Annotated in this window: 42 protein-coding genes and 1 pseudogene (2 of these 43 only partly in view); 13 read left to right on the top strand and 30 right to left on the bottom strand. The window is 63.8% G+C overall.

All coding sequences use genetic code 11. The annotated features are described in order from the left end of the window. Positions 1 to 269, top strand: the end of a protein-coding gene (locus X738_RS55365) for an SDR family oxidoreductase (RefSeq protein ID WP_023798715.1). The gene continues 463 nt to the left of window position 1, outside the view; only the last 269 of its 732 coding nucleotides appear in the window; its start codon lies beyond the left edge, outside the window; its stop codon occupies positions 267 to 269. A 130-nt stretch (positions 270 to 399) separates the two neighbouring features. Here X738_RS55365 and X738_RS55360 read toward each other — a convergent pair whose 3' ends face one another. Continuing rightward, on the bottom strand, positions 400 to 1,620 hold the full coding sequence (locus X738_RS55360; protein ID WP_023798714.1) for an alanine racemase: 1,221 nt from the start codon (positions 1,618 to 1,620) through the stop codon (positions 400 to 402). A 218-nt stretch (positions 1,621 to 1,838) separates the two neighbouring features. Between X738_RS55360 and X738_RS55355 the strand changes: the two genes are divergently transcribed. After that, the gene (locus X738_RS55355; protein WP_023798713.1) at positions 1,839 to 2,756 is read left to right on the top strand and encodes a DMT family transporter; all 918 of its coding nucleotides are present in this window, start codon (positions 1,839 to 1,841) and stop codon (positions 2,754 to 2,756) included. 592 nt (positions 2,757 to 3,348) lie between these two features. On the opposite strand, the gene metF is transcribed toward X738_RS55355, so the two are convergent. Both metF and X738_RS55345 read right to left on the bottom strand, forming a co-directional pair. Next, positions 3,349 to 4,266 (bottom strand): methylenetetrahydrofolate reductase [NAD(P)H], encoded by a 918-nt coding sequence (gene metF, locus X738_RS55350; protein ID WP_023798712.1) that lies wholly within the window; start codon positions 4,264 to 4,266, stop codon positions 3,349 to 3,351. Further along, complete coding sequence (locus X738_RS55345; protein WP_023798711.1) at positions 4,266 to 5,288, bottom strand: ArsR/SmtB family transcription factor; 1,023 nt, start codon at positions 5,286 to 5,288, stop codon at positions 4,266 to 4,268. Before X738_RS55345 ends, metF begins: the two co-directional genes overlap by 1 nt. Positions 5,289 to 5,430: 142 nt before the next feature. Between X738_RS55345 and tsaA the strand changes: the two genes are divergently transcribed. From tsaA to X738_RS55330, 3 genes are all read left to right on the top strand, one after another. Then, a complete protein-coding gene (gene tsaA / locus X738_RS55340; protein ID WP_023798710.1) occupies positions 5,431 to 5,967 on the top strand; it encodes a tRNA (N6-threonylcarbamoyladenosine(37)-N6)-methyltransferase TrmO in 537 nt (178 codons plus the stop codon). Continuing rightward, positions 5,964 to 6,275: a DUF2293 domain-containing protein gene (locus tag X738_RS55335; RefSeq protein WP_023798709.1), complete on the top strand. Its 312-nt coding sequence runs from the start codon at positions 5,964 to 5,966 to the stop codon at positions 6,273 to 6,275. Before tsaA ends, X738_RS55335 begins: the two co-directional genes overlap by 4 nt. Positions 6,276 to 6,376: 101 nt before the next feature. Next, positions 6,377 to 7,198: an aminotransferase class IV gene (locus tag X738_RS55330; RefSeq protein ID WP_023798708.1), complete on the top strand. Its 822-nt coding sequence runs from the start codon at positions 6,377 to 6,379 to the stop codon at positions 7,196 to 7,198. 12 nt (positions 7,199 to 7,210) lie between these two features. On the opposite strand, the gene X738_RS55325 is transcribed toward X738_RS55330, so the two are convergent. The 5 genes and pseudogenes from X738_RS55325 to X738_RS55305 form a co-directional block, all read right to left on the bottom strand. Next, on the bottom strand, positions 7,211 to 7,828 hold the full coding sequence (locus tag X738_RS55325) for an MOSC domain-containing protein (protein ID WP_023798707.1): 618 nt from the start codon (positions 7,826 to 7,828) through the stop codon (positions 7,211 to 7,213). A gap of 135 nt (positions 7,829 to 7,963) precedes the next feature. Further along, positions 7,964 to 9,085: a beta-ketoacyl-ACP synthase III gene (locus tag X738_RS55320; RefSeq protein ID WP_023798706.1), complete on the bottom strand. Its 1,122-nt coding sequence runs from the start codon at positions 9,083 to 9,085 to the stop codon at positions 7,964 to 7,966. 207 nt (positions 9,086 to 9,292) lie between these two features. Next, positions 9,293 to 10,063, bottom strand: a complete 771-nt coding sequence (gene tam / locus X738_RS55315; protein ID WP_023798705.1) for a trans-aconitate 2-methyltransferase — start codon at positions 10,061 to 10,063, stop codon at positions 9,293 to 9,295. 44 nt (positions 10,064 to 10,107) lie between these two features. Next, positions 10,108 to 11,839 (bottom strand): annotated as a pseudogene (gene ettA, locus X738_RS55310) (energy-dependent translational throttle protein EttA). A 134-nt stretch (positions 11,840 to 11,973) separates the two neighbouring features. Further along, positions 11,974 to 12,999, bottom strand: coding sequence for a ribonuclease T2 family protein (locus X738_RS55305; protein WP_023798704.1), 1,026 nt, complete (start codon positions 12,997 to 12,999; stop codon positions 11,974 to 11,976). Between the two features lie 199 nt (positions 13,000 to 13,198). Between X738_RS55305 and X738_RS55300 the strand changes: the two genes are divergently transcribed. The 3 genes from X738_RS55300 to X738_RS55290 all read left to right on the top strand — a co-directional run bounded on the left by X738_RS55300 (position 13,199) and on the right by X738_RS55290 (position 17,107). After that, positions 13,199 to 14,134, top strand: coding sequence for an alpha/beta fold hydrolase (locus X738_RS55300; RefSeq protein WP_023798703.1), 936 nt, complete (start codon positions 13,199 to 13,201; stop codon positions 14,132 to 14,134). A gap of 151 nt (positions 14,135 to 14,285) precedes the next feature. Further along, positions 14,286 to 15,461, top strand: coding sequence for a CaiB/BaiF CoA transferase family protein (locus X738_RS55295; RefSeq protein ID WP_023798702.1), 1,176 nt, complete (start codon positions 14,286 to 14,288; stop codon positions 15,459 to 15,461). Beyond that, positions 15,458 to 17,107, top strand: coding sequence for a thiamine pyrophosphate-binding protein (locus X738_RS55290; protein WP_023798701.1), 1,650 nt, complete (start codon positions 15,458 to 15,460; stop codon positions 17,105 to 17,107). Before X738_RS55295 ends, X738_RS55290 begins: the two co-directional genes overlap by 4 nt. A gap of 88 nt (positions 17,108 to 17,195) precedes the next feature. Here the strand turns inward: X738_RS55290 and X738_RS55285 are convergent, their stop codons facing one another. The 5 genes from X738_RS55285 to X738_RS55260 form a co-directional block, all read right to left on the bottom strand. Next, positions 17,196 to 17,645 (bottom strand): CHRD domain-containing protein, encoded by a 450-nt coding sequence (locus X738_RS55285; protein WP_023798700.1) that lies wholly within the window; start codon positions 17,643 to 17,645, stop codon positions 17,196 to 17,198. Between the two features lie 172 nt (positions 17,646 to 17,817). Continuing rightward, on the bottom strand, positions 17,818 to 18,789 hold the full coding sequence (locus tag X738_RS55280) for an ABC transporter substrate-binding protein (protein ID WP_023798699.1): 972 nt from the start codon (positions 18,787 to 18,789) through the stop codon (positions 17,818 to 17,820). A gap of 82 nt (positions 18,790 to 18,871) precedes the next feature. After that, the gene (locus tag X738_RS55275) at positions 18,872 to 20,008 is read right to left on the bottom strand and encodes an ABC transporter permease (protein ID WP_031254731.1); all 1,137 of its coding nucleotides are present in this window, start codon (positions 20,006 to 20,008) and stop codon (positions 18,872 to 18,874) included. After that, on the bottom strand, positions 20,005 to 20,883 hold the full coding sequence (locus tag X738_RS55270) for an ABC transporter permease (protein ID WP_023798697.1): 879 nt from the start codon (positions 20,881 to 20,883) through the stop codon (positions 20,005 to 20,007). Before X738_RS55270 ends, X738_RS55275 begins: the two co-directional genes overlap by 4 nt. Before the next feature lie 469 nt (positions 20,884 to 21,352). Continuing rightward, positions 21,353 to 22,144, bottom strand: a complete 792-nt coding sequence (locus tag X738_RS55260) for an ABC transporter ATP-binding protein (protein ID WP_023798695.1) — start codon at positions 22,142 to 22,144, stop codon at positions 21,353 to 21,355. A 110-nt stretch (positions 22,145 to 22,254) separates the two neighbouring features. On the opposite strand from X738_RS55260, the gene X738_RS55255 reads away from it, so the two are divergent. Continuing rightward, positions 22,255 to 22,659: a cupin domain-containing protein gene (locus X738_RS55255; protein ID WP_023798694.1), complete on the top strand. Its 405-nt coding sequence runs from the start codon at positions 22,255 to 22,257 to the stop codon at positions 22,657 to 22,659. A gap of 77 nt (positions 22,660 to 22,736) precedes the next feature. On the opposite strand, the gene hydA is transcribed toward X738_RS55255, so the two are convergent. The 4 genes from hydA to X738_RS55235 all read right to left on the bottom strand — a co-directional run bounded on the left by hydA (position 22,737) and on the right by X738_RS55235 (position 27,399). Beyond that, positions 22,737 to 24,188, bottom strand: a complete 1,452-nt coding sequence (gene hydA / locus X738_RS55250; RefSeq protein ID WP_023798693.1) for a dihydropyrimidinase — start codon at positions 24,186 to 24,188, stop codon at positions 22,737 to 22,739. A gap of 64 nt (positions 24,189 to 24,252) precedes the next feature. Then, positions 24,253 to 25,503: a Zn-dependent hydrolase gene (locus tag X738_RS55245; protein ID WP_023798692.1), complete on the bottom strand. Its 1,251-nt coding sequence runs from the start codon at positions 25,501 to 25,503 to the stop codon at positions 24,253 to 24,255. 11 nt (positions 25,504 to 25,514) lie between these two features. Continuing rightward, entirely contained in the window at positions 25,515 to 25,958 is a 444-nt protein-coding gene (locus X738_RS55240) for an endonuclease domain-containing protein (RefSeq protein ID WP_023798691.1), read from the bottom strand. A 112-nt stretch (positions 25,959 to 26,070) separates the two neighbouring features. Beyond that, on the bottom strand, positions 26,071 to 27,399 hold the full coding sequence (locus X738_RS55235; RefSeq protein WP_023798690.1) for an aspartate aminotransferase family protein: 1,329 nt from the start codon (positions 27,397 to 27,399) through the stop codon (positions 26,071 to 26,073). A 254-nt stretch (positions 27,400 to 27,653) separates the two neighbouring features. On the opposite strand from X738_RS55235, the gene X738_RS55230 reads away from it, so the two are divergent. Further along, complete coding sequence (locus X738_RS55230) at positions 27,654 to 28,283, top strand: TetR family transcriptional regulator C-terminal domain-containing protein (RefSeq protein WP_023798689.1); 630 nt, start codon at positions 27,654 to 27,656, stop codon at positions 28,281 to 28,283. Positions 28,284 to 28,365: 82 nt separating this feature from the next. On the opposite strand, the gene X738_RS55225 is transcribed toward X738_RS55230, so the two are convergent. From X738_RS55225 to X738_RS55205, 5 genes are all read right to left on the bottom strand, one after another. Further along, positions 28,366 to 28,743 carry a DoxX family protein gene (locus X738_RS55225; RefSeq protein WP_023798688.1) on the bottom strand — a complete coding sequence of 126 codons (378 nt, stop codon included), beginning with the start codon at positions 28,741 to 28,743 and terminating at the stop codon, positions 28,366 to 28,368. A gap of 61 nt (positions 28,744 to 28,804) precedes the next feature. Continuing rightward, entirely contained in the window at positions 28,805 to 29,263 is a 459-nt protein-coding gene (locus tag X738_RS55220; protein WP_023798687.1) for a carboxymuconolactone decarboxylase family protein, read from the bottom strand. Positions 29,264 to 29,274: 11 nt separating this feature from the next. Continuing rightward, entirely contained in the window at positions 29,275 to 29,793 is a 519-nt protein-coding gene (locus tag X738_RS55215) for an RrF2 family transcriptional regulator (RefSeq protein ID WP_023798686.1), read from the bottom strand. Between the two features lie 174 nt (positions 29,794 to 29,967). After that, the gene (preA, locus tag X738_RS55210) at positions 29,968 to 31,281 is read right to left on the bottom strand and encodes an NAD-dependent dihydropyrimidine dehydrogenase subunit PreA (protein WP_023798685.1); all 1,314 of its coding nucleotides are present in this window, start codon (positions 31,279 to 31,281) and stop codon (positions 29,968 to 29,970) included. A 2-nt stretch (positions 31,282 to 31,283) separates the two neighbouring features. Continuing rightward, a complete protein-coding gene (locus tag X738_RS55205) occupies positions 31,284 to 32,648 on the bottom strand; it encodes an NAD(P)-dependent oxidoreductase (RefSeq protein ID WP_023798684.1) in 1,365 nt (454 codons plus the stop codon). Between the two features lie 218 nt (positions 32,649 to 32,866). Between X738_RS55205 and X738_RS55200 the strand changes: the two genes are divergently transcribed. Beyond that, positions 32,867 to 33,643: a VOC family protein gene (locus X738_RS55200; protein WP_023798683.1), complete on the top strand. Its 777-nt coding sequence runs from the start codon at positions 32,867 to 32,869 to the stop codon at positions 33,641 to 33,643. 106 nt (positions 33,644 to 33,749) lie between these two features. Here X738_RS55200 and X738_RS55195 read toward each other — a convergent pair whose 3' ends face one another. Both X738_RS55195 and X738_RS55190 read right to left on the bottom strand, forming a co-directional pair. Further along, positions 33,750 to 36,191, bottom strand: a complete 2,442-nt coding sequence (locus tag X738_RS55195; RefSeq protein WP_023798682.1) for a GcvT family protein — start codon at positions 36,189 to 36,191, stop codon at positions 33,750 to 33,752. Positions 36,192 to 36,490: 299 nt separating this feature from the next. Then, on the bottom strand, positions 36,491 to 38,029 hold the full coding sequence (locus X738_RS55190; protein ID WP_023798681.1) for a trimethylamine methyltransferase family protein: 1,539 nt from the start codon (positions 38,027 to 38,029) through the stop codon (positions 36,491 to 36,493). A gap of 217 nt (positions 38,030 to 38,246) precedes the next feature. Between X738_RS55190 and X738_RS55185 the strand changes: the two genes are divergently transcribed. Beyond that, complete coding sequence (locus X738_RS55185) at positions 38,247 to 38,837, top strand: transglycosylase SLT domain-containing protein (RefSeq protein WP_023798680.1); 591 nt, start codon at positions 38,247 to 38,249, stop codon at positions 38,835 to 38,837. A 13-nt stretch (positions 38,838 to 38,850) separates the two neighbouring features. Here the strand turns inward: X738_RS55185 and X738_RS55180 are convergent, their stop codons facing one another. The 6 genes from X738_RS55180 to X738_RS55155 form a co-directional block, all read right to left on the bottom strand. Next, the gene (locus X738_RS55180) at positions 38,851 to 41,079 is read right to left on the bottom strand and encodes a dipeptide ABC transporter ATP-binding protein (RefSeq protein WP_023798679.1); all 2,229 of its coding nucleotides are present in this window, start codon (positions 41,077 to 41,079) and stop codon (positions 38,851 to 38,853) included. 51 nt (positions 41,080 to 41,130) lie between these two features. After that, positions 41,131 to 42,288, bottom strand: coding sequence for an ABC transporter permease (locus X738_RS55175; protein ID WP_023798678.1), 1,158 nt, complete (start codon positions 42,286 to 42,288; stop codon positions 41,131 to 41,133). A 12-nt stretch (positions 42,289 to 42,300) separates the two neighbouring features. Next, positions 42,301 to 43,335, bottom strand: coding sequence for an ABC transporter permease (locus X738_RS55170; protein WP_023798677.1), 1,035 nt, complete (start codon positions 43,333 to 43,335; stop codon positions 42,301 to 42,303). A 224-nt stretch (positions 43,336 to 43,559) separates the two neighbouring features. Beyond that, positions 43,560 to 45,215 (bottom strand): ABC transporter substrate-binding protein, encoded by a 1,656-nt coding sequence (locus X738_RS55165; protein WP_023798676.1) that lies wholly within the window; start codon positions 45,213 to 45,215, stop codon positions 43,560 to 43,562. 390 nt (positions 45,216 to 45,605) lie between these two features. Continuing rightward, positions 45,606 to 46,931: a translocation/assembly module TamB domain-containing protein gene (locus tag X738_RS89685; RefSeq protein WP_441295544.1), complete on the bottom strand. Its 1,326-nt coding sequence runs from the start codon at positions 46,929 to 46,931 to the stop codon at positions 45,606 to 45,608. 4,799 nt (positions 46,932 to 51,730) lie between these two features. Beyond that, entirely contained in the window at positions 51,731 to 53,659 is a 1,929-nt protein-coding gene (locus X738_RS55155) for an autotransporter assembly complex protein TamA (RefSeq protein ID WP_023798674.1), read from the bottom strand. Positions 53,660 to 53,963: 304 nt separating this feature from the next. Here X738_RS55155 and X738_RS55150 point away from each other — a divergent pair, with 304 nt between their 5' ends. Next, positions 53,964 to 57,671 carry the 5' portion of an alpha-2-macroglobulin family protein gene (locus X738_RS55150; protein WP_023798673.1) on the top strand. Its footprint extends 1,773 nt past the window's final position, so 3,708 of the gene's 5,481 nt are visible here — the first part of the coding sequence; its start codon is at positions 53,964 to 53,966; its stop codon lies beyond the right edge, outside the window.

The raw sequence follows: 57,671 nt of genomic DNA, 5'->3' as shown, positions 1-57,671 counted from the left end.
ATCTCGGCAGCAAAGGAGCCGTCGAGCAGTTCGTCCGCGTCCTCTCTCGCGAACTCGGACCGCGCTCCGTCACCGTGAATGCGCTTTCGCCGGGCTTTACCGACACCGACCTGCTTCCGCAGCGGGATCGCGCGATCGCCGCCGGGATGTCGCCCTTCGGCAGGATCGGAGCGCCGCGCGACGTTGCCGATGTCGCGGTTTTCCTCGCCTCCGACGAGGCCCGCTGGCTGACAGGCGAGAACATCCAGGCCGGCGGCGGCGTTGCTTAGTGGGTAGTGAATAGTGAATGGTAGTGGCAGTGGAATTAGGCAGTCACCGCTGATTACTGACTACTGACTATTCACTATTAACTATTCACTATTCACTATTCACTATTCACTATTCACTATTCACCATTCACTAATCCGCCATCGTCTCGAGGCTGGCGAACCCTTGCGGCGCATCGCCTTCGTCGAACGGCGTCGTCACCTCCACGAAGGTGTCGGGATAAAAGCCGTTGAACCGTGTCCTCAGCGACAGCGAATAGGCGCCGATATGGCCGATCTCGATCCAGTCGCCGGTATCGACCGTTGCCGGCAGCCAGAACGGCCGCGACAGGATGTCGACGGAATCGCAGGTCGCGCCGCACACCTTGAACGGCACGATGGTCTTCTCCTCGCCGTTGCGCGAGCGGATCGCCGGGTCTGGAATGAAGCGCGCCGGCAGCGTGATCTTGCCGGTCCATGAATCCGACAGCGACGCCCAGATGCCGTCATTGATGTAGAGCCGCTTGCCCTTGCGCAGCAGCACGCGCACGATCAGCGACAGGCAGCGCGCCACGATCACCCGGCCCGGCTCCGCCACCAGCGGCATCTGGTCGAACTGGTATTCCTTGAGGTCGCCCGACAGCCGCGACATGATCTGGCCGAGCGACGGCATCTCGACCTGCTTGCGGTTGGGATCATGGCCGTATTCGGCGGGAAAACCGCCGCCGACGTCGAGCCCGGCAATGTCGAAGCTGACGCGGTTGCGCACCCAGTCGGCCGAGGCCAGCGCGCGCTCATAAGTGTCGGGATCCTCGATCTGGCTGCCGACATGAAAGCACAAGCCGACCTTGTAGCCGGTCCGGTTCAGCCGTTCGGCCAGTTCGACCGCATTGGCCGGTCCGGCGCCGAACTTCTTCGACAGTTCGTAGGCGGCCGATCCTTTCGTCTGGATGCGCACGAACACGGTGATCGCACCCGGATCGATGTCGAGCGCCCGCACCACGCGGGTCAGCTTGGTGATCTCGTCCTCGTGGTCGAGCGAGATGACCCGGATGCCATATTTCTCCAGCGCCAGCTTGATGTCCGACTGTGCCTTGACCGGATGCATGTAGAGCATCTCGGCGTCCGGCGAGACCGCGCGCACGGCGGCGAATTCGCCGGGCGAGGCCACGTCGAAAGCGCCGACGCCGGCCTCGACCAGCGCCTTCAGCACGATCTGCTCGCCGTTGGTCTTGACCGCATAGGCGGTCTTGCCGGGAAACATGCCCATGAACTGCCTGGCGTCCGCCTTCAGCACCTGCGGGCGGAAGCAATAGATCGGATCGTCCGGGCGAAGCGCCAGCGCCGCTTCGCGCGCATTTTCGAATTGCTGCATGGACGAATCCCTTTGGCTTGGACTGCGCACAATTAATCCAACCTATGCGGGAATGAAAACAATTCTGTGTCTCGCACCCCTGACGCTGCGGCGCTACGGCAGATGATGCAATGCTAGTCCACTGATCTGGTTTCGGGTGGCCCTTGCCATCAAACAGGATATGGCCTGAACAGACGCCTGATTGACTTGGCATTCAGAACCATCCGGGAGGATTCTCCATGGCGATCACAACCACGACGGCAATGCGCGGCCCCATGGTCTTGAAAGACTGGGCGCAGCTTCTGCTGCTCGGTGCGATCTGGGGTGGCTCGTTCTTCTTTGCCCGCATTGCGGTTGCCGAGATTCCGCCGCTGGTGCTGGTGCTGTTTCGCGTCGCCATCGCGGCGCTGGCGCTGCATCTCTATCTCGGCCTGCGCGGTCCGTCCTTCCGCATCGCCTTGCCGCATGCCGGCCTGTTCTTTCTGCTGGCGCTCGTCAACAACGTCATACCGTTCTCGCTGATCTTCGCCGGCCAGACCGAGCTTGGCGCCGGTGTCGCCTCGGTGCTCAATTCGACGACGCCGTTCTGGACGTTGATCCTCGCCAACGCGCTGACATCAGACGAAAAGCTCTCCTGGAACAAGCTTGCCGGGATCGCGCTCGGCATCGTCGGCACGGCGGTGATGATCGGTCCGGGCCTGCTTGCCGGGCCGGGCGGTCCGGTCTGGGCAAAATTCGCGCTGGTCGGCGCCTCTCTGTCCTATGCGGTGGCCCTGATGATCGCCCGCCGCTTCAAGGGTGTGCCGTCACCGGTCATCGCCACTGGACAATTGACCGCTTCGACCATCATCATGATCCCGATCGTGCTGCTTGGCCACGGCACTGCCAACCTGTTTTCGGCCTCGCCGCCGGTCTGGGCGGCGGTGTTGGCGCTGGCCCTGCTGTCCACCGCCTTCGCCTACATCCTCTATTTCAACCTCGTCGCCTCGGCCGGCGCCACCAACGCCTCGCTGGTCACGCTCATCGTGCCCGCCAGCGCGATCCTGCTCGGCTTTCTGTTCCTGGGCGAACGGCTCGAATTGTTCGAGCTCGGCGGCATGGCGCTGATCGCGCTCGGCCTCGTCACCATCGACGGCCGCCTGTTCGGCCGACGCTGATGCATGTCGCCCAAAAGCACGCCCTCGGGCTTGAACCGAGGGTGCGTAGCGGTTTGCGATAACGACATGCATGACCAACAAGCTGAAGCGGGTCGCTTCCCAGGCCTGACACGCTTGAGGGTCCAATCGGACGCCCAAACGACGCTCCAACTTTTCGAATCTTCGTACCGACGCGAAAATCGATTCCGACTTTCAGCGGCGGTAGCGCTGCCATACCCATTCTTGCCCCAGCTCCGTCACATTTTGTACACAGGGCCGAAGCGGGATTTTGCCGAAGAGTTTCAATGCCTAACGGCAAATGGCCTGTCGCAAATTCCACATTGTCGTCGCATTGCAGCATAGTTTCCGCTTGCCTGTGGCAGAAATGCCCCTAGACTCTGGCCATAGCTCTTTAAGAGGAGGCTATGACATGGGGCTTACCAGGCCAATCAACGCATTGATGATTTGTGCTGCATTTGCATTCATCGGGGCGCTGATTATGGGCTTTCTTCCGTAGACCCGCCAAGCAACGGAAACAGCACAAAATAGTCCAAGTCATTGAAAAGGCCGGGTTTTTTACCCGGCCTTTTTGCATCCCGGATTTGACAGAGACTTACGCCGCGGCGGACCCCGCGGCTTCAGCCTCATGCGAGCGGATGCCGATCATGTGGCAGACGGCGAAGACCAGATCGGCGCGGTTCATGGTGTAGAAATGAAAATCGCCGACGCCGCGCTCGACAAGGTCCAGCACCTGCTCGGCCGCCACCGCGGACGCCACCAGCGCATGCGTCTGCGGGTCCGTCTGCAGCCCGTCGAAGCGCTCGGCCATCCACGCCGGCACCAGCGCACCGCAACGCGCCGAGAAATTGGCGACCTGGGTAAAATTGTGGACCGGCAATATGCCCGGCACGATCGGTATGTAGATGCCCGCCCGCCGCGCCCGCTCGACATAGCGCTCGTAGAGGTCGTTGTCGAAGAAGAACTGGGTGATCGCCCGCGTCGCGCCATTGTCGACCTTGCGCTTCAGCATATCGATATCGGTGGCGAAATCCGGGCTCTCCGGATGCTTTTCCGGATAGGCGGAGACCGAGATGTCGAAATCGCCGACACCTTTCAGCGCCCCCACCAGTTCGGCGCCGTTGGCATAGCCGTCCGGATGCGGACGATAGGCGGCGCCGACGCCCTCGGCCGGATCGCCGCGCAGGGCGACGAAGCGGGTGACACCCATGTCGGCGAATTCCTGGATGACTTCATCGACCTCGTGACGCGCCGCATCGACGCACGTCATGTGCGCCGCCGGCGTCAGCGTCGTTTCGTTGAGGATGCGCTTGACCGTGCGCGCCGTGCGCTCGCGGGTCGAGCCGCCGGCGCCATAGGTGACGGAGACGAATTTCGGCTTGAGCGGCTGCAGCCGGGTGACGGTGTCCCACAGCCTTGCTTCCATCTCGTCGCTCTTCGGCGGGAAGAACTCGAACGAAACCCTGATCTTGTCGCCAATGTCAGGGCGGCGGGAAAAGCGGAACTGGTTCATCAGGCGGTTTCCCCTATCGGAAAGGCATTGGCCGGTTGTGGGTGGTTGGAAGGATCGGCGATCAGCATGCGCTGGTCACGGCCGAGCCACAGTTTTACGGTGAGCCTGGGTTCGTTGCCGGCGCGCGGCTCGAATTCCTGGCTCTCTTCGAGGTCGAGCCCGGCCTCGGAAAACCACTCGGTGATCTGCCGGTCGGCAAAGCCGAGCCGCACATGCGCGTGGGCGTCGCGCAGGAATTCCAGCGAATGCGGAGCGAAATCCACGATCACCAGCCGGCCTGCCGGACGCAGCAGCCTTGCTGCCTCGCGGATGGCGCGGGCGGGATCGTCGAGATAGTGCAGCACTTGGTGGATGGTGACGAGATCGTAGGCGTCGCGCTCGACCGGCGGCGCAAAAATGTCGCCCTGGCGCACCTGCGCATTCGAAATGCCGGCCTTGTCGAGATTGGCGCGCGCCACCGTCAGCATCTCGCGCGACATGTCGATGCCGATGCCGCGCCGGTAGAGCGGCGAAAAGATCTCGAGCAGCCGCCCGGTGCCGGTGCCAAGGTCGAGCATCGACTGGAACGGCCGCTTGCCGACGAGCTTGAGCAGCGCTGCCTCCACGGCGCGGTCCGGCACATGCAGCGAGCGGATGTGATCCCAGCTCGCGGCATTTGCGGAGAAATATTCGGCGGCGCGATCCTGCCGCTTGCGCTTGACCGCCGCCAACCGCTCGAGGTCACGCTCGACCTGCGGATCGGCGCCCCGGATACCGGAGACCAGCCTGAGCACGAAGTCCCGCGCCGCATCCGAATCCGACAGCCGGAAGAAGGCCCAGGAGCCCTCCTGATAGCGGCCGATCAGCCCCGCCTCCAGTAAAAGCTTCAGGTGGCGCGAGACGCGCGGCTGCGACTGGCCGAGGATTTCGGTGAGATCGGAAACGGTGAGGTCGCCGCGCGACAGCAACGCCAGGATGCGCAATCGGCTGGATTCGGCCGCCGCCTTCAATGTATCTACCATGGTGTCGAGCGCGACGTGCATGCGAGCATTCTCTTTGAAAAGATATAAACATATGTTTATGTCGATTTTGATAGCCTTGCAAGCGCTATGTCGCTCCCGGACAAGAAAATGACGCATGCGTGGCGGATCGCGCACAGCCGGAAGCAGGATCGGGGCGAAAACCATGTTCGAAACGCGCAGCGGCGAAAAGCTTCTGGAAACTGATCCCGCCGATATGCCGCCGGACGGCCATGTCGTCTTTATCGGCCGCATCGCCTCGCCCTGGACCACGCGGGAAACTTGCCCCAAGAACATGAAAGCCGCGCGGGAAACGGGCAAGCCGGCAGTTCTCACGATCGACCTGCCCTATCGCGAGGGCCTGCTCGGGCTTGAACGCGCCAGCCACGTCATCATCCTGTCCTGGCTGCACCACGCACCGCGGACCCTGATTGTTCAGAAACCCCGCCATGCGGCTGAACCGAAGGGCGTTTTTTCGCTGCGCTCCCCGGCCCGGCCGAACCCGGTCGGGTTGCATATCGCCAGGCTCGTCGCCCTCGACATCGAAACGGGCCGTATCGATCTCGATGCCATCGACCTGCTCGACGGCACGCCGGTCGTAGACATCAAGCCTTATTTCGCTTCGACCGATGCCTTTGCCGACGCGACAATTGCCGGACGGGACGAGCGCGGACAGGTCCGGCCCGGACAGGTCGGGCGATGAACGCGCCGACCGGTCGCCACCGCGCCATCGCCAAGGCGCTGACAGCGCTTTTGCCGCTGGCGCCCTATGCCGACATGGAGAAGATCCGCGCCGACGCCGGCGCGGTGCATATGAAGAGCTTGCCGCCGAGCATTGCCGTATGGCTGGCGACAATAGCCCATATCCGTCATGTGCACACCGACTACGAGAAACTGCTGGCCGAAGGCTACGATCGCGACTCGGCGCGTTTCTTCGTCATGGAACAGACCAACAGGGTGCTGACCCGTTGGCGCGCCACCCGTCTGCTCCAGGATGAGGACCAGGAATAACCAGATACCCCGATGGCTCATCCGCAACCCCGGCCTGTGTCTTGTGCCAACCGCCGCAGCGCTCTATCGCGTTCGACGAAGACGACCTGACGGAGGACGTGATGAGCAACTTGATCGATCCGCACGCCAAACCACTGCCCTCGCTCTCCGCCCATCATACAGACCCGCACTCCTACCCCGATGGTGTTGCCTTCCTGGACGGGCAGTATCTGCCGATGTCGCAGGCCAAGATCTCGGTGCTGGATTGGGGCTTCCTGCACTCCGACGCCACCTACGACACAGTGCATGTCTGGGACGGTCGTTTCTTCCGCCTCGATCTGCATCTCGATCGCTTCTTCGGCGGGCTGGAAAAGCTGCGCATGACGGTCCCGTTCGACCGCGATGGCGTGGCCGAAATCCTCCACAATTGCGTGGCGCTGTCGGGTCATCGCGCCGCTTATGTCGAGATGCTGTGCACGCGCGGCGCCTCGCCGACCTTCAGCCGCGACCCGCGCGACGCGATCAACCGCTTCATGGCGTTCGCCCTCTATGACGCCTATGACCGCGGCGCCGAGACCGCACTGCTCCTCGATTTCAACGGCAATGTCGCGGAAGGCCCCGGCTTCAACGTCTTTTGCGTGGATGACGGCGGACTGTCGACGCCGGCTGTCGGCGTGCTGCCAGGCATCACCCGTCGCACCGTCTTCGATCTCTGCGCGGAGGCAGGGCTTGCCGTTGCAGCGACCGATGTCAGCGTCGCTGCGCTGCGTCAGTCCGATGAGGTCTTCATCACCTCGACCGCCGGCGGCATCATGCCGGTGACGATGATCGACGGTGTTCCGGTCGCGGACCGCAAGGTCGGTGCGATTACCAGGCGCCTCATGGCGATCTATTGGCAAAAGCACCGAGATCCGACCTGGTGCAGCCCGGTGCACTATCCCTGACCATCCCTGGCCTCAGGCCCGGTAAATCCACTGCTCGGGCACACGCACCGAAATCTCCTCGCCGGCCGTGATGCGGCCTGGTTTTTCCACCCAGGCGACAAGGCCGCGCAACCGCTTTGCCGCCTTCGGGAACAACAGCGCGCCGGCTTCACGGTCGGCCATTCCGGCATTTTCGGCGACCGATCGCCCGGCGATGCGGCAAGGTCCGTTCTGCGCGTCGACCTTGATGGTGACGCCTCCTTTAAAGAACAGCAGCGTGCCGGACGGCAGCATCGAGAGATGCGGCAGGCCTTCGATCAACAGATTGGCGCCGATCCACTCCGGCTTGATCTCGGCGATGGCCATCCGCCCTGCCACGATCGCCAGCTCGTCCGCGGCCACGATCGACAGCTGCCGCTCGTTGCGCATCTCGGTGCCGCGTGGATACCAGGGCTCGCGCCCGCCGGAGCGCCGCGTCGCGCCGGCGTGGAAATCGCCGTCGATGCCGTCGAAGCCAAGCCGCAAATCATCCACCGCGCGTGTCTCGAAATGATCCGATGGCGCGACGTAAACCGCGGCCACCCGCGCGGCCAGCTTCCGCGCCGGGATGATTTCGACAGGGTTTTCGGCCTGGGGGAAAAGATCCGGCATGGGCTTCATTCCTTGCATGACGCGACGCAGCGAGTTCATCAGGTCCAGTCTAAAGCGCTGATGCTCCAATCAAGCAGACTGATGCGATTACACACCGGCGACCTCTAATGCTGGTGCTGTTCGCGCCAAAGTAGATCAGAGCATGCGCAACAGCGCCCCGCCGATCGAATAGCCGGCGCCGAAGGCGCAGAGCAGGCCATAGTCGCCGGCGTTCATGTCGGCGTGGTTTTCCGCCAAGGCGACGACTGCACCGGCGCCGGCAGTGTTGCCGAGGCGCTCCAGCACCATCGGCGCGCGGTCATGGTCGACCTCGTGGCCGAACGACAGCTTCAGGATCATGGCGTTCATCCGGGCATTGGCCTGATGCAGCCAGAAGCGCCGGATCGCTTGCGGCGTCAGCCCATGCTCGGCCAGGAACTCGACGATGAACTTGTGCCCGGCGACGGTGACTTCCTTGAACACCTTGTTGCCGACCTGCTTGATCAGGTTGCCTTCCAGGTTGATCATATACGGATCGTCCTGGGTGGTGCGCGTGTAGTAGCCAAGATTGGTGCGGATGTTGTTGGACATCTGCGTCCAGGTCCGGGTGTCGAGCACCTCGAAGCGTCCCGGCCGCTTGTCGCCCTGGGCAAGCCCCTCGACGACCATCGAGACCGAAGCGTCGCCGAAGATGAAATGCGTCTGCCTGTCGCGGAAGTTGAGATGGCCGGTGATGATCTCGGGCGTCGTCACCAGCACGCGCCTGTGTGCGCCTGCCCGCACCAGATTGACCGCAATATGCAACGCCGCCGCCGCCGACGAGCAGCCAAGGCCCATGTCGAAGCCGGCGCCCTTCGTGCCCATCGCCTGCTGCATCTCGATGGCGATCGCCGGATAGGGCCGCTGGTGATGCGAGGCCGAGCAGATCACCAGGTCGACATCAGGTGGCTCCAGGCCGGCATGGTCGAGCGCTTTCCTGGCCGATGCGATACCGAACTCGGCTTCCAGCGACAGCGCGTCGTCCGGCCGCGCCGGAATGCGCGGCGCCATGCGGGTCGGGTCGAGAATGCCTTCCCGCTCGATCACATGGCGCGTCTGCACGCCCGAAGCATGGACGATGAAGGCGCTGTCCGATTTCTGCAGCAGCGTCTCGCCCGAAGCCTGGCGGCGGACATTCTCCATCTCGACCCAGGCATTGAAGCTGTCGACCAATTCCTCATTGGTGATCGAAGGCTCGGGGATTTCAACGCCGATGCCGCTGATGATGACGCGATGCATTTTCAGTTCGTCCCATGCGCAGGCGCTGCGGCTTGATGTGGGCGCCGCGAGAGTTCGGCGCAACATGATTCGCATCAAGCTAGTTTAAGCCGGCTTAAATCAAGGGCCTGAGGCAAAAGACCACAACCTTGCGTGGCTGAAATGCGCATTGTGGCGAAACCGAATCAAGCGCAGCCAGGCAGTGCGTCTCGGTGTGGCCAATCGTTTCTAGGCAGCGCGCCGTGCTACGATGAAAAGGCGCGGGAAACGCAGCAACACCTTGCCGTTCGCCGTCTTCGGATAGGCTTCGGTTATCCCAGCGGTGTAGCGCGTGAGAAAAAACCGTCGCTCGTCCGCTTCGAGCGGATCGAGGAACGGCTTCAGCCCCGTCGACTTCACCCACTCGACGATTGCCCCGGCATCGGCCAGCGGATGATTGTAGGCGGTGTGCCAGATGTCGAGCCGGTCGGAGAACGGCGACAAAAGATCGTAGTAGAACGACACTGGCGGCAGCGGCCCGCGCGCAGCACCCTCGAGCTTTTCGGCAAACGGCATTTCAGCCGCCGTCTCGCGCATCAGCCGGTGCGAGGGCTCGCCCATATTGTCGGGCATCTGCACGGCAAGCGCGCCGCCGGGCGCCAAAAATCCCATCAGCCGCTGGAAGATCGCCGGATGCTCGGGCAGCCACTGGAACACCGCATTGGCGAAGATCACGTCGACCGGCTCTTCGGGCTGCCACGCCGCCGCATCCGCCAGTTCGAAGGCCACATCCGGCAGACGCGCCCTCGCCTTCTCGATCATGTCAGCCGAGGTGTCCAAACCGCTGACCTGCGCGCCCGGCCAGCGCTCAACCAGCAATTCGGTCGAGTTGCCCGGCCCGCAGCCGATATCGACCACCCGGCGTGGCGCCGCCACCGGCACCTGCGCGGCGAGATCGCGCGCCGGCCGCGTGCGCTCGTCCTCGAATTTGAGATATTGGGCGGCGGACCAGTCTGCCATTTCAGCTCCTCAGATCATTTGAGAATTCGCCGCCCTAAAAACCCCTATCGCGTCAGCCGCTTGTACGTCATGCGGTGCGGGTTGACGGCGTCGGGGCCGAGCCGGCGGATCTTGTCCTGCTCGTAATCCTCGAAATTGCCCTCGAACCACTCGACATGGCTGTCGCCTTCGAACGCAAGGATGTGCGTCGCCAGCCGGTCGAGGAACATGCGGTCGTGCGAGATGATGACGGCGCAGCCGGCGAAGTTTTCCAGCGCGTCTTCGAGCGCCGCCAGCGTTTCGGTATCGAGATCGTTGGTCGGTTCGTCGAGCAGCAGCACATTGCCGCCGGTCTTCAGCATCTTGGCCAGATGGACGCGGTTGCGCTGGCCGCCGGACAGATTGCCGACCTTCTGCTGCTGATCGCCGCCGCGGAAATTGAACGAGGCGCAATAGGCTCGGGTGTTGGCCTCGAACTTGCCGAGCTTGACCACTTCGGCGCCGCCCGAGATTTCTTCCCAGACGGTCTTGGTCGGGTCGAGCGCATCGCGGCTCTGGTCGACGTAACCGAGCTTGACCGTCTCGCCGACGCGGATCGTGCCGGCATCCGGCTTTTCCTGGCCGGTGATCATGCGGAACAGCGTCGTCTTGCCGGCGCCGTTCGGGCCGATGACGCCGACGATGCCGCCGGGCGGCAACTTGAATTCGAGGTCGTCGATCAGCAGCGTGTCGCCAAAGCCCTTCGACAGGTCCTCGACCTCGATCACCACATTGCCGAGCCGCTCGCCATGCGGAATGACGATCTGGGTGTCGCTCGGACGCCGCTTGTCGGCCGCATCCAGCAGATCCTGGAACGCCTGGATGCGCGCTTTCGACTTGGTCTGCCGTGCCTTCGGGCTGGACTGGATCCACTCGCGCTCGCGGCCGATCGCCCGCTGGCGCGCATCGTCCTCGCGGCCCTCCTGCTTGAGCCGCTTGGCCTTGGCTTCGAGATATTTGGTGTAGTTGCCCTCATAGGGAATGCCGCGGCCGCGGTCGAGCTCGAGGATCCAGCCGGTGACATTGTCGAGGAAGTAGCGATCGTGGGTGATGATCATCACCGCGCCCGGGTAGGCGCGCAGATGCTTTTCCAGCCACGCCGTCGTCTCGGCATCGAGATGGTTGGTCGGCTCGTCGAGCAGCAGAAGGTCGGGCTGACGCAGCAGCAGTTGGCACAGTGCCACGCGGCNCGGCATCGAGATGGTTGGTCGGCTCGTCGAGCAGCAGAAGGTCGGGCTGACGCAGCAGCAGTTGGCACAGTGCCACGCGGCGGCGCTCGCCGCCCGACAGCTTGGTGACGTCGGCTTCCTTGGGCGGGCAGCCCAGCGCTTCCATCGCCATCTCGACCTGCTGTTCGAGATCCCACAGGTTGAGCCGGTCCATCTCGTCCTGGAGCTTGGCCGACTCGTCGGCCGTCTCGTCGGAATAGTTCATCATCAATTCGTTGTAGCGTTCGATGATCGCGGTCTTGGCGGCGACGCCTTCCATGACGTTCTCGAACACGGTCTTGCTCGCATCGAGCGCCGGCTCCTGCGCCAGGTAACCGACGGTGGCGCCTTCGGCCAGCCACGCCTCGCCGCTCCACTCCTTGTCGATGCCGGCCATGATCTTGAGGATGGTCGACTTGCCGGCGCCGTTCGGCCCGAGGATGCCGATCTTGGCGTCCGGGTAGAAGGAGAGGTGGATATTCTCGAGCACCTTCTTGGTGCCGTAGGCCTTGTTGAGGCCGGCCATGTGATAGATGAACTGGCGTGCCACGCGCGCTTTCCCTGAAAAGTCGACTGGAATGTCGGATTGAATGGAAGTTGCGCGCTATGTAGGCGATGCCGCGCCGAACGGCAAACTGTTTTGGCATTTCGAACCGGCCTTCGGGCTAAGACGGGCTCGGCGTGTCACTGGAACTCGATCGGATCGACGATGCCTTTCGGACAGCCGGCATTGTTCGTCGGCACTGAGGCCAGCAACAGCTCACTGAGCGAAGAGTTCGGACCGATCGGGCCGGTCAGGCCGAGCGTCAGTTCGCCGATCAGCCGCCTGCCGCTCGAAGGATCCTTCACACAGGAGACGCGAACCCGCTCGCCGGCGCCGGGACCAAAGGCACTGTCGAAGGCGGCGCGGATCTGGCCAGAGGTCAGATCCCGGCCAATGTTTTGCGTGAAAAGATCACGCACCGGTGAAGCATTCGCCGCGCGCGTCAAGTTCAGCGCATCGGAAAAATACGCCTGCTGGCTCTTGCCGTAACAGGTGCCATGCTTGATCCATTCATGCCTGTCGAGAGCGGATGCGGTGCCTGGCATCACCCGATCGAGCTCCGACCGCGTGTTCGGCTCAAGCTCGACCGGCGGCAGGTCCTGCCAGCGCGCCGGATTGTCGTTCGCCTTGTCGGCCGCTGCCACCTGGCAATAGAAATTCCCTTTCGGCTGCGGCCACAGCCCATGCAAGGTGAAATGCGTCGCCTCAAAACCGGCCGCGGTCTGCGCCTTGCATTCGGTCTTGCCGGGCCTGGTTTCGCAAAACGCCGGCTGCCAGCTCAGCGCGAGGACATATTCGGGCTTTCGCGAAGCCGGCTCAGCAGGCTTCTCCTGGTCGGCCGGCACAGGTGCTGCCGGTTCCGTGGACGCGCTGCCGCCCGAAACATGGCCGCAATCGACCTTCACCCAGCGGCGCTCCGGATCGGCCCCGGGCACGCGGATCAGATAGTGCGTGGGAGCATCCTTGTTGCCAGCCAGCAGCTCGTAGCTCTGTCCCGCATCGGTCGCGATATTGCCGGGGTTCCTGCCGCTCCTGATGGCCTGGGTGGCTGGACAGGTGGCGTCGGCGACGAAAGAGCCGCTCATCATGACCTCGGCCCGCGCAGCACCCGTCAGCGACGCGGCGGCAAGCGCCGATCCAAAAACAAGACCTGTCAGCGTACGCATGGGTACTCTCCGGTTGAATAATGCTGGGCAACAGACTGCCGCCCTCTCTCGGTAGCAAGTTCTCCATGTCAGAATTGCGATACCCGCGTTGCGACGCAAGAACAGCGCTGCGAAACACCGCCGACGGATTGACGCAAAACCGGCGTCGGAGCACACAAACGTTCGCAGGCGTAAAAGACGCGTTGGAGACGAATCGATAATGTCATTCAGCCAGCAGCGCGTGCTGCAATCGCCGACCGGTGCGGCGCTCAACCTTTACGTGAAACGCGCCGAGGGCCGCCCGCGGGCGGTCGTCCAGATCAATCACGGACTGGCCGAACATGCGGCGCGCTATGTCCGCTTCGCTACCTTTCTCGGCGAGTGCGGCTTCCATGTCTATGCCCATGACCATCGCGGCCATGGCGCAACCAAGGCGCTAGACGCTCCGCTCGGCACATTCGCCAAAGCGGCTGGCGGCGCAAAGGTCATCGCCGATGTCGCCGCCGTGCATGACCTGATCGCCGGCGACCATCCCGGCCTGCCGGTCATCGTCTTCGGCCATTCCATGGGCGGCCTCATCGCGCTGAATTTCATGCTTCATCATTCGAACCGGCTGCACGCCGCCGCCATCTGGAACGCCAATTTATCTGCCGGGCTCGCCGGCCGTGCCGCGCAAATCATCCTGGCCTGGGAACAATTCCGGCTCGGCTCCGACATGCCGTCGCGCATGCTACCGAGACTGACGTTCCAGGCCTGGGGCAAGGCCATCCCCAATTCCCGGACGCCGTTCGACTGGCTGTCGCGCGACGCGGCCGAAGTCGACAAATACATCGCCGATCCGCTGTGCGGCTGGGATGCCTCGGTGTCGATGTGGCAAGACCTGTTCGGCTTTGTCTTCGAAGGTGCCGACGACGCCAATTTTTCCGGCGTCCGCAAGACCCTGCCGATCTGCCTAGTCGGCGGCGAAAAGGATCCCGCCACCGACGGCGGCAAGGCGGTCAGCCGTCTCGCCGGGCGCCTGCACAGGATGGGGTTTTCGAATCTCGTTTCAAAGGTTTACGCCGAGACCCGCCACGAAAGCCTGAACGAGGTGAATCGAAATATCATCATGGACGATTTCGCCGCATGGGCCGACAGCGTGCTGAAACAAGCCTGATCGAGAGGTCCGGTTGGCCCATTGCAAGAGCCGTGACTTCGGCACGCGGGATTGATAGTGCATGTTGCCCAAAAGTGCGCAGCGGTTTTGGGATAAGGACATGCATAAAAAGAAAACCAGAGCCTGCGCTTTCGATCAATCACGGTGATCCATGACCGAGCCTCCGCTGAAAGGCATCCGCGTAATCGAACTCGCCCGCATCCTGGCCGGGCCGTGGGCGGGGCAATTGCTTGCCGATCTAGGCGCCGACGTGATCAAGGTCGAGAGCCCTGATGGCGGCGACGATACCCGGAAATGGGGTCCGCCCTTCGTCATGAGCCATGACGGCGAAAACCTTTCGGCCGCCTACTACCATTCCTGCAATCGCGGCAAGCGCTCCATCGCCATCGATTTCTCGACGCCCGAGGGCGCCGAGACAGTGCGCCGACTGGCCGCGACATCGGACGTGCTGATCGAGAACTTCAAGCTCGGCGGGCTGAAGAAATACGGGCTCGACCATGACAGCTTGCGCAATATCAACCCGCGGCTGATCTATTGCTCCATCACCGGCTTCGGCCAGGACGGACCCTATGCGCCACGCGCCGGCTATGACTTCATCATCCAGGGCATGGCCGGCATGATGTCGATCACCGGCGAGGCTGGCCGCGAGCCGCAAAAGGCCGGTGTCGCCATTTCGGACATTTTCACCGGCCTCTATTCGGTGATCGCCATCCAGGCCGCACTTCGCCATGCCGAGAAGACCGGCGAAGGCCAGCATATCGACATGGCGCTCTACGACAGCCAGATCTCGGCGCTCGGCAACCAGAACCTCAACTATCTGGTCTCGGGAAAATCGCCGGTGCAGATGGGCAACGCGCATATGAATATCGCGCCCTACGAAGTGGTGCCGGTGAAGGACGGCCACATCATCCTGGCCATCGGCAATGACGGCCAGTTCGCCAAATTCTGCGCCGCCGTCGGGTTGGACAAGCTGCCATCGAACGCCGATTTCGCCACCAATCCCGCCCGGGTCGCCAACCGGGCGACGCTGCGCGAGCATATGATCGAGGCGCTGAAAACCTTCGATCGCGATCCGCTGCTGGCCAGGCTGGAGGCGGCAGGCGTGCCTGCCAGCCCGATCAACACGATCGGCGAGATGTTCGCCGACCCGCAGACCATCGCGCGCGGCATGCGGCTCGACCTCGACGACGGCCATGGCAATCTGTTGCCCTCGGTGCGCGCGCCGATGGTCATGTCGGGCACGCCGCTGGTCTATGAACGGCCCTCGCCGCGTCTCGGCGAACACACCGAAGAAATCCTTGCCGAACTGGAGAGGTCAGGAAAATGAAGACCGGCGGACAGCTGATTGTCGATGCGCTCGAAGCCAACGGAACGGACCGCATCTATTGCGTGCCCGGCGAATCCTACCTTGCGGTGCTCGACGCGCTGCACGATTCGCCGATCCGCACCATCGTCTGCCGCCAGGAAGGCGGTGCCGCGATGATGGCCGACTGCCATGGCCGCCTGACCGGCAAACCGGGCGTCTGCTTCGTCACCCGCGGCCCCGGCGCCACCAACGCCTCGGCCGGCATTCACATCGCCATGCAGGATTCGGTGCCCGTCATCCTGTTCATCGGCCAGGTCGCCAGCCACGCCAAGCAGCGCGAGGCTTTTCAAGAGGTCGACTACGTCAGGTTCTTCGGCGACATCGCCAAATGGGTGGTCGAGATCGACGACGCCGCGCGCATTCCCGAATTCGTCACCCGCGCCTTCGCGGTGGCGACATCCGGCCGTCCCGGCCCGGTCGTCATCTCGCTGCCGGAAGACATGCTGACCAGCCTTGTCGAGGCGCCGGCCGCCCTGCCCCACACGCCGGTCGAAACGCGGCCGGGCGAGGCCGAGCTCGATGCTCTGGAAAAGCTTCTCAACAAGGCAAAGCGCCCCTTCGTCATCCTCGGCGGCACGCGCTGGGATGCGGAGGCCGTCGCGCGCATGCGGACGATCGCCGAAGCCTGGTCGCTGCCGGTCGGCTGTTCCTTCCGCCGCCAGATGCTGTTCGATCATCTCCACCCCAACTATGCCGGCGATGTCGGCATCGGCATCAACCCGAAGCTGGCGACCGCCATCAAGCAGGCCGACCTCGTGCTGCTGATCGGCGGCCGTATGGGCGAGATGCCGTCCTCCGACTACACGCTGCTCAAGAGCCCCTATCCGGACCAGTCTCTGGTCCATGTCCATGCCGACGCCGGCGAGCTCGGCCGCGTCTATCGGCCGACACTGGCGATCAACGCCTCGCCGTCCGCCTTCGTCGAGGCCTTTGCCGGGCGAAAGCCGGCCGCCACGCCGGTCTGGGCGGATGAAACACCGAAGCTGCACGCCGCCTATCTCGACTGGTCGACACCGCCCGAAAGCGGCCCTGGCCCGGTCCAGATGGGGCCGATCATGAACTATCTCGAAAAAATGCTGCCCGACGACGCCATCCTCACCAACGGCGCCGGCAACTACGCCACCTGGGTGCACCGTTTCCACCGTTCCCGCCGCTTTGCCACGCAGGCAGCACCGACCTCCGGCTCGATGGGCTACGGCACGCCGGCAGCGGTCGCCGCCAAGGAACTGTTCCCCGAGCGCGATGTGATCGCCTTTGCCGGCGACGGCTGCTTCCTGATGAACGGCCAGGAATTCGCCACCGCCGTGCAGTACGATCTGCCGATCATCGTCGTCGTCGTCAACAATGGCATCTACGGGACCATCCGCATGCACCAGGAGCGCGAATATCCCGGTCGCGTCGTCGCCACCGACCTGAAGAATCCCGACTTCGCAGCGCTCGCCCGCGCCTATGGCGGCCATGGCGAAATCGTCGAGAAGACGGCCGACTTCGCGCCGGCCTTCGAACGCGCCCGCGCCAGCGGCAAGCCGTCGATCGTCGAGATCAGGCTCGACCCCGAGGCGATCACGCCGACCCGGACGATGACCCAGATACGGGACAGGACCTGAGCGGCAGAGGCATAGGCCGAATTTCTTCGCGGCGCTGTCCCGCAAACTTCGACAGGCTAGTGCAGCGCTTCGCCGGGCCGACGTTGCGCTACATCGTCGCCGCCTTCTCGATCTGCCCGCGGATCTCGCCGTCCTTGTGGGCCTCCGTATGAAGGTTGATATAATATTTGCCGGCCATCAGGTCGGCAGCCTGCGCGTCGGTCAGGATCGCCGCCCCCTTGAACAGGCTTTTCGGAGCGCCCTTGAACGGGACGACGACGTCGGCATTTTCACCCTTTGCTGCCGGACCGTGAATATGTCCGGCCGTCGCCGGTCCACTGAGACCTGAAAACATCACGTTCCAGGTGAGCTGTTTCGTGTCGGTGTTGAAGCCGAGAGTGGCCTCGCCTTTGCCCTCCGTGGTGACGGCTGGATTCTGCTGAGCGCCATCGAGCGTCGCCTTCATCTTCATCATGTCGGCCAAGGCCGGTGAAGCGCACAGGAAGGGAGCCGAAACGGCGAGCGCCGAAAGCATCGGCGAGAAGGATTGCATGCGCATGGAATTCTCCGTTGTGGCGATGACATCCGCTGAAGCAGGATGCACTGGAACAACGGTCGTGGCGAGCGGATGTTTCCACCGGTAACGGCTATTTTACATGCCAAAAAAGGGGGCGGTCGCCCGTCCCCTTTTTTTCGAATTGCGGGCCCCAGAGGCCCCGGTTGATGGCCCTTTACTTGATGGCCTTGTCGGTGATGGCGGTCGTGTAGGCGCCGGTCGGCTCCTTGGTGATGATCTTCTGGTCGAGCAGCGCCTTGGCGGTGCGCGCGTAGGTCGCCGGGTCGAGCTTGCCGTCGGCATTGTCGATCAGCTTGGCGACTTCGCCCATCATGCGCTTCTGGTGGTTCTCGTCCTGGCCGCCATTGTCCATGACGATGCCGGCCGCCTCGTCGGAATTGTCGACGGCGTATTTCCAGCCCTTCATCGAGGCGCGCACGAAACGCACCATCTTGTCCTCGAAGGCCGGATCCTTGAGCTTGTCCTCCAAGGCGTAGAGACCGTCCTCAAGCAGGTCGTTGCCCATGGCCGAGTAGTTGAACACGATCAACTCTTCCGGCTTGTAGCCGGCATCGATGAGCTGCCAGTATTCGTTGTAGGTCATGACCGAAATACAATCCGCCTGCTTCTGGATCAGCGGCTGCACGTCGAAACTCTGCTTCAGCACGGTGACGCCATCCGGGCCGCCGTCGGTCTTCAAGCCGAGCTTGTTCATCCAGGCGTAGAACGGATACTCGTTGCCGAAGAACCAGACGCCGAGCGTATGGCCCTTGAAGTCGGCTTCGGTCTTGACCGGGCCGTCCTTCGGGCAGACCAGCTGCATGCCGGCCTTCTTGAACGGCTGGGCGATATTGACCAGCGGCACGCCCTTTTCGCGTGCTGCCAGCGCGCCGCCCATCCAGTCGACGATGACGTCGGCGCCGCCGCCGGCGATCACCTGCTCGGGCGCGATATCGGGGCCGCCCGGCTTGATCTCGACGTCGAGGCCCTCGGCCTCATAAAAACCCTTGTCCTTGGCGACGTAGTAGCCGGCGAACTGGGCCTGCGTGACCCATTTCAGCTGCAGCGTCACCTTGTCTGCGGCCATCGCCTGGAACGCGGCAAGCGACATCGCGCCGGCCAGCATCGAAACAACAAGTCTTTTCATGCTTTTACCCTCTGGAGTTAAGTGTTTACCCTTTTAGGACCAGGACCTTCAATCCAACCCTGATTCCAAACCCGCCACCGCCCTATCCACCACGGACGGAGGGATGCCAAAACGTGACTGCTCTCTCGAAAAGAGCGACCACGCCATAAAAGACCGAACCCGCAAGTGCTGCAACTGCGATTTCGGCCCAGACCATGTCGATATTCATCCGTCCGACTTCGGTCGAAATCCGGAATCCCATGCCGACCACCGGCGTGCCGAAGAACTCCGCGACGATGGCGCCGATCAGTGCCAGCGTCGAATTGATCTTCAGCGCGTTGAAGATGAAGGGGGCTGCCGCCGGCAGCCGCAGCTTGAACAGCGTCTGCCAGTAGCTCGACGCATAGGTGCGCATCAGGTCGCGTTCCATATGGCCGGAGGCGGCAAGCCCGGCGACCGTGTTCACCAGCATCGGGAAGAAGGTCATGATGATGACGACGGCGGCCTTCGACTGCCAATCGAAGCCGAACCACATGACCATGATCGGCGCCACGCCGATGATCGGCAGCGCCGAGACCATATTGCCGATCGGCAAAAGCCCGCGGCGCAGGAACGGCACGCGGTCGGCCGCGATGGCGGCAAGGAAGCCGGCGCCGCTGCCAACGACGTAGCCGAAGATCACCGCCTTGAAGATGGTCTGCCGCACGTCGGCGGCCAGCACCGGCAGCGAATTGGCGATGCGCACGCCGATCGCGCTTGGCGGCGGCAGCAGGATGAAGGGAATGCCGGCGCCGCGCGTCACCGCCTCCCAGATGATCAGGATCCAGGCGCCGAAGATCGCCGGAATGATCAGCCTCAAAGCGGTCGCAGCCCAGCGCGAGGCCGGGCGAAGCGCGGACAGCACCGTCACGCAGCGCCAGGCCAGAAGCCATGCCGCGGCGAGCAGCAGATAGAACGACGCGCGGGCGGTGCCCTCATTGTCGGTTATGCCGGCGAGCAACAGCCACGCTGCGCCATGCGCGCCAAGGAAGAGCAACACCACCCCAATTGCCGGCGGGAAATTATCGGCCCCAATTGCCAGGAGCAGCAACAAGAAAATCAAAGCCGCGGTACCGACACCGTAGCCGGGCGCCGCATCGACAAGCGGCCAAAGAAGCAGCGCGCCGGCAAGAAGGACAAGCGCGGCATACCCTTGCCACGAGCGGGGGGTGATCGACGAAAGGCTCAGGAGGGAACTCATGCCGGCCTCCCGCCCATGGCGCGGTCGACGAGGCGCCCGGCAATGCCGACCACCATCACCAGCAAGGCCGCCACCACCGAGCCGGCCACCAGCGCCGACCAGATGTCGATGGTCTGACTGTAATAGGCGCCGGCGAGCAGCTTGGCGCCGATGCCGGCGACGGCACCGGTCGGCAACTCACCGACGATGGCGCCGACCAGGCTGGCGGCGACCGCCACCTTCATCGAGGTGAACAGGAACGGCACCGATGCCGGCACCCGCAACTTCCAGAAGGTCTGCGAGGGGCTGGCATTGTAGGTGTGCATCAGGTCGAGATGGGTGAGTTCGGGCGAACGCAGCCCCTTGACCATGCCGACCGCCACCGGGAAGAACGACAGATAGGTCGAGATCAGCGCCTTCGGGATCAGGCCGGTAACGCCGATCGCCGCCAGCACGACGATGATCATCGGCGCCACCGCCAGGATCGGAATGGTCTGCGAGGCGATGATCCACGGCATCAGGCTGCGGTCGAGCGTCGCCACATGGACGATGCCGACGGCAATCAGGATGCCGAGCGCCGTGCCGAAAGCGAAGCCGAGCAGCGTCGAGGACAGCGTCACCCAGGCATTGTAGACAAGGCTGCGATTGCTGGTGACCTTGCGCAGAAACGTGTTCTCGAAGAAATTCACCGCCACCTGATGCGGCGCCGGCAGCGTCGGCTTCGGCTGCGCCATCGTCTTGCCGATGAACTCCACGATCCCCGGTGTCTCGCCGGCACGGCGGTCGAGATCGCGCTGGAACGGCGCGTTGAGGATGACGGCGAAAACATACCAGACGACCACCACGCCTGCGAGGATCGAGGTCACCGGAACGATCTTGTCGCGAAAGGAGTCCATCTAGCGGCCCTCGCCAGACGGCACACGCTCTGCGTGACGCGCTTTCGTCATCCTAGGGCGAAGCCGCCGCGAAGCGGCGGGCGTAGACCCTAGGATCCATTCCGTGACTTCGGCCGAATGGCCCAAGCGGTCCAGAATATCCGCCAACCAAGCCACCGCAGCCGACGTTCCCTCAAGACAGGGAGCGATGTTCCGCACCGTTGCGGAGCGGGGAGGTAACGGCATGGATCCTAGGGTCTGCGCCGCGTCGCTTCGCTCCTTGCTTCGCCCTAGGATGACGAAGGCGNGTAACGGCATGGATCCTAGGGTCTGCGCCGCGTCGCTTCGCTCCTTGCTTCGCCCTAGGATGACGAAGGCGTGGTTGGCCGTGCTCTCGATGAACGCCGCTTCGCGGCGGCTCCGCCCTAGGACGACGAAACCATGGGTGGGCCCGCTGGCACCGTCGGGGAGAGGAGAGAGCCCATCCCGCTCAATCCTCATAGCTGTGCCCTGCCCTGAGCCCGTCACGCACCCGCGCCGCGATCGCCAAAAACTCCGGCGTCTCGCGAATGTCGAGCGGCCGCTTTTTCGGCAGCGTCGATTCGATGACATCGCTGACGCGGCCCGGGCGCGGCGACATGACTATGATCCGCGTCGACAGGTAGACCGCCTCGGGAATGGAATGGGTGACGAAGCAGATGGTCTTGTTGGTCCGATCCCAAAGCTCCAGCAGCTGTTCGTTGAGGTGGTCGCGCACGATCTCGTCCAGCGCGCCGAACGGCTCGTCCATCAACAGAAGATCGGCATCGAAGGCCAGCGCCCGCGCGATCGAGGCACGCTGCTGCATGCCGCCGGAAAGCTGCCACGGGTATTTCTGCTCGAAGCCGGCCAGATTGACGAGATCGAGCGTGCGCTTGATGCGCGCCGCCTGCTCTGCCTTCGACAGGCCCATGATCTCCAGCGGCAGCGCCACATTGCGCTCGATCGTGCGCCACGGATAAAGTGCTGCCGCCTGGAAGACATAGCCGTAGGCGCGGCTCTGGCGCGCCTGCTCGGGCGTCATGCCGTTGACGGCGATGCTTCCCGATGTCGGTTTTTCTAGATCGGCGATGACCCGCAGCAAGGTCGTCTTGCCACAACCGGACGGCCCGATGAAGGAGACGAATTCGCCCTTGCCGATGGTCAGGTCGACATTCGACAGCGCCTGCACCGGACCGTCACTGGTCTGGAAGGTCAGGCCGAGCTTGCTTGCCGAAACGACGGCTGGCGACTGTCCGGTCATAGGCCGCAGCCTGGCTTTTCGCGCCGCCGCCGCGCCGGCCGCACTCCCGTTGCTTTTGCCAAAATGCTGCTTTCCACTTATCTTGTCCCACTCGATCGAGAGTTTGCCCGATGTTGTCCAAACCCACCTGCCATCTTATCCGCCCCGAAGGCTCTTATGAAGGCAAGCAGGGACTGAGTTATTTCACCGGCATCGCCGCCGAGACGGTCGGCTCTACCGGCATCTGCATGCACCTGCTCACCATGCCGCCCGGTGCCCGCGCCAAGGCGCATATGCACGAAAGCCATGAGACGGCGATCTATGTGCTCTCCGGCGAGGTCCATACCTGGTATGGCGACCGGCTCGAGCAGCAGACCGTGGCCAAGGCCGGCGACCTCTTCTACATTCCCGCCGGCGTGCCGCATCTGCCGGCCAATCTGAGCGACAGCCCGGCCTCGGCGGTCATCGCCCGCACCGATCCCAACGAACAGGAAAGCGTCGTGCTGCTGCCGCAACTGGATGGGCTGGTCGCCTGAGGCTGGCTTCAGTGCAATCGCTTCAGGTTTGCGCTGCCCCTGAGGGGCGGCGCCGACTTCGACAAACCCGCGCAAGCTCACACCCCGGTCGCCGGAATGCCTGATCGTTCCACCTTGCGCGGCGCGGAAATTTCCTTCCAGGTCGACAGCGCCCGATTGACCGCGGCATTCGGCTCGCGAGCGACGAATTCGCCATGGCCGGGCTTCGCCTTGACCTCGTTCTCCTGGATCGACAATTCGCCGCGCGAAAAGACGAAGCGTGGCAGGCCTGTCACCTCAAAACCTTCGAAGACGTTGTAGTCGATCACCGACTGCTGCTTCTTGGAAGTGATCGTCTTCTTGAGCTTCGGGTCCCAGACGACGATGTCGGCATCGGCGCCTTCGACGATGGCGCCCTTCCTCGGATACATGTTGAGGATCTTGGCGATGTTGGTCGAGGTCACCGCGACGAACTCGTTCATCGTCAGCCGGCCGGTATTGACCCCGCTGGTCCACAGCACCGGCAAGCGGTCCTCGAGCCCGCCGGTGCCGTTCGGGATCTTGGTGAAATCGCCGACCCCGTTGCGCTTCTGACTGGTGGTGAAGGCGCAATGGTCGGTCGCCACAACTTGCAGCGATCCGGCCTGCAGGCCGGCCCACAGCGAATCCTGGTGCAATTTGTTGCGGAACGGCGGGCTCATGACGCGGCGCGCCGCATGGTCCCAGTCCTTGTTGAAATATTCGCTCTCGTCGAGCGTCAGATGCTGGATCAGCGGCTCGCCGAACACCCGCATGCCCTTCTGCCGCGCCCGGCGAATGGCTTCGTGCGCCTGCTCGCAGGAGACATGCACGACATAGAGCGGCACGCCGGCCATGTCGGCGATCATGATGGCGCGGTTGGTCGCCTCGCCTTCCACTTCCGGCGGCCGCGAGTAAGCGTGCCCTTCGGGGCCGTTGTTGCCGGCGGCCAGCAGCTTCTGCGACAGTGCGGCGACCACGTCGCCATTCTCGGCATGGACCAGCGGCAGCGCGCCAAGGTCGGCGCAGCGCTGGAACGACGAATACATCTCGTCGTCGTCGACCATCAGCGCGCCCTTGTAGGCCATGAAGTGCTTGAACGAGGTGATGCCCTTGTCGACGACGGTGGCCATCTCGTCGAACACCTGCTTGCCCCACCAGGTGATCGCCATGTGGAAAGAATAGTCGCAAGACGCTTTCGAGGTCTTGTTGTCCCACATCTGCAGGGCCTCGAGCAGCGACTGCTGCGGCGCCGGCAGACAGAAATCGACAACCATGGTGGTGCCGCCGGCAAGCGCGGCGCGGGTGCCGCTCTCGAAATCGTCGGCCGAATAGGTGCCCATGAACGGCATTTCGAGATGGGTGTGCGGATCGATGCCGCCCGGCATCACATAGCAGCCGCTGGCGTCGAACTCGTGGTCGCCATGCAGGTCCGGCCCGATGGCGATGATCTTGCCGTGCTTGAACAGCACGTCGGCCTTCCAGCTTCGATCGGCGGTGACGATGGTGCCGTTCTTGATGACTTTGGACATTTTTTTGTTCCCTTGTTTTTCTCGCGCTTCTTGGTGAGCGACGTTCGGAATCCTGGTTTCTAGCTCACCCCACGATGACAGCTGTCTCCACCACCGCGTGGAACAGCACATCGGCGCCGGCCGCCGCCCATTCCTTGGTGATTTCCTCGGCCTCGTTGTGGCTGAGCCCGTCGACGCAGGGGCACATCACCATTGCCGTCGGCGCGACGCGGTTGATCCAGCAGGCGTCGTGGCCGGCGCCGGAGACGATGTTGCGATGCGTATAACCCAAGCGCTCGGCCGCATCCCGCACTGCCTTGACGCAGCCCGGATCGAACGTCACCGGATCGAAATGGCCGACCTGGTCGATTTGATATTGGATGTCGAGCGCTTCGCAGATCGTGTCGATGCCTTCGCGGATGCGCCCGTCCATGGCGTCGAGCACTTCCTTTTCCGGCGAGCGGATGTCGATGGTGAACATGGTGCGGCCGGCGATGATGTTGCGCGAGTTCGGATAGACCTCCATGTGGCCGACCGCGCCGACGGCGTCGGGCTGATAGTCCATGGCGATCTCGTGCACCAGTTCGATCACCCGCGCCATGCCGAGCCCGGCATTGCGGCGCTTGGGCATCGGCGTCGAGCCGGTATGCGCCTCCTTGCCGGTCAGCGTCACCTGCAGCCATTTCAATCCCTGGCCATGGGTGACGACGCCGATGTCGATGCCCTCGTCCTCGAGGATCGGGCCCTGTTCGATATGCAGCTCGAAGAAGGCGTGGATCTTGCGCTCACCGACTTTCTCGCTGCCTTTCCAGCCGATGCGTTCGAGCTCCTCGCCGAACTTCTTGCCGTCCTTGTCGACATGCTCGTAGACGTCGGCCTGGTCGAGGACGCCGGCGAAAACCCCGGATGCCATCATCGCCGGCGCAAAGCGCGCGCCTTCCTCGTTGGTCCAGTTGGTGACGACGATCGGATGTTTTGTCTTGATGCCGAGTTCGTTGAGCGAGCGGACGATCTCCAGGCCGCCGAGCACGCCAAGCACGCCGTCATACTTGCCGCCGGTCGGCTGGGTGTCGAGATGGCTGCCGACATAGACCGGCGGCAGATCGGGCTCGGTGCCCTCGCGGCGGGCAAACATCGTGCCCATCTCGTCGAGGCCCATTTCAAGTCCCGCCGCCTCGCACCAGCGCTTGAACAGCTGCCGCCCCTCGCCGTCCGCGTCGGTCAAAGTCTGGCGATTGTTGCCGCCGGCAACCCCGGGGCCGATCTTCGCCATCTCCATTATGGAATCCCACAAACGGTCTGAATTGATTCGCAGATTCTCGCCCGGAGCGGCCATTTTCTAAAACCTCATCGATTGCGGCGAAGCGCGCCGGCGTCCCCCTCCCCCTTGAGGGGAGGGTGGCCGCGAAGCGGTCGGGTGGGGTCGCCGAACATGCGCGCGACCTTCTCCTTCACCACCTGCGCAACATGCCATGCACTGTTTATGACATCAGGCTCATCAACGCGGAAGACATCGAACCCGAGCGATCGCAAATAGGCATCACGGACAGCATCGTGCCGCTTGCCTCGTTCCTGCTCGTGCAGATCGCCATCGACTTCCACGACCAGCTTTACCGCGAGGCAAGCAAAGTCGACGATGTAAGGCCCGATTGGGCACTGACGGCGGAACTTGATGCCGGCCGATTTCAGCTCGCGCAGTTCATACCAAAGCAGGGATTCGCCTTTGGTCGCGTGAACTCGAAGCGCGCGCGCCTTTTGACGCATTTCGAAGCTCACGCGGGTACGGGGCATCAGAAGCGTCCTCGCAGCAAGAGATCAGGTTGGCGCGCGTCGCCACCGACCCCACCCGACCGCTTCGCGGCCACCCTCCCCTCAAGGGGGAGGGAAAGCTGCGCCGCGTTTCTCAATCCACCGCCCTCAGTACTTCACGCACATGGTCGATCAATTCGTTGATCTGGCCCTTGGTGATGATCAGCGGCGGCGACAGCGCGATGATGTCGCCGGTGGTGCGGATCAGCGCGCCGCGCTCGAACGCTTTCACAAAAGCCGAGAAGGCACGCTTGGTCGGACTGCCGGGGATGGGCGCCAGCTCGATTGCGCCGATCAGGCCGATGTTTCTGATGTCGATGACGTTCGGCTCGCCCTTCAGCGAATGCAGCGCGTCTTCCCAATACGGCGCCAGTTCCTGGCCGCGGGTCAGCAGGCCCTCTTCCTTATAGGTGTCGAGCGTGCCCAGCGCCGCCGCACAGGCGATCGGATTGCCCGAATAGGTGTAGCCGTGGAAGAACTCGATCATATGCTCGGGGCCGGTCATGAAGGCGTCGTGGATTTCCTTCTTGACGAACACCGCGCCCATCGGAATGACGCCGTTGGAGACGCCCTTGGCGGTGGTCATGATATCGGGCGTGACGCCGAAATAATCGGCGGCAAACGGCGTGCCGAGACGGCCGAAGCCGGTGATGACCTCGTCGAAGATCAAAAGGATGCCGTGCTTGGTGCAAATCTCGCGCAGCCTCTCGAGATAGCCCTTCGGCGGCAGGATGACGCCGGTGGAACCCGCCACCGGCTCGACGATGACCGCCGCGATGGTCGAGGCGTCGTGCAGCGCGACGATGCGCTCCAACTCGTTGGCCAATTCCGCGCCATGCTCGGGCACGCCCTTGGTGAACGAATTCTTCTCCGGCAGGTGGGTGTGCGGCATGTGGTCGACGCCGCCGAGCAGCGTGCCGAACATCTTGCGGTTGGTGACGATGCCGCCGACCGAGATGCCGCCGAAATTGACGCCGTGATAGCCGCGCTCGCGGCCAATCAGGCGGGTGCGCGAGCCCTCGCCTCTGGCGCGGTGATAGGCGATCGCCATCTTCAACGCGGTCTCGACCGATTCCGATCCGGAATTGGTGAAGAACACGTGGTCCATGCCCTCAGGCGCCAGGTCGACCAAACGGTTCGCCAGTTCAAAGACGATCGGGTGACCCATCTGGAACGCCGGCGCATAGTCGAGCTCGGCGGCCTGGCTCTGGATCGCCTCGGTGATCTTCGGCCGGCAGTGGCCGGCATTGACGCACCACAGGCCGGCGGTGCCGTCTAAAACCGTGCGGCCGTCGCTCGTCGTGTAATGCATGTCCTTGGCGGACACCATCATGCGCGGCGCCTGTTTGAACTGCCGGTTTGCCGTGAACGGCATCCAGAATGCGCTGAGATCGTTCGGCGTGACTTTCAGCCGGTTGGACATGACCAAGACTTCCCCTTGTAACCTGTTTCGGTGCGGCTAACGCTTGGTCTTCCCGACACTTGGTCTCTGCTGCGTTTTCGTGCTACGCAAATTTTGACCGATTGGACAAACGTTAGCACCGCCCTGTCGGCGGTCAAGGGATTACTAGCGGAAATGCGGCAGCTGAGGCGCGCTCCACAGGCCGGAGAAAAACTGGTCCAGAGAATTGGTCCAGATCGCTCTCCAACCCAGGATATGCCGCAGTGACGGCCGACATGGAAATTCCCGCTCCTCGCCGTACCCGCATCCAGCAGGAAAAGCGCGAGCTGATCCTGGAGGCGGCGCTAGAGGTGTTCTCAACCAACGGCTTTCGCGGTTCGACCATCGACCAGATCGCCGAAGCCGCCGGCATGTCGAAGCCGAACCTGCTCTACTATTTCCGCCGCAAGGAGGATATCCACGAGACGCTGATGCAGCGGCTTCTGGACACCTGGCTGGCGCCGCTGCGCGAACTCGACGACATCGGCGATCCCTTGACCGAATTGCGCAGCTATGTCAGGCGCAAGCTCGAAATGGCGCGCGATTTCCCCAGGGAAAGCCGCCTGTTCGCCAACGAGATCCTGCAGGGCGCGCCGCGCATCATGCCGATGCTGGAAGGCGAGCTGAAGACGCTGGTCGACGAGAAGGCCGCCGTTATCAAGGGCTGGATGCGCGCCGGCAAGATCGCGCCCACCGACCCCTGGCACCTGATCTTCTCGATCTGGGCGACGACGCAGCACTATGCCGATTTCGACGTTCAGGTCCGCGCCGTGCTCGGCCCCGACCGCGGCGGCGACGGCCGCTTCGAGGATGCTGCAAGGTTTCTTGAGCAATTGTTCATCGACGGGCTGAAGCCGAAGAGCTGACGCTTCAGCAATAGGGTTTGACAGGTTGAGACCGTTTGCCAGAGGCTGCGGCGGCTGCCTCCGCGAGGCGGCCACCGAACCGTCAAAGCGGCTGCGCCGCCAGCGCCAGGAATCCTCCAGTCAGCGCCACGTTGCCGACAAAGCCGTTGATGCGCGACGCGCGCTCGGGCCCCTGATGATCCCAGAAATTGTGGAACATCGGCGTGGCGACGATCAGGAACAGCACCAGGCACAGAGCCGCGGCAGCGGTCCAGACACCTGATATCACCAGCGCTCCGGAAACGATTTGCAGGACGATCCCCAGCCACAGCATCAGCCGCGCCTGCGGCATGCCTCGCATCGACATCAGCTGGGTCAGGAAGCCTGCATTCTGGATGTTGCGCAAGCCGGCAAAGACAAAGGCGCCGCCAAGCAGCAGGCGTGCGGCAACCAGAATCTCATTCTCAAAATTCAACAACATGGTCTTGATCCCAAAGCAAAAAGAGACGCGCGGCGAAGGCTGCGCATCCAGTTTCGTCCGCTCAGGCAGCCTTGGCCGCCGCTACCGGATGAATGGCGTGGAAGGGCACGCAGAGCCGGTTCCAGGTGTTGATCATGCCGATCGCGACGGACAGCTTGACCAGTTCCTCTTCCGAGAAGTGTTCGAGCGTGCTTGCGTAGAGATCAGCCGGCACGCCGCTGTCGGCGATCTTCGTCACCACGTCGGTCCAGGCGAAGGCAGCGCGTTCGCGCTCGGAAAACAGCGGCGATTCCTTCCAGGCGGAGACGAGATAGAGCCGCTGCTCGGTCTCGCCATCTCGGCGCGCCTCGCGGCTGTGCATCTCGACGCAGTACGAACAGCCATTGATCTGCGACGCCCGCAGCTTGATCAGATGCAGCAGGCTTGCCTCGAGCCCGCATCCGTCGACCGCCTTGTTGAGCGCGGATACCGCTTTCATGATTTCCGGCGCCGCGCCGAAGAATTGCAGCCTCTGTTTCATTCTCTCACCCTTCACGCTTGCTTGGTTGAACTGGATTTCTGCGGTCGTTGATGGCGCTCGACGAAGGCGCAGTTGGCGGCGACTGAACGGGGATCGGCATCGCTTATGTATTCCGCCACGATGTCGGACAGCCGGGCCTCGGCAAGAGCGACGCGGTAGGCACGCTCGGCTTTCAGCATCGCGACGCTGATGCCGCAGGGTTTGATATAGGCCGAGGCATCGAGCCTGGCGGGCCCGCGCTGACGGATTTCGCCGCAACGGAAGGCCGGTTCGCGCCCTTCCACGGCGAGCACGATGTCGAGCAGCGTTATGCGCTCCGCCGGCCGCGCCAGCCGGAAACCGCCCGATGGCCCGGGCACCGATTCCAGGATGCCCGACGCCGTCAGCGCGTTGAGATGCTTGAGCAGATAGCTCGGCGACAGGCCGAACGCTTCCGCCATGGCCGCACCCGGCATGGTCGCCGCGCCTTCCACGCCGGCAAGCATGGCGGCGCAGTGGATGGCCGCTTCAACGCCCTCGCCCAGCTTCATTTTTCTGAGTCCAATTCATAGATATATCTTATCGTGGATAATTTTTATCCGCAATAGGAATATCCGGGCCTACGGTTCCTTTTCAAAGGGTTGAGCTGCCCCTCATTGCTCTGCCGGGCATTTCTCCCCATATAGTGACGGGGAGAAAGATCTGGCGCTTCGACCGGGAAGAAACTACTCCGCGGCCACCTTGGCCATCGGATTGTTCGGATGCGTCGTCCAGTTGGCGTAGACTGGCGACACCGGTCTGCCGGTGCGCTGGTCGATGACGCCGGCCGCCAGCGGCTCCATGGTGATGCAGTTCTCGACAGGACAGACATTGACGCAGAGGTTGCAGCCGACGCATTCGGCCTCGATCACCTCGAAACGTCTGACGCCGTCAACCATGCTGGTGATCGCCTGGTGCGAGGTGTCCTCGCAGGCGATGTGGCAGCGGCCGCATTTGATGCAGGCCTCCTGGTCGATATGCGCTTTGGCGACGTAATTGAGGTTGAGATATTGCCAGTCGGTAACGTTGGGCGTGGCGCGGCCGACGATGTCGTCGAGCGAGGCATGGCCCTTCTCGTCCATCCAGTTTTCCAGGCCGGCGATCATCTCCTGCACGATCTTGAAGCCATAAGTCATCGCCGCCGTGCACACCTGCACATTGCCGGCTCCGAGCGCCATGAATTCGGCAGCGTCGCGCCAGGTGGTGATGCCGCCGATGCCTGAGATCGGCAGGCCGTGCGTTTCCGGATCGCGGGCGATCTCGGCGACCATGTTCATGGCGATCGGCTTCACCGCCGGGCCGCAATAGCCGCCATGCGAACCCTTGCCGTCGATCGTCGGCTCCGGTGCGAAACTGTCGAGATTGACGCCGGTGATCGAATTGATGGTGTTGATCAGCGACACCGCGTCGGTGCCGCCGGCAAGGGCGGCACGCGCCGGCTTGCGTATATCGGTGATGTTCGGCGTCAGCTTGGTGATGACAGGCATACGGGTGTTGGCCTTGCACCAGCGCACTACCATTTCGATGTATTCCGGCACCTGGCCGACGGCGGCACCCATGCCGCGTTCCGACATGCCGTGCGGGCAGCCGAAATTGAGCTCGATGCCATCGGCCCCGGTCTCCTCGACCACCGGCAGGATCGCCTTCCACGCATGCTCCTCGCAAGGCACCATCAGCGAGACGACGATGGCGCGGTCGGGCCAGTCCATCTTGACCTGCTTGATCTCGCGCAGATTGGTCTGCAAGTCGCGGTCGGTGATCAGTTCGATGTTGTTCAAGCCGAGCAGGCGGCGATCGGCGCCCCAGATCGCGCCATAGCGCGGGCCGTTGACATTGACCACCGGCGGCCCCTCTTCGCCGAGCGTCTTCCAGACAACGCCGCCCCAGCCCGCCCTGAAGGCGCGGATGACGTTGTAGGCCTTGTCGGTCGGCGGCGCCGAGGCCAGCCAGAACGGATTCGGTGATTTGATGCCGACGAAATTGTTTCTGATATCTGCCATGCTCATGCCCTCCCATTCGAGGTCAGTGCCCGGTGGATCGATTCGGCCGCGTCGCGCCCTTGCGCGACTGCCGAGACGGTGAGGTCGTCGCCGCCATAGATGCAGTCGCCGCCGGCCCATACGTTTGGCAGCGAGGTGCGGCCTTCGGCGTCGACCTTGATGCGGCCGGCTTCCAGCGCCAGCAAGGCGCCGCTGCCGTTGAGCGCAGCTGGGACAAAGCTCTGGCCGATCGCCTTGAACACCTGGTCGGCGGTGAGCGTCAGCCGCTCACCGGTGCCGACGAGCTTGTCGCCTTCCATCGCCGTATATTCGAGCTCGATGGCGCTGACCTTGCCGCCTTCGGCAATAACCCGTTTCGGCTGCAGCCAGTGACGGATGATGACGCCGTTGGCGGCGGCCAGGTCCTGCTCGAATTCGGAAGCGTTCATGTGCTCCTGGCCGCGCCGGTAGCAGATCGTCACCTCTTCGGCGCCGAGCAGTTTTGATTGCACCGCCGCGTCGATCGCCGTCATGCCGCCGCCGATGACGACGACACGCCGGCCGACCGGCAGGCTGGCAAGATCGCTGGCCTGGCGAAGCTCCGCAATGAACTCCACCGCATTGGTGACGCCTTGCGCGTCCTCGCCGTCGGCGCGCAGCGCGTTGACGCCGCCAAGCCCCATGCCGAGGAACACTGCATCGTAATTCCTGGTCAGGTCCGACAGCTGGTAATCGCGGCCAAGCGCCTTGCCGTTCTGGATGTCGATGCCGCCGATCGAAATGACATACTCGACCTCGGCCTGGGCAAAATTGTCGATGCTCTTGTAAGCGGCGATGCCGTATTCATTGAGACCGCCGGCTTTCGGGCGGGCCTCGAGGATGGTCACGTCGTGACCGTGGCGGGCGAGCCGATGGGCGGCGGCAAGCCCGGCCGGTCCGGCGCCGACCACGGCGACCGTCGTGCCGGTCGGAGCGGCGCGCGCATAGAACTGCTTGTTCTCAGCCATCGCGACATCGGTGGCATAACGCTGCAGGCGGCCGATCTGCACCGGCTTGCCTTCCGCCACTTCGCGCACGCAGACCTCTTCGCACAGCGTCTCGGTCGGGCAGACGCGGGCGCACATGCCGCCCAAAATGTTCTGGTCGAAAATCGTCCTTGCCGAGCCGATCGGATTGCCGGTCGAGATCTGGCGGATGAACAGCGGGATGTCGATCGAGGTCGGGCACGCGTTCATGCACGGCGCATCGTAGCAGAAATAGCAGCGATCGGACTCGACCAGCGCCTCGTGATGATCGAGCGGCGGATGCAGGTCGGAAAAATTATCGGCGTATTGCTCAGGCGAAAGCCGGCCGCCGGCAATGCCCTGCTTGAAATGACCAGTCGCCATTCCGCTTCCCCATTCCTTGTTGTTTTGCGGAAGGCTAGCACGTTTTGTTTTTTTATCAATTGGTCAATTTTCGAGGCAAGCTGCTGAAAAGCCACAACAAAAACATGATATAAATACTCATGTTTTCTATATTGGCCTTGGCTGTCGGAATTCCGTCGCGAAGATCGTCCTAGATGGATCACGCATGATCGCTGACTGGAAACCCAAGGAGCACGACAATGCCAAACTCCCCGACGTCCTTCTTCTGGTACGAGCTGATGACCACCGATCTCGACGCTGCCGAAGCGTTCTACAACGACGTGGTCGGCTGGAAGGCGCAGCCCTTCGACGGCGCGCCCGGCATGCCGCGCTATATCGTCATGAATGTCGGCGAGCGCGGCGTCGGCGGGCTGATGACGCAGCCGGACGAAGTGCGCAAGACGGGCATGCCGCCGGCCTGGGTCGGTTACATCCATACCGGGGATGTCGATGCTTCGACGAAATCGCTGAAGGAGGCCGGCGGTACGGTTCACCGCGAACCCGATGACATTCCGGGCGTCGGCCGCTTTGCCGTCGTCGCCGATCCGCAAGGCGCGGTCTTCAACTTCCTGCAGCCGATTGGCCCTGACCAGCCGCCATTGCCGGCTACCACTCCCGGCAATATCGGCTGGCATGAACTCTACACGACCGACTGGCGCGCCGCGTTCGATTTCTATGCCGGGCAATTCGGCTGGACCAAGGGCGACGTCATGGATATGGGGCCGATGGGCACCTACCAGCTGTTTGCCGCCGGCGGCGAACCTGTCGGCGGCATGATGAACAAGCCCGAGCAGGTTCCGGTGCCGGTCTGGCAGTTCTATTTCAATGTCCCCGCAATCGACGCGGCGGCCAAGCGTGTCACCGATAATGGCGGCACGATCCTGATGGGACCGATGGAGGTTCCCGGCGGCGGCTGGATCGTGATGTGCACGGATCCACAGGGTGCTCATTTCGCGCTAACGGCGCCGGTGCGGTAGCTGGGCCGGCGTCATGCTTGTCGAAGTGGGCGATCCTTCGCGCCCCCCTCTGTCCTGCCGGACAGAGGGGGCGCTGTCCCGCCGGCCCCGCGCAATGGCAGCGCCCTCACCCGCGCATCCGCACGAGATTCGCGTCGAACAGCGGCGTCGGCTGCACCCGGGCGGTGTAGCGCTTGCCCAGGAGCTCGATCTCGAAACCATCGGCCTCGTCGGCGATCTCCTTCGGCACATAGCCCATCGCCACCGACGTCTTCGAATGATGTGCGTAGCCGCCTGACGTGACCCAGCCGCGCACGGCGCCGTCGAACCAGATCGGCTCGTCGCCGATGACGTCGGCGTCTGCCGCATCGACGACAAAGGCGCGCAGCCGCAGCTTGCCGCCTTGCTGGCGCTCGGCCAGTGCCGCCTGCTTGCCGATGAAATCGGTTTCTTTCCCATAGGCGACGAAACGGTCGAGCCCGGCCTCCAGCGGTCCGTAGATCGGCCGGTATTCGCGCGCCCACGAGCCGTAATTCTTCTCCAGCCGCAGCGCGTTGAGCGCGCGCGCGCCGAACAGGCCGATGCCGAAGTCTTCGCCGGCCGCCATCAGGGTCTGGTACGCGGCACGCTGATATTCCGGCGTCACCCAGATCTCATAGCCGAGGTCGCCGGTGTAGCTGACGCGGCCGACCAGGCACGGCGCCATGCCGATATCCATCCTGGCCGTCGCCATGAACGGAAACGCCGCATTCGACACATCCGCCCTCGTGGCTTTTGCCAGCACGTCCCGCGCCCTCGGACCGGCAATCGACAGGCCCGTCAATCTCGCCCCCAGCGCCTCGATATGGACCGAGCCATCTTGCGGCAGATGCGCCTCGAACCAGCGCATGTGATACTGCTCGGCAATGCCGGAGCCGGCGAGGAACCAGCCCTCCCCGCTGGAATTGCCGCTGCCGAGATTGGCCAGCGAAAAGTCGCCGATCAGCCTGCCGTCTTGCTTCAGCATCGGCGCCAGCGTCATGCGGCCGGGCTTTGGCAGCTTGCAGGCAAGCAGGCGGTCGAGCCAGGCCGCCGCGCCCGCGCCCGTCACCCTGTATTTGGCGAAGGACGAGATTTCCGACAGGCCGACACTTGTCCGCACCGTCCTCACCTCTTTTGCGACATGCTCGAAATCGCTCGAGCGCCGCCACGAGAACTCGTCCCTGACGCCTTCGGGCGCATACCACAACGACACTTCCAGCCCATAGGCCACGCCCCACTGCGCGCCCTTCGCCGACAAAAGGTCGTAGACCGGCGTGGTCTTGAGCGGCCGCCCGGCAGGCAGTTCCTCATTGGGGAAGCGGATGGAAAAACGCCGCGAATAATTCTCGCGCACCTTGGCGTTGGTGTAGGCCATCGTTGCCCAGTCGCCGTAGCGAGAGACGTCCATCGCCCAGATGTCGGCGCCGGGATCGCCCTCGATCATCCAGTTCGACAGCGCCAGGCCAACACCGCCGCCCTGCGAAAAGCCGGCCATGACGCCGCAGGCGACCCAGAAGCCAGGCAGGCCGCGCACCGGCCCGACCAACGGGTTGCCGTCGGGCGCGAAGGTGAAGGGGCCGTTGATGATCTGCTTGATTCCGGTGTTCTGGAAGGCCGGGAAATGCCGAAACCCGACTTCCAATGACGGCGCGATGCGGTCGATGTCGGGCTCGAGAAGCTCGTGGCCGAAATTCCACGGTGTCTGGAGCTCGGACCATGGCTTGTTGGCCTTCTCATAGGTGCCCATCAGCATGCCGCCGCGCTCCTGGCGCAGATAGAGCTCGCCGTCGAAATCGACCGCGTGGATGATCTCCGTGCCGGTCTTCTGGTTCCAGGCGGCGACCTCCGGCATGTCCTCGGTGATCAGGTACATGTGCTCCATGGCCAGCACCGGCAGTTCGAGGCCCACCATGCGGCCGACCTCGCGCGCCCACAGGCCGCCGGCGTTGACGACATGCTCGGCCACCACCTCGCCCTTGTTGGTGATGATCCGCCACAACCCGTCGGCGCGGCGCACGATATCCTCGACCTTGGTGAAGCGCTCGACCTCGGCGCCAAGTTTTCTGGCCGCCTTGGCATAGGCGTGGGTGACGCCGGACGGGTCGAGATGACCGTCCTCCTTGTTGCGCACCGCGCCGACGAACTGTTTCGGGTCGAGCAGCGGCATCAACTCGGCCGCCTCATCAGGCGAGATCTCCTCGAGGTCGATGCCGAGATAGCGGCCCTTGGCGACAACGCCGCGCAGCCAGTCGAGCCGCGCCTCGGTCGCCGCCAAAAGCACGCCACCGGTCAGATGCACGCCGGTCGCCTGGCCGGACAGCTCCTCGATCTCCTTGTAGAGCGAGATCGTGTATTTCTGCAGCTTGGCGACGTTGGGATCGCCATTGATCGTGTGCATGCCGCCGGCCGCGTGCCAGGTCGAGCCGGAAGTCAGCTCGTCGCGCTCCAGAAGCACAATGTCGGTCCAGCCGTGACGGGCGAGATGGAACAGCACCGAACAGCCGACAACGCCTCCGCCAATGACCACGACCTTCGCATGCGATTTCATAGGTTTTTCTCGTTATTTCAGGGAGTTGGAGGGGTGAGATGAATCGGTGCGGGAGGAAACCGGAATGACGTCGCGATCCGTCCAACACCCCTCATCCGACCGAGCTTCGCTCGGCCACCNGGAGGAAACCGGAATGACGTCGCGATCCGTCCAACACCCCTCATCCGACCGAGCTTCGCTCGGCCACCTTCTCCCACAAGGGGAGAAGGTCGGGCGCTCTCCCTTCTCCCCTTGTGGAAGAAGGTGGATTGGCGCGAAGCGCCAAGCCGGATGAGGGGTGTTGGACGGATCACCAGCTTTCACGGCTCGCCCTGCCCGATCGCTTCCTTGCGCCTGGCCACATACGCCTCCAGCGCCTCTAGCACGGCAATATCAATCGTCGGTTCGACATAATCCTCCAGCGCTTTCTTCCACAGCCGCGTCGCCCGCGCCGTGGCGTCTAGCCCGCCGGCCTCCTGCCAGGCCTCGTAGTTCTGCCAATTCGAGAGCATCGGCTGGTAGAAGGCGGTTGCATAGCGCTCCAGCGTGTGCGGCTCGCCGAAGAAATGGCCGCCGGTCGGCACCGCACCCAGCGCCTCGACGGCGAGTTCCGCCTCGTTGACTTCGATCGGACGCAAAAACTCCATCATGTGCTGGATCATCTCGACGTCGATGATGAACTTTTCGAACGATGCGGTCAGCCCGCCCTCCTGCCAGCCGGCTGCGTGGTAGACGAGATTGCCGTGGCCGAGCACCGCGCCCCACAGCGCCATCAGCGTCTCATAGGCGCCTTGCGCGTCGGCGGCGTTGGAGGCCGAGCCCGGCGTCGTCCGGTAGGGCAGTCCATAGCGCCGCGCCAATTGCCCGGAGGCGATGTTGGCCTTGGTGTTCTCCGGCGTGCCAAAGGCCGGCGCACCGGACTTCATGTCGACATTGGAGGTGAAGGCGCCATACATGACCGGGGCGCCAGGGCGGACAAGCTGCGTCAAGACCACGCCGAACAGCGCCTCGGCGTTCTGTTGCGCCAGCGCGCCGGCAAGCGTCACCGGGCTCATCGCCCCCATCAGCGTGAACGGCGTCACCGCAACCGACTGGCCGAACTCGGCCATGGTCATCAGCCCTTCGGCCATCATCTCGTCGAAGCGGCGCGGCGAGTTGACCGAGATGATGGTGGTGACGCCGGGATCGTCGCGCATCTGGTCGAGGCTCAAGCCCCGCGAAATCGCCATCATTTCGATGCCATCCAGCGCCCTGCCGCGGCCGATCGCCGAGACGTGAAAACTCTTGTCGGTCAGCGTCAGATTGGCGAAATAGGTGTCGAGGTGGCGTGAATTGGCCGGCAGTTCCACCGGTGCGCAGACCTGGTTGCCGAGCATGTGGATGCAGTTGAAATGCTGCGCCAGCCGGGTGAGATCGCAATAGTCGCGCAAATTGCCGGCGCGCCGGCCGCGTTCCATGTCATGCACGTTCGGCGGTCCGGCGACGAGCGTAAAATTGATGGTGTTGCCGCCGAGATGGACTGTGTGGGCTGGGTTGCGCGGCGTCAGCGTATAGCTGGACCGCGTCGTCTTCAGTGCCTCGTCGACCATGCCGCGCTCGATGCGGACAGTCATCGACGCATGATCGACCTTGGCGCCGGCCTTCTCGAACAGCGAAAGCGCCCGCGGGCTCATCACCTCGATGCCGAAATTCTCCAGAATGTGCATCGACGCCTGGTGGATCGCCTCGATCTGGTCGGCCGAGAGCATCGCCATCGGCGGATAGGGATTTGTCACGCGGCGCAACGGCAGTTGCGGGATGGCGGCCGGTCCCCTGTTGCTGGTTCGCTCGGCGCCGCGCTTGCGTCTCGGTTCGGTCATGCGGCGCATCAAAGCGCCGGCACGACGATCGGGCTGTCAGAAATCCGCCACCTGCGGGCGCGATTTTAGCCAAGGCGGCATTTTGGGATTTCATGCCGACAAAAGCGACGGAAAACGTCGGAATATCTATCCTCGCTGTGTCGCGGCCAAAGCGGCCGATCAGCCGTTAAGGAACGCTGCAAGATTCCCTTTATGATTCCGGCCTAATCCTCTTCCAATGGGTAGGTCGAGTTTTCGCAAAATTGTAGCCGTTACCGTGTTGCTGGCGCTGTCGGCCTGCGCGACGCCGCCGAGCCATATCAACAATGTCTGCGCTGTCTTCGACCAGAATGACGGCTGGTTCGACAACTGGCAGGCGGCGGCCGAACGCGCCGAACAGAAGCACGGCGTGCCGGTTCCGGTGCTGATGGCGACGGTGCGCAAGGAATCCGGCTTCAAGAGCAACGCCAGGCCGCCGCGCAAGAAGCTGCTCGGCTTCATTCCCTGGAAACGTGCCTCCAGCGCCACCGGCTTCTCGCAGGCGCTTGACGGCACCTGGGCGCAATATCAGAGCGAGACCGGCAGTTGGGCGGCGCGCCGCACCAGCTTCGCCGATGCCGTCGATTTCGTCGGCTGGTATCATTCCAAGACATCAGACACGCTCGGCGTCGCCCGCAACGACACCTACAATCTCTATCTGGCCTATTATCTCGGCTGGACGGCCTATGGCCGCGGCAACCGCGGCGATGCCGGCGTGCAGCGCTATGCGCGGGCCACGGAGCAGATGGCTCGGGACTACGCCGCGCAGCTACGCCAATGCGCGCGTTGATGGCGCCACGGATCTAATCGTCCGTCAGCTTCGGCCTCTTGCCGTGCGGACGCTGCGGCGGAGCGCCGGCAAAGCCCGGACCGATGCCTTGCGGCGCGTCGTCGGGCACGCCTTCATTGGCGGCATGCTCCTTGTCGAACTTGATCACCGGCTCCATTTTCGCCAGCACGTCGTCGGCAAGCCAGCACAGGCTCATATGACCGTCGCCGAGATGCTTGACCGGCGGCACCTGCGTCTCGCAAAGATTGTCCGGCACCAGCTTCTTGTAGCCGCAGCGGGTCTGGAACGGGCAGCCGGTTGGCGGGTTCATCGCCGACGGGATGTCGCCCTCCAGCACGATGTGCTTCTTGATCACGCTGGTATCGGCGATCGGGATCGCCGACAGCAGCGCCTCGGTATAGGGATGATAGGGCGGCGAAAAGATCTGGTCGGTCGTGCCCTGCTCGACGATATAGCCGAGATACATGACGACGACGCGGTCGGCGATGTAGCGCACCACCGACAGGTCGTGGCTGATGAACAGCATCGTCGTCTTGTTCTTGCGCTGGATGTCCATCAACAGTTCGGTCACCGCCGCCTGCACCGACACGTCGAGCGCCGAGACTGGCTCGTCGGCCACCACCACCTTGGCATCGCCGGCAAAAGCCCGCGCCACGCCGATGCGCTGCTTCTGGCCGCCGGAAAGCTGGCGCGGCTTGCGGGTCTCGAACGCCCGCGGCAGCTTCACCAGGTCGAGCAGTTCCAGCATGCGCTTGCGGCGATCGGCAACGGTGTTGCCGACATTGAATTTTTCCAGCGTGCGGATGATCTGCGAGCCGACCGTATGGCTGGGATTGAGCGTGTCGAACGGATTCTGGAACACCATCTGGATCGACGACACCGTCTCGACGCTGCGGTTCTCGACCCCGATCGACTGGATCTGCTGGTTGCCGAGCGTCACGCTGCCGGAGCTTGCCGTCTCCAGTCCGAGCAGCACCTTGGCCAGCGTCGACTTTCCGCAGCCGGACTCGCCGACGATGGCGACGGTCTCGGATTCGCGCGCCATGAAGGAGATCGTCTCGTTGGCCTTGACGACGCGGCCCTCGCTCGAGCCGAACACCTCGCTGCCGCCGACCTTGTAGTACTTTCTGAGATCCTCGATCTTGAGCACCGGCGCACCGGGCTCGACGCGCTCGTTGACCTTCTTGGCGCCGGGCGGCAGCGCTTCCCAGTCGATCTCGTTGAAGCGCACGCAACGCGAAAAATGGCCTTCATGGCCGTCGACCGCGATCATCGGGATTTCTGCAGCGTTGCAGACGCCCTCGACGAAATGGTGGCAGCGGGGGCCGAAATTGCAGCCCTTCGGCCGCTCATGCGGCAGCGGCAATTGCCCTGGGATTGAGATCAGAGGCCGCGAATTCTTGTCGGCGCCGGGCAGCGGGATCGAGCGGAACAGGCCTTGCGTGTAGGGATGGCGCATCCGGTCGAAGACGTCCTTGATCTTGCCGGTCTCCACCGCTTCGCCCGAATACATCACCGTGATGCGGTCGCAGGTTTCCAGGATCAGGCCGAGATTGTGCGACACGAAGATCATCGAGGTGCCGAACTTCTCGCCGAGCCCCTTGACCAGGTCGACGATGCCGGCTTCGACCGTCACGTCGAGCGCCGTCGTCGGCTCGTCGAGCAGCAGCAGCGCCGGCTTCGACAGCAGCGCCATGGCGATGACGATGCGCTGTTGCTGGCCGCCGGAAAGCTGGTGCGGAAAGGAGCGCATCATGCGCTCCGGATCGGGCAGCCTGACCGCGCGCACCATTTCCAGCGCGCGCCTGTAAGCCTCTTCCTTCGACACCTTGTCGTGGATCAGCGGCACTTCCATCAGTTGCTGGCCGACCTTCATCGCCGGGTTCAGGCTGGCCATCGGCTCCTGGTAGATCATCGCGATCTTGTTGCCGCGGATGGCGCGCAGTTCCTCGTCGGACAGCTCGCCCATGTCCTTGCCCTGGAATTTTATCCGGCCGCCGACGATCTTTCCGATGTTGGAGAGGTCGCGCATGATGCCGAGCGACACGGTCGACTTGCCGCAGCCGGATTCGCCGACGATGCCCATCGCTTCGCCAGGCATGACCGTGCAGGAAAAATCCATGACGGCCGGTATCTCGCCCTTGCGGGTGAAGAAGGAGATCGACAGGTTCTCGATCTCGATGATCGGCCCGTTGGTCGGCCCGTTGGTCGGCTTGGGGGGATTTCGAACTGCCTCATTCATGGGTCGCTCCAATCCTTGTTCTTTCAGCATATCGGGTCGAGAACCCGTCCATCAATCTTTCATCGATTGCTCACGCAGCGAGTCGGCCAGCAGGTTAAGGCCCAGCACGAACGACATCAGCGCGATCGTCGGCGGCAGCGCCGGATGGATGAAGGAGCGCAGCAGCCGGCTGGCATCCTTGATCGCAGTGCCCCAGTCCGGGCTCTCGGGCGCCAGCCCCAGGCCGAAATAGCCGAGCGTGCCGAGCAGGATCGTGGTGTAGCCGATACGCAGGCAGGCATCGACGATCAGCGGCCCGCGTGCGTTGGGAAGGATCTCCCACAGCATGATGTACCAGGGCGATTCACCGCGCGTCTGCGCCGCCGCCACATAGTCGCGCGTTTTGATGTCCATGACCAGGCCGCGCACGATGCGGAACACGCCGGGGCTGGAGGCGAACACCACCGCCACGAAGATGTTGAGCTGGTTGGGATCGATATGGATGATCCTGAACGGATCGGCATCGAAGACCAGGCCGGCATAGACCCAGCCGCCAACGATCAGAGTCAGCCCCAGGAGGATGTAAAGCCGGTCGGGCCGTTTCTTGTAGCGCGTCCAGAACAGCACGCTGAAGAAGATGATCGGAAACATGAAGAACAGGCCGGCCATCGCATAGGGAATCGGTGTCTCCATGATGCCCGGCGTCACCAGGAGGTAGAACAGCAGGATCACCGGGAAGGCGAGCACCAGATTGGCGAGGAATGACAGCACCGTATCGATCCTGCCGCCATAATAGCCGGCCGGCAGGCCGAGCGTGATGCCGACCATCAGCGCAAAACCGGTCGCCGCCGGCGCGATGATCAGCACGATCTGGCTGCCGTAGACCATGCGGCTGAACACGTCGCGGGCAAGCTTGTCGCCGCCGAACAGGTAGACAAGTCCCGATTGCGGCTCGACCGCGCCCGGCAGCGCGTCCTTCATGATCGGGATCTGGACAAGCGGATTGAAGGGCGAGACGGTCGACGAGAAGATCGCCGTGAACAGCCAGAACAGGCAGATGCCGACGCCGACGATGCCGACGCTGCTGTCGAAGAGCTGACCGTAGAGGCCAAGCCTCTTCTTGTAGGCGAAGCTCGCCCCCATCACCAGGACGAGAGCGATCCAGACCGGCCAGAAACGCGCAAGCACGCCGAGCACGACATTGAAGGCGCCGATGTATTCAAGCTGCATCCGCTCGATCCCCTATTGAACTCTGATACGCGGATTGAGAAACGCGTAGCCGACATCGGAAATGAGCTGCGTGATCAGGACGATGAACACCGAGACCAGGGAGCAGCCGAGCAAAAGATCGATATCGTTGTTGCCGGCCGCCTCGACCAGCGTGTAGCCAAACCCCTGGTAGCGGAACATCACCTCGACGATGACGACGCCGGTGAGCAGCCAGGGAAATTGCAGCATGATGACGGTGAATGGCGCGATCAGCGCGTTGCGCAGCGCGTGCTTGACCACGACGCTGCCGAAGGAGAGGCCCTTCAACCGGGCGGTGCGGATATATTGCTGCGTCATCACCTCGACCATCGAGGCGCGGGTCATGCGGGCGATATAGCCGATGCCATAGATCGCCAGCGTCATCACAGGCAAGGTGAAGTTGTAGAAGGTGATGCCCCGGCTGGCGGAAGCCGCCGAACCGTTCAGCAGGCCGAGCCATGAGGCGAAGATGACGGTGAAAATGACGCCCGAGACATATTCGGGCGTCGCCGTCGAGGCGATCGAGGCGACCGACAAGGTCCGGTCGGTTCGCGAGCCTTCGCGCATGCCGGCGAGGATGCCGATCAGCAGCGAGATCGGCACCATCACCACAAGCACCCAGAACATCAGGATTCCGGTAGCACCAAGCGCCGGGAATAGCTTCGACGCGACCGTCGTCTTGAACTTGGTCGAGCAGCCGAAGTCACCCTGCAGAACGCCGGAGAATGTCGGCTCGACAGGATCGTTGCAGAAGGCAAAACGTCGCGTGGGTTTGCCGGTTGCCGGGTCTGTGACTGGCTGCTTGGGCACGATGCCTAGCCATTGGCCATAGCGGGAAAAGAAATTCTGGCGGTAGCCATGGTTGACAAGCCAGTTTTCGAGCTGCTCGGCCGAGGTGTGCATTTCGGTCTGGCTGATCGCCAGCTTTTTCAGATTGGGATCGAGATTGATCAGGAAGAACACGACCATCGTCAGGCACAGCATCGTCAATGCCATGGTGACGAGGCGTCGAAGGATGAAAGAAAGCATGGCGGTCCCCTGCCGGCTGGTTGGGGTTGAGGCCGGCTCGGAGCCAGCTCAGCCGCAATCGGCAGAGCTGGCTGTCAAACGGACCCTCAGAATGCGATCAACCCTGTCTTATTGCACGCCCCTTTCCGAAGAGTCTGCGCTTTTTTTCTGCGCCGATCTGCGGTTGTGGGATCATGCATGGCGTGGGTGGAAGGGGCGAACCGCCCCTTCCACGATCGATCCGATCAGGCCTCCTCGTCGAGCCAGACCTTGCCGTAGTCGCGCTCGAAGGTCGGGTGCATGCCGTAGTTCTTAACGGAAGCGACCGAATGGCTGTAGAGCTTGCGCCAGTAGGGCTGGATGATGATGCCGGCATCTTGCAGGATCTGCTCGATGTCCTTCATCATTTCCTTGCGCTTGGCGGGGTCGGCAACGGCGAGCGCCGCGTTGAGCTTGGCATCCCACTCCGCATTCGCCCAGCCCGTCTCGTTCCAGGCTTCACCGGTGCGATAGCCGATCGCCAGAACCTGGACGCCGAGCGGCCGCATGTTCCAGTTGGTCATCGACAGCGGGTATTTGGTCCAGTCGTTCCAGAAGGTCGAGCCCGGCAGCACCGTACGCTTGACCTTGATGCCGGCGTCGCGCATCTGCGCGGCGATCGCATCGCCGGTGTTCTTGTGCCAGTCTTCGTCGACCGTGATCAGCTCGTGCTCGAAGTCGGCCTGGCCGGCTTCAGCCATCAGCGCCTTAGCCTTGGCCGGATCGCGGGCAATCTTCGCCAGCTCGAAGTATTCCGGGTGGATCGGCGAGACATGGTGGTTTTCGGCAACTGTGCCGGCATTGCCGTAGCCGAGCTGCAGGACGACAGCGTTGTCGACCGCAAGCTGCAGCGCGTTGCGAACCTTCTGATCGTCATACGGCTTGTTGGTCACATTGGTGCGGCAGACGATCGTCGAAGCGGTGACCACCTCGGACTTGACCAGGTCGACACCATCGAGGATCGACACATAGTCGGCCGACGTCTCGAAATTGGTATGAACTTCGCCGGCTTCGAAAGCGCTGACCATCGCCGCCGGATCGGTGCCATAGTCGATGAACTCGACGCCGTCGAGAAACACCTCACCGTCCCACCACTTGTTGTCTTCGCGGCGTTTGTAGACGACCTTCTGGCCGACATCGTAGGAGACCAGTTCAAATGGGCCGGTGCCGATCGGGCAGGCTTTGAAATCGCCGCCCTTTTCGTCGAAGGTCTTGTGGACGACGAGACCGGGATAGTCGCACACGTTGGGGATGAGCGCGATATCCGGCGAGCTGAGCGTCAACTTGACCGTGTGTTCGTCGACCTTGGTTACGGCGCTCTCATCCAGCTTGTCGTCCTTGACCAGCGAGCCGAGACGACCGGGCATGGAATTGCCTTCGGCCTTCTTGTCGGCCCAACGCTTGAAGTTGAAGATGACATCGTCGGCGGTGAACGGATCGCCGTTGTTCCAGGTGACGCCCTTGCGCACATGCAGCGTGTATTCGGTGGCGTCGTCGTTGACGTCCCAGCTCTCGAGCAGGTAGGGGCGGAACGTGTATTCGTTCGTGTACTTGACCAGCGGCTCGAGCGCCTGGCGCTCGGCATTGGCGATCTCCGACCAGTCGGCCTTGCGCGGATCCTTCGGATCCTTGATCCACATAGCGACCTTCAGTATGCCGCCTTTCTTGCCCTGCGCGTCCTGCGCTCTCGCCGGCGTCGGGTCGGCGAGGCCGAGCATGCCATAGGCCATCGCCGTGGACGCGCCGAAGACGCTGGCCAAAGCGAGAAACTCGCGGCGATCGACACGTCCGGCCCTGGCTTCCTGGGCCATCGCATGGATGTGATCCGGAACGCGGTCGCCATTACTCTTGTAGATTGTCATCGAGAACTCCCATTGTTGGCTTTCTGCCTTTTACCATTCCGCATCCGGGCCGTGATGTCAAAAACGGCACCGGATTGGGAACATGCCAAGGAATGTGCAACTTTGGAAGGGAAGCAGTTCGCGTGATAACGACAGTCTTGGCGCAAAATTGCTATTGCCCGGCAGATTTCGTTCGAATCTCCGGCATCGATCAAACTGAGACATTCACTACCGCGCCGCACGTCCCGTCGGGCGCGCAACGGACGCTGTAGCGGTTTGATTTTGCGCCGAAATCGATTTCGATTCTCGCGGTCATGCGCGAAGCTTTGCACCGCGCCGGCCGATCTCGGATGAGTGCCGATACGGCGACGAGGGCTGTCGGACTGCCGGACCCTATCTCGCCGGCCGGCTTCAGTACTCGCGTTCGTAGAAAATGCCACCCTTGGCTTCGCCGGCATCGGTGGCTTCGCCGCGCAATTTGACGCCGCGGCCGACGTCGAGATCGATCGCCGCCTTGCCCGAACCCGGCTTGTCGCCCTTCTGGATCGTCACATAGGTGCGGTCGTTGAGATATTTGCCGGCCGAGACCGCGGTGCCGCCCTCCTCGTCGGTGACGACGTCGAGATCGTCGACGCCGATGGCGCTGCGCAGGTTCTGGAGCAGCGAGGTCGAGCCGCCGATGCCGGCCAGTTGCGCGGCGGCTTCGGCAAGCTGGGCGATCTGCAGGGGCGACAGGTTCGACATCGAGCGGCCGAAAATCAGTTGCGCCAGGACCTCGTCCTCTGGCAATGCCGGCACCGACGAGAAGTTGAATTTCGGATTGGTCGCCTCGCCCGACACCACGATGGTGACGGTGGTGCTGCTCGTCGTCGATGTCGCCGTGAGATTGAGATAGGGCACCAGCGACCCCGAAAAGCCGACCGTGCCTTCGGTGAAGGTCAGCCGCTTGGCCAGGATCGACAGCCGACCGCGCTGCAAGTCAAAGGTGCCGACCGCTTGCGGCGACGATGCCGGGCCGGTCAGCCGCAGCGAACCGCCAAGCTCGGCATCGACGCCCCTGCCCTGGATGAAGATCTGGCTGGGCGCGTTGACCGTGACATCGAGGTTGAGGCCGCCACCACCGCTGCTGCTGCTCGCCGTCGCCGGACGCAACGCCTTGTCTTGCGCGCGCACGGCGGCCGGTGCGTTCTTGTGCCTGATGTTGAGCGCCGCCAGCGAGCCCGGCAACTTTTCGGGAACGGTGATGACGGTCTTGGCCAGGTTGATCGTACCCGAGATCAACGGCGCCGATGCGAGTGGCCCCTTGATGGTCAGGTCGCCGCCGAGATTGGCGGTGACCACCCTGCCGTCGGTGTAGCGACCGTCGACGAGCTTGACCGACAGGTCGGCCGGAAAGCCTTGCGCCGGATTGATGCCGACCGTGCCGCTGGCCGACAGGCTGCCGCGCGTCGACAAATTGCCGGTCAGGCGGTTGATCCTGGCGACGCCATCGCCGATCGCCACATCGGCGGTGATGTCGTTGATTGCAAGTCCCGAGCGTGCATCGATCAGGCGGGCACCTGACGTGCGGACCGTGCCTGTGATCACCGGCGCCGTCGCGGGGCCGCGCACCTTCAGATTGACGTCGGCCGTGCCGCTCAACGACAAGCCTTGTGCGGCCAGTGTCCGGGTCAGGAAGGCGAACGGCACCTTGCCGGAAAAGTCGAGATCAACCGTCGGCGTGCCTGATGTCGTCATCGTGCCGCCGCCCTTGAGGCCGAGACCGGCGGCATCGCTCATGTTGGCCTCGAAGGTCAGTCGGTTGCCGGAAAACGTGCCGGAGGACGAAACGCCCATGCCGCCGAAACCGGCGCCGCGGGTCTGCGACGTCTGGACGCCTGCGGCGTCGACCTTGAAGGCGACGGCCGGATTGGCCGGCGCGCCCGTCACCTTCACCGTGCCCGAGATCGTGCCGGCGGCATCGAGACCGGGCGAGAAACTGTTTGCGAGCGACATCGGCACCCGCGCCAGCGTCGCGTTGAGATTGAGCGCCTCCCCGACCTTGCCCGAAACCGTCGCCGTGCCGCCGCCGAGGTTGAGTGCGAGCCTGTCCAGGCTAGTGGTGCCGTTGGCGATGGTGATGGTCGAGGTCTGGGCGATCGCCGCCTTGATGCCGCGCATCGTCGCCTGGCCGGAGGCGAGCTCAACCGTCGTCGTGCCATTGGCGACCCTGACGCGGCCGGCCGCCGTGGCCGGAATGTCCTTGACGGTGGCGCCGCCGGAAAAGCCGGTCCAGTCGCCGTCACGGGTAAGATCGACATCGATGCCGCGAATGACGGTGTCGCCGGAGGTGACGCTGTCGGCCCGGATTTTTCCGGAGATCACCGGTGCCGCGAGATAGTTGACCATCGATGCATCGATGGTCACCGTCTTCGCCGAAACATCACCGCGTGTAATCGACGCCGTCGAAGCCTTGACGGTGACGCCAGGCGCATTGCCGGTCTTCGAGAACACGATCGTGCCGCGCACGTCGCCTTCCGCCTTTTCCAGCGCAAGCGCTGCCAGCGGTCCGATGTCAGGTAGGTCGAGCGCCACGGTGCCTTCAGGCACGAACGCCTCGTCAAGCGCCAGGTCGCCTGATATCCGGTTCTTGCCGAGCGACAGCAAAAGCCCGTCGATGGCGCGCTTGCCGTCTGACGTGGCCAGCACGGCGCTGCCTCGCAGGGGCTGGCCCGCGACGTTTCCGGTCAGTTGGACATTGGCCGCCGGGTTGGCGGCATCGGCCTTGCCGGTGGCGGTGAGGCTCAACCCGGTGATCTCGCGTTCGGCAACCGAAAGCCGCTCGCTGTTGACCGTCAGCGACAGGTCGGGCGCGGTGCTGGCGCCTTGCGCGTTCAGCGCAAAGGTGATGGCGCCGTTGGCGTCCCCTGACAGAAGCGAGATGTCGGCCAGCGCGCCTTTGATGTCGACGGTGAGCTTGTTGTCGGCAAGGCTGGCCTGCCCGTCGGCGGTCAGCGCGCCGGATACCAGCCTGATCGCATCGGCGGTGACATTGCCATTGGCGTCGCGCTTCAGCGCGGCACTGAGTTCCGTCCGCTGCGCGAGCACGCCGCGCGCTGCCGCCGGCAGCGCCGCGGAAACGGCGTCGGTCTTGAGGTTGAGGTCGATGGCGCCGTCGGCCAGCGAGATCCTTCCATTAAAGCCGCTGTCCAGTACCTCGCTCGTTACCGAGCCGCTGTCGATGACGATGGTATCGGTAGCGAGATCGCCGGCGACCTTGGCAGTAATCNCCTCGCTCGTTACCGAGCCGCTGTCGATGACGATGGTATCGGTAGCGAGATCGCCGGCGACCTTGGCAGTAATCTTTCCGGCGAGCAGCGGCGCGATGGTCGGATTGTCCAGGCCGATTTTGCCCGCCGTCACCGTACCGGAGATCGGCCCTGTTCGGCCCTTCAGATCGAAGGCGTCGGAATGGAGCGCAAGCGCGATGCCTTCGGCCTTGGCGAGGTTGGTGGCGACCGACGGCAGTCTCGCGGAGATATTCAGCGTCGATTGCGTGCCCTGCCCCGCGANCTCCACCGACAGCGCCTGCAACTCGAGCTTGATCGGGCTCTCGGTGCTGCCAAGCGCCAGCGGCAGGCTCGGGCCGGTCGAGGCCAGGTCGAGCGAAAAATCGCTGGCGCCGTTCGGATTGATGGTGCCGGCAGCCTTGCCGGAAATCTTGTCCCCGGCAAGCGTCGCGTTGTCGATGGCGACGCCGCCGGCGGAGGAGAAGCTGCCTGCGGCATCGAGGTTGAGCTGCCCAAGCCCCGCCTGGCGGGTCTGGCTGGTCTCGGCGCCGTTGAGCTGCGCATTGAAACGAATGTCAGGGGCTGCCGACGGTCCCGTCACTTGCGCCGTTCCACCGAGTGTGCCCGCGGCGTCGAGGCCGGGTGAAAAATCATTGGCCAGGGCGGCCGGCAGCCCGGAAAACTCTGCCGCGAGATCGAGCCTCTGGCCGGCGGTGCCGGACACTGTCACCGATCCGCCGCCGACATCGAGCATCAGCTTCTCGATGCTGGCGTTGCCATTGGCGATGCTCAGGGTTGACGGCTGCGCGATCGCCGCCCTGATGCCGCGAATGGTCGCATCGCCGGAGGCGATTTCGACGCTTGTCGTGCCGTCCGCGATCTTCACCCTGCCTTCGGCCCTGGCCGGAATGCCGGCGACGGTGGCGCCGCCGGAAAACCCGGTCCAGTCGCCGTCGCGCTTCAAATCGACACCGATGCCGCTGATCACGGTGGCGCCTGATGTGACCGTATCGGCCTTGATCGTGCCGGAGATCGCCGGCGCCTTGAGAAAGTTGGCGACCAGCGCGTTGACGGCGATGGTCTTCGCCGCCAGATCGCCGCGGGAAATAGACCCGCTCGTCATATCGATGACTACCGTCGGCGCGCCACCATCATTCGAGAGGCGGATGCTGCCCTGCACGTCGCCGGCCGCCGTCTGCCCGGCAAGCGCGGCCAGCGGGCCGATATCGGGCGCTTCGAGGGTCAGCGTGCCGAGCGGCAGCAAGCTGTCGTCGAGCACGAGATCGCCCGAGACCTTGTTGTCGGCCAGCGACAGGCTAAGCCCGTTGAGGGAACGCGTTCCGTCACGCGTCACCAAAGATGCCCTGAGATCGAGCGGCTGGTCGTCGACGGACCCTGTCAGTGCGACATCGGCAGCGGGATTGACGATGTCGGCCTTGCCCGTCGCTGTCAGCTTGATCGTCTTGACCGTCCGGCCCGACGCGGTCAGGCTGTCGCTGTCGGCCGAGACCGAGAAATCCGGCGCCGAACGCGCGCCGCTCGCCGTCAGCGCGAAATTGACGGCCCCGCCGACCGGTACGCCAACCATCGGCGACAGCACCGAGACATCGCCGAGCGTGCCCCTGATGTCGGCCTGGATGTCGGTGCCCGTCGCGCTGGCGGTGCCGCTGGCGCTGAGCGAGCCCGAATTGAGTTGCAGCGCATTGGCGGCAAACAAGCCTTGCGGGTCGCGGGTCGCGGTCGCCGAGAATGTCACACGCTCGCCGAGAACCGGGCGGATCTGCGGCGGCAGCGCAGTCGAGACGGCATCGGCATTCATCTTGAGCGTCATCGCCAGATCGGCCAGCGTCACCTTGGATGTCACCGAGGCATTGAGCGCATCGCTGCGCAGCGTGCCTTGATCGACGACGATCTCGTCCTTGCTGACCGACCCGGCGAGGTCGGCGGTGACCCTGCCGGTCACCAGCGGCGCCAGCGTCGCCACGTCGGTGTTCAGGCCGCCGGCGATAAGCTTGATGGTGACCGGTCCGCTGCGGTCCTGGATGTCAAAGCCGTCGGAATGGATTTCGGCCACCAGATCGTCCACCCGCGTGCCGCCCGCCACCACCGAGACCAGGGACGCGCCGATGTCGATTATCGGCGCCTTGCCACCGCCGAACGCGCGAGCCGTGGCGCCGGTGATCGCGACCGTCACCGGCTGCGCCGCGGCGCCGAGGCTGAGCACGACTGGTGGACCCTTGGCGGCGAGTTCCACCGAAAGGTCGCTGGCGCCGTTGGGGTCGATGATGCCCGCGGCGGTGCCATGCACGGCATCGCTGTCGATGCTGGCGCGCTCGACCTCGACGCCGCCCGTCACAATCGCGGTTCCGGCGAGGTCGAAGCTGGTCTTGCCGGCAAACAAGGATTTCAGATTGTCGGGCAAGAAGCGCTGGAAGTCGCCGTCGCCCTTGGCCTCGACATAGTTGCCCTTGTCGGTGAGCTGGTGGCGACCTGTGAGCTGGGTGACGATCTGGCCGTCGACGACGAAGGTACCGATGCCGCTCCAATTGGCGACCGGCCCGGTGCCGGTGACGACGATGTTGACCGGCGGCGCATCCGGCAATTTGAGCAGATTGGCGATGATGCCGCCGGCCGGCTCCGACGCCTTCAGATCGAGGTCCAGCTTGTTGTCGGCGGGCGCGAAATGGATGTTGGCGTCGAGCTTGCCTTGCTTGCCGTCGCGGCGGGTGATGTTGAGGCTGGTTGCGAGCGCCAATGGCGCCGCATCGGCCTTGAACGATCCCTTGGCGGCGAGCTCGGCGATACCGCTGCCGACCAGCGCCTGCCCGAGCGCGATTTCCGGCAGGTCGATCTGCTTGATGTCGAGCGACACCGGCAGCGTGGTGGCGCCACCTTGGCTCGGCTGCGTGCCGGCCGCCGGCAGCCGCGCCAGTTCGATGCGATCGGCGCCGATGCGGCCGGCGCTGAAGTTTTTCGACAGAAGCGCCAGCGGCGACCAGTCGACGGCCACCTTGCGCGCCACCAGCCAGGCGCCCTGGCGATCCTCCAGCACCACATGGTCGACCGTCAGCGCGCCGGACCAGATGCCGTCGATGCCGCTGACCGTGACCTTCTGGTCATCGGTCGACGCCACGGTCGAGATGATGCCGGCGAGATTGGCGCGGCCGCGCTCGGTCTTGGTCAGCACGACGAGCGCACCGACCACCGCCGCCACCAGGACGAGCAGCGTGTAAAGGGCAATGCGAAGGATGCGCTTGAACATTGTCATCAAAACGCCTGGCCGATACCGGCATAGATGCCGAAATCCGGGTCGTCGGGATCCGGGTTGAGCGGCACCGCCGCATCGATGCGCAACGGTCCGAACGGCGTAATATAGCGCAAGCCGACGCCGGCGCCGACCTTCATGCCGGAAAAATCCGGGAATTGATCGGTCGAGACGGTGCCGGCATCGACGAACGGCACGACGCCGATCGTGTCGTTGATGGCGATGCGCATCTCGAACGAGGTCTCGAAGAAGGACAGCCCGCCGATCGGCTCTCCGTCGGCGTCCTTCGGACCGATGCCCTGATAGGCATAACCGCGGACCGAGCCGCCGCCGCCGGAATAGAAGCGCCGGTCGGCCGGAACATCCTGAAGGCCGGCGCCGATGATCGAGCCGATGACGACGCGTTCGGCCAGGACGAACTTCGAGGCCGCGTCGAGCGACTGATAGGCCGATCCTTCGCCCCTAAGCTTGACGAAGGCGGCACCGTTCAAAATGTCGTAGCTCGGCTCGGCATAGGCCAGCGCCCTGAATCCGGTCGTCGGGTTGAGCCGGTTGTCGCGGTTGTCGTAGACATAGCGCAGCGGAATGCTGGCGATCAGAAAAGTGTGCTTGCCGAAGGAATCGGTGATCTTCGAATAGTCGAGCGCGACTTCCGCCGAAACCGTCTGCTGCCGGTCGAGGTCATACGACAGGCCGGTGTTGCCCTTGACCGAGAAACGGTCGTAGGCGTCGGGATGCTCCAGCACGGTGTTGGCGCCGGCGAAGAATTTAGACGCCGGCCCGACCACGCCCGGCTTTTCGAACATGATGCCGGCATTGTAGTTGAGCTCGGTCAGTTCGTTGCTGCCGATGCCGCTGATTTCACCCTCGATGCGCAGTTTTTCGGCACGGCCGAACAGATTGCGGTGACCCCAATAGCCTTCGAGGCCGAGCCCCTCGGTGTTGGAGAAGGTACCGCCAAGGCCGAAATAGCGCGGCTTGCGCTCGCTTACTTCGACGCCGATCGGGATGTTGCCGCCGGCGTCGAGACTGTCGGCCTCCTTCAGCGTGACGCTGTTGAAGACTTCCAGCCGGAGCAGCCGGTCGCGCGCCTCATCGACCTCTTCCGGCGAATATTGGCGGCCGCGCTTCAGGCCGGTCATGTATTCGGTGAAATCGCGGTCGACCTTTTCGGTGCCTTCGACCGTGGTGTCGCCATAGCCGGCAACCGGCCCGGCGGCCACGGTCAGCGCCACGTCGAGCGTCGAGGTGGCGTGATCGGCAACGATCTCGCGGGCGGTCACCTTGGCCAGCGGCCTGCCGTCCTCCTTGAGCGCCCGCACGATCGACGCCTCGGCCTTGAGCACGGCACCGGAACCTGCATCGCCGCCGGCGATCAGGCCGAAATCGGCGCCCGACAGCCCCGCCGCATCGCCCTCCAGCCTGATGTCGCCAAGCGTGAACTTCGGCCCGGCCGCAATGTTGATCACCACCGGAATCGGCTGCGGACCCGAGAATTCGGCGTCCGGCGGCAAATCGTCGAGCGGCTTGCCTTCGATGGTAATGGTGACGACGCCCTCGTAGCGGGCGTCCGCATAAAGGGCGGCGACAAGCTGATCGCGGTCGGCACGCGCCTTGGCCAGCAGGCCGAGCGGACCGGAGACCGGACGTTCTTCGTCGTCCTTCAGCGCCGAGGCGTTTTCGAGCTTTTCGGCGAGATCCTCGTCGGCGTCGGGCGCCTCGATGGTCACCGCATAGCGCAGCGGATCGACGATGTCGGCATCTTCATCCTCCGACGATCCCCACAGCTTGATGCCGAAGATCTCGAAAGCGGCCGCATTTCCGCTCGCGCCAATCAGTGCAGTCGAGCATAGCAAGGCGGAAAGCAAGGCGAGCGAAAACACGCGCCGTGGCGCGGTTCCTCCCGACATCTGCCTTTCATACGCCGACATTACAACTCTACACTAGCGGCCAAAGCTAAAATTGGAATGAAGTTCTGAATTGCTCGTAAACGGGCCACAATCCAAATGCCACAATCCAACTGTCTGAAATGGACAGGGCTTGGAATTCACACCTTCTGCGTCGCCGCGAGAAAGCGTGATCCCTGTCCTGTGGAGGTACTACCGGTCATCGGCCGGAAAGGAAACCGTTGGCAGGCGGGAACCTGCCGCGTCCTTGTGTTGACAAGCTGGACCGAAGCTTGAACATGTCTGGGCGTAACGTGGACGTAACGTAAGCAGTGTCCGGAGGGGTGTCATGGCAATGCGCGCGGCTCGTGGTCTGTCGATTCTTTTTCTTCTCTTTTTCGCTTGGGGCAGTGTCGCGCAAGCGGCCGAAGCGCGCCGGGTGGTGACATCGGACAATTCCGATTATTTCGGCTTCGATCTCAGATCCGACCAGAACGTCAGCCTCGATCAGTGCACGACGACATGTCTCGGCGATCCCGCCTGCCGCGCCTTCACCTACAACCCCAAGGCCAAATGGTGTTTTCTCAAATCCGATTATAACACGCTGAAGCCCTTCAAGGGCGCCGTCGCCGGCAAGGTCGTCAACGTCGAAGGCGACCCCGACATCGGCGCGCCGCCGGCGCTCGCCTTCTTCCCCGCCTGGATGGCCGACCAGGCCCAGCAATACCGCAACAGGCTCACCGGCCCGGCCTACACCAAGCCCACCGAAGGACTGACGGCGCTGCGGGAGGCGGCAAGGCAAGCGTCGCAGACCGGCGACCACCGCTTGGCCGTTCAAAAATACGAGGCTTTGGTTTCGGTATTGCCCGACGATGGCCAACTCTGGCTTGAACTGGCGCGGGAAACATTTGCCGTGCAGCCGACCGCCAACAGCGCCGAGGCGTCGACCCTGCCGGCGAACGCCACCTCCGCCGGCTTCAACGCCTACAAATTGCTGCGCACCACAAAAACCCGTGCCGAAGCGCTGGCACTGCTTGGCGACGGGCTCGATCGCCGCGACCTCGCTCGGCCGGCCCTGCAGGCCTACGAAGCGAGCCTCGCGCTGGTCAGTTCGCCCTGGGTCACGGCCGCCTACCACGACCTCAAGGCGCGCAAGGGCTTCCGCGTCGTCGATCACACGGTCGACGCCGACACCAGCGCGCCACGCATCTGCGCGCAATTTTCAGAAGACCTGGTCAAGACCGGCGTCGACTACGCGCAATTCGTCACTGTCGACAACGCCGCCCCCAAGGGCGTCGAGGCCAAGGACAAGCAGATCTGCGTCGAGGGGCTCGAGCACGGCCAGCATTACGACGTGACCTTCCGTCCCGGCCTGCCGGCCGCCATCGGCGAGGTGATCTCCACCCCTGTGGTGCTGTCGATCTATGTGCAGGACCGCGCCCCGTCCGCCCGTTTCACCGGCGACAGCTTCGTGCTGCCGGCCGGCGCCCGCCGAGGCATCCCGGTCGTCACCGTCAACATGAGCGCCGCCGAAATGAAGCTTTTTCGCATCGGCGATCGCTCGCTGACCCAGCTTCTGTCCGGCTACCAGTTCCTGCGCCAGCTTGACGGCTACGACATCTCCAACATTTCCGACCAGATGGGCGAGCCGGTCTGGCAGGGCCTGATCGACATCGCCAACGACCTGAACAAGGAAGTCACAACCTCCTTCCCGGTCGACGAAGCGCTGCCGCAACGCAAGCCCGGCGTCTATGTGCTGACCGCGCAACCGGTCGACGAGAACGACGACGACTATGATTCGCGCGCCACGCAATGGTTCGTCATCTCCGATATCGGCCTGTCGACCTATACCGGGCAGGACGGGCTGAACGTCTTTGCCCGTTCGCTCGCAACCGCCAAGCCGATATCAGGTGCTGAACTGACGCTGCTGGCCAGGAACAACGAGATCCTCGGCACCGCGACCACGGATGGTGAAGGCCGCGCCGTCTTCAACCCCGGACTGACGCGCGGCGACGGCGGCATGGTGCCGGCCGTGCTGACAGCCAGGCAGGGTGACAGCGACTTCGTCTTCCTCGACATGGGCCGCGCCGGCTTCGATCTTTCCGATCGCGGCGTCACCGGGCGTCCGGCGCCGGGCGCGCTCGACGTCTATGCCTGGACCGAACGCGGCATCTACCGCGCCGGCGAGGACGTCCATGTCGCAGCACTTGCCCGCGACAGCGCCGCCAAGGCGGTCGAGAACCTGCCGCTGACCTTCATCTTCACCCGTCCCGATGGCGTCGAGAACCGCCGCATCATCAGCGACGGCGCATCGGCCGGCGGCCATGCCGTCGACCTGCCGCTCGAACCCAACGCCATGCGCGGCACCTGGACGGTGGCGATCCACACCGACCCCAAGCAGGCGGCGGTCGCCAGCCAGATGTTTTTGGTCGAGGATTTCGTGCCGGATCGCATCGAGTTCGACCTGTCCTCCGACAAGCAGGAGATCGCGCAGGGCGAAACCGCTAACGTTACCGTCGACGGCCGCTTCCTTTATGGCGCGCCGGCCGCCGGGCTGGCGCTCGAAGGCGAACTGACGCTGTCGACCACCCGCGCCTGGGACCGCTTCAAGGGCTATTCCTTCGGCCTCGCCGACGAGCAGTCGGCGGAACCGTCAGTGACCCCGTTCACCGGCCTGTCGGTGGTCGGCGACGACGGCAAGGCGACCTTCCCGGTTTCCGTCGACCAGTTGCCCTCGACCACCAGGCTGGTCGACGCCAAGGTTACGGTCAGGATGCGCGAGACCGGCGGCCGCGCCGTCGAACGCTCGCTCAACATCGCCATCCGGCCGCAGGGCCAGATGATCGGCATCCGCCCGGATTTCGACGGCGACGAGGTGCCGCAAGGCGGCACGGCGAAGTTCGGCCTGATTGCCGTCGACCCCGACGGCAAGCGCGAGGCGCTCCAGGGCGCGCAATGGTCGCTGGTCAAGGTCGAACGCAATTACCAATGGTACCGCTCCAGCAATTCCTGGAATTATGAGCCGGTGGCCTTCACCAAGTCGGTGGCCAGCGGCCAGGTCGACATGACCGCCGACGGCGAGGCCACCGTCTCGCTGCCGGTCGACTGGGGCCGCTACCGGCTCGAGATCGAGACGTCTGACCCGGAGGGCCCGGCGACCAGCTACGAGTTCGACGCCGGCTGGTATGTCAGCTCCACCACCACCGAAACGCCCGACGGCCTCGAAATCGCCCTCGACAAGGACAGCTATGCGGCCGGCGAAGTGGCCAAGCTCAAAGTGTCGCCGCATTTTGCCGGCGAGCTGCTCGTCACCATCGGCGCCGACAAGCTCTTGAAGACCGTCACCGCCAGCGTGCCGGCCGGCGGCAGCACCATCGACATCCCGGTCGGCGACGACTGGGGCGCCGGCGCCTATGTCACGGCAACGCTGTTCAGGCCGGGTGATGCGCAGCAAACCCGCATGCCGGCGCGCGCCATCGGCGTCAAATGGCTGAAGGTCGATCCGGGCTCGAAAAAACTCGCCGTCAGCCTGACGCCGCCGGACAAGACCATGCCGCGCCAGCAGCTGTCGATCCCGGTTTCGGTGGCCGGCGTGCAGCCGGGCGCCAACGCCTATGTCATGGTCGCGGCCGTCGACGTCGGCATCCTCAACCTGACCAACTACAAGGTGCCGGATCCGGAGACCTGGTTCTTCGGCCAGCGCATGCTCGGCCTTGAAGTACGCGACCTCTACGGCCGCCTGATCGACGGCTCGCTGGGCACGATCGGCAAGCTGCGCAGTGGCGGCGACGGCGCCAACATCCAGTCGCAAGGCAGCCCGCCGACCGAAAAGCTGGTCGCCTTCTTCTCCGGTCCGGTCCAGCTCGACGCCGACGGCAAGGCGCGGGTCGACTTCGACATCCCACAGTTCAACGGCACCGTGCGCGTCATGGCCGTCGCCTGGACCGAGGACGGGGTCGGCCACGCCCAGTCCGACGTGATCGTGCGCGATCCGGTGGTGATCACAGCCGGCCTGCCGCGCTTCCTGGCGCCCGGCGATTCGGCCGTCATGCGGCTC

Source organism: Mesorhizobium sp. L48C026A00 (assembly GCF_000502375.1).
Taxonomy (GTDB): domain Bacteria; phylum Pseudomonadota; class Alphaproteobacteria; order Rhizobiales; family Rhizobiaceae; genus Mesorhizobium; species Mesorhizobium muleiense.
Note: the sequence above shows the minus strand (reverse complement) of the source record. Positions and strands in the feature narration are given on the sequence as shown.

What these genes read in the sequence shown, in the direction of transcription:
- X738_RS55175 (WP_023798678.1), bottom strand. Translation starts at nt 42,288, where the DNA reads ATGCAGCTTGAATACATCGGCGCCTTCAATGTCGTGCTCGGCGTGCTT.
- X738_RS55270 (WP_023798697.1), bottom strand. Translation starts at nt 20,883, where the DNA reads ATGGACTCCTTTCGCGACAAGATCGTTCCGGTGACCTCGATCCTCGCA.
- X738_RS55190 (WP_023798681.1), bottom strand. Translation starts at nt 38,029, where the DNA reads ATGACCGAACCGAGACGCAAGCGCGGCGCCGAGCGAACCAGCAACAGG.
- X738_RS55305 (WP_023798704.1), bottom strand. Translation starts at nt 12,999, where the DNA reads ATGCGTACGCTGACAGGTCTTGTTTTTGGATCGGCGCTTGCCGCCGCG.
- X738_RS55285 (WP_023798700.1), bottom strand. Translation starts at nt 17,645, where the DNA reads ATGCGCATGCAATCCTTCTCGCCGATGCTTTCGGCGCTCGCCGTTTCG.
- X738_RS55280 (WP_023798699.1), bottom strand. Translation starts at nt 18,789, where the DNA reads ATGAAAAGACTTGTTGTTTCGATGCTGGCCGGCGCGATGTCGCTTGCC.
- X738_RS55275 (WP_031254731.1), bottom strand. Translation starts at nt 20,008, where the DNA reads ATGAGTTCCCTCCTGAGCCTTTCGTCGATCACCCCCCGCTCGTGGCAA.
- X738_RS55330 (WP_023798708.1), top strand. Translation starts at nt 6,377, where the DNA reads ATGAGCAACTTGATCGATCCGCACGCCAAACCACTGCCCTCGCTCTCC.
- X738_RS55230 (WP_023798689.1), top strand. Translation starts at nt 27,654, where the DNA reads ATGGAAATTCCCGCTCCTCGCCGTACCCGCATCCAGCAGGAAAAGCGC.
- X738_RS89685 (WP_441295544.1), bottom strand. Translation starts at nt 46,931, where the DNA reads ATGACGACATCAGGCACGCCGACGGTTGATCTCGACTTTTCCGGCAAG.
- X738_RS55165 (WP_023798676.1), bottom strand. Translation starts at nt 45,215, where the DNA reads ATGACAATCTACAAGAGTAATGGCGACCGCGTTCCGGATCACATCCAT.
- X738_RS55335 (WP_023798709.1), top strand. Translation starts at nt 5,964, where the DNA reads ATGAACGCGCCGACCGGTCGCCACCGCGCCATCGCCAAGGCGCTGACA.
- X738_RS55215 (WP_023798686.1), bottom strand. Translation starts at nt 29,793, where the DNA reads ATGAAGCTGGGCGAGGGCGTTGAAGCGGCCATCCACTGCGCCGCCATG.
- X738_RS55325 (WP_023798707.1), bottom strand. Translation starts at nt 7,828, where the DNA reads ATGCCGGATCTTTTCCCCCAGGCCGAAAACCCTGTCGAAATCATCCCG.
- X738_RS55360 (WP_023798714.1), bottom strand. Translation starts at nt 1,620, where the DNA reads ATGCAGCAATTCGAAAATGCGCGCGAAGCGGCGCTGGCGCTTCGCCCG.
- X738_RS55355 (WP_023798713.1), top strand. Translation starts at nt 1,839, where the DNA reads ATGGCGATCACAACCACGACGGCAATGCGCGGCCCCATGGTCTTGAAA.
- X738_RS55155 (WP_023798674.1), bottom strand. Translation starts at nt 53,659, where the DNA reads ATGTCGGCGTATGAAAGGCAGATGTCGGGAGGAACCGCGCCACGGCGC.
- X738_RS55170 (WP_023798677.1), bottom strand. Translation starts at nt 43,335, where the DNA reads ATGCTTTCTTTCATCCTTCGACGCCTCGTCACCATGGCATTGACGATG.
- X738_RS55200 (WP_023798683.1), top strand. Translation starts at nt 32,867, where the DNA reads ATGCCAAACTCCCCGACGTCCTTCTTCTGGTACGAGCTGATGACCACC.
- X738_RS55345 (WP_023798711.1), bottom strand. Translation starts at nt 5,288, where the DNA reads ATGCACGTCGCGCTCGACACCATGGTAGATACATTGAAGGCGGCGGCC.
- X738_RS55320 (WP_023798706.1), bottom strand. Translation starts at nt 9,085, where the DNA reads ATGCATCGCGTCATCATCAGCGGCATCGGCGTTGAAATCCCCGAGCCT.
- X738_RS55185 (WP_023798680.1), top strand. Translation starts at nt 38,247, where the DNA reads ATGGGTAGGTCGAGTTTTCGCAAAATTGTAGCCGTTACCGTGTTGCTG.
- X738_RS55195 (WP_023798682.1), bottom strand. Translation starts at nt 36,191, where the DNA reads ATGAAATCGCATGCGAAGGTCGTGGTCATTGGCGGAGGCGTTGTCGGC.
- X738_RS55180 (WP_023798679.1), bottom strand. Translation starts at nt 41,079, where the DNA reads ATGAATGAGGCAGTTCGAAATCCCCCCAAGCCGACCAACGGGCCGACC.
- X738_RS55240 (WP_023798691.1), bottom strand. Translation starts at nt 25,958, where the DNA reads ATGCCCCGTACCCGCGTGAGCTTCGAAATGCGTCAAAAGGCGCGCGCG.
- X738_RS55260 (WP_023798695.1), bottom strand. Translation starts at nt 22,144, where the DNA reads ATGACCGGACAGTCGCCAGCCGTCGTTTCGGCAAGCAAGCTCGGCCTG.
- tsaA (WP_023798710.1), top strand. Translation starts at nt 5,431, where the DNA reads ATGTTCGAAACGCGCAGCGGCGAAAAGCTTCTGGAAACTGATCCCGCC.
- X738_RS55295 (WP_023798702.1), top strand. Translation starts at nt 14,286, where the DNA reads ATGACCGAGCCTCCGCTGAAAGGCATCCGCGTAATCGAACTCGCCCGC.
- X738_RS55235 (WP_023798690.1), bottom strand. Translation starts at nt 27,399, where the DNA reads ATGTCCAACCGGCTGAAAGTCACGCCGAACGATCTCAGCGCATTCTGG.
- X738_RS55300 (WP_023798703.1), top strand. Translation starts at nt 13,199, where the DNA reads ATGTCATTCAGCCAGCAGCGCGTGCTGCAATCGCCGACCGGTGCGGCG.
- X738_RS55205 (WP_023798684.1), bottom strand. Translation starts at nt 32,648, where the DNA reads ATGGCGACTGGTCATTTCAAGCAGGGCATTGCCGGCGGCCGGCTTTCG.
- X738_RS55245 (WP_023798692.1), bottom strand. Translation starts at nt 25,503, where the DNA reads ATGGCCGCTCCGGGCGAGAATCTGCGAATCAATTCAGACCGTTTGTGG.
- X738_RS55225 (WP_023798688.1), bottom strand. Translation starts at nt 28,743, where the DNA reads ATGTTGTTGAATTTTGAGAATGAGATTCTGGTTGCCGCACGCCTGCTG.
- X738_RS55290 (WP_023798701.1), top strand. Translation starts at nt 15,458, where the DNA reads ATGAAGACCGGCGGACAGCTGATTGTCGATGCGCTCGAAGCCAACGGA.
- tam (WP_023798705.1), bottom strand. Translation starts at nt 10,063, where the DNA reads ATGGCAGACTGGTCCGCCGCCCAATATCTCAAATTCGAGGACGAGCGC.
- X738_RS55220 (WP_023798687.1), bottom strand. Translation starts at nt 29,263, where the DNA reads ATGAAACAGAGGCTGCAATTCTTCGGCGCGGCGCCGGAAATCATGAAA.
- hydA (WP_023798693.1), bottom strand. Translation starts at nt 24,188, where the DNA reads ATGTCCAAAGTCATCAAGAACGGCACCATCGTCACCGCCGATCGAAGC.
- metF (WP_023798712.1), bottom strand. Translation starts at nt 4,266, where the DNA reads ATGAACCAGTTCCGCTTTTCCCGCCGCCCTGACATTGGCGACAAGATC.
- X738_RS55255 (WP_023798694.1), top strand. Translation starts at nt 22,255, where the DNA reads ATGTTGTCCAAACCCACCTGCCATCTTATCCGCCCCGAAGGCTCTTAT.
- preA (WP_023798685.1), bottom strand. Translation starts at nt 31,281, where the DNA reads ATGGCAGATATCAGAAACAATTTCGTCGGCATCAAATCACCGAATCCG.